This is a genomic window from Actinomadura harenae (genome assembly GCF_003696215.1).
GTDB classification, from domain to species: Bacteria; Actinomycetota; Actinomycetes; order Streptosporangiales; family Streptosporangiaceae; genus Spirillospora; species Spirillospora harenae.
Map to the genome: position 1 here is coordinate 54,346 of NZ_RFFG01000024.1, position 49,300 is coordinate 103,645.

General features: G+C 73.2%; 47 protein-coding genes (1 of these 47 cut by a window edge). 15 read left to right on the forward strand and 32 right to left on the reverse strand.

Annotated features, from left to right (window positions below; all coding sequences use genetic code 11):
* Together EBO15_RS15650 and EBO15_RS15655 are read right to left on the reverse strand one after the other, a co-directional pair.
* On the reverse strand, positions 1 to 123 hold the beginning of the coding sequence (locus EBO15_RS15650; RefSeq protein ID WP_122195126.1) for a hydrolase. 459 nt of this gene lie to the left of the window's left edge; the window shows 123 of its 582 coding nt (coding positions 1–123); the start codon lies at positions 121 to 123; the stop codon falls past the left edge of the window.
* A 44-nt stretch (positions 124 to 167) separates the two neighbouring features.
* Entirely contained in the window at positions 168 to 629 is a 462-nt protein-coding gene (locus EBO15_RS15655; protein WP_122195127.1) for a MarR family winged helix-turn-helix transcriptional regulator, read from the reverse strand.
* 189 nt (positions 630 to 818) lie between these two features.
* Between EBO15_RS15655 and EBO15_RS15660 the strand changes: the two genes are divergently transcribed.
* Both EBO15_RS15660 and EBO15_RS15665 read left to right on the forward strand, forming a co-directional pair.
* Positions 819 to 2,015: a bifunctional aspartate transaminase/aspartate 4-decarboxylase gene (locus tag EBO15_RS15660; protein ID WP_158628245.1), complete on the forward strand. Its 1,197-nt coding sequence runs from the start codon at positions 819 to 821 to the stop codon at positions 2,013 to 2,015.
* Positions 2,016 to 2,131: 116 nt separating this feature from the next.
* The gene (locus EBO15_RS15665) at positions 2,132 to 2,929 is read left to right on the forward strand and encodes a DUF72 domain-containing protein (RefSeq protein WP_233616215.1); all 798 of its coding nucleotides are present in this window, start codon (positions 2,132 to 2,134) and stop codon (positions 2,927 to 2,929) included.
* On the opposite strand, the gene EBO15_RS15670 is transcribed toward EBO15_RS15665, so the two are convergent.
* A complete protein-coding gene (locus EBO15_RS15670; RefSeq protein ID WP_122195130.1) occupies positions 2,926 to 5,814 on the reverse strand; it encodes an AfsR/SARP family transcriptional regulator in 2,889 nt (962 codons plus the stop codon). The genes EBO15_RS15665 and EBO15_RS15670 overlap by 4 nt on opposite strands.
* Positions 5,815 to 6,059: 245 nt before the next feature.
* On the opposite strand from EBO15_RS15670, the gene EBO15_RS15675 reads away from it, so the two are divergent.
* Positions 6,060 to 7,193, forward strand: coding sequence for a cytochrome P450 (locus EBO15_RS15675; RefSeq protein WP_122195131.1), 1,134 nt, complete (start codon positions 6,060 to 6,062; stop codon positions 7,191 to 7,193).
* The gene (locus EBO15_RS15680; RefSeq protein ID WP_122195132.1) at positions 7,190 to 7,966 is read left to right on the forward strand and encodes an SAM-dependent methyltransferase; all 777 of its coding nucleotides are present in this window, start codon (positions 7,190 to 7,192) and stop codon (positions 7,964 to 7,966) included. Before EBO15_RS15675 ends, EBO15_RS15680 begins: the two co-directional genes overlap by 4 nt.
* A 249-nt stretch (positions 7,967 to 8,215) precedes the next feature.
* Here EBO15_RS15680 and EBO15_RS15685 read toward each other — a convergent pair whose 3' ends face one another.
* From EBO15_RS15685 to EBO15_RS15700, 4 genes are all read right to left on the reverse strand, one after another.
* Positions 8,216 to 8,536 carry a histone-like nucleoid-structuring protein Lsr2 gene (locus EBO15_RS15685; protein ID WP_026413192.1) on the reverse strand — a complete coding sequence of 107 codons (321 nt, stop codon included), beginning with the start codon at positions 8,534 to 8,536 and terminating at the stop codon, positions 8,216 to 8,218.
* 13 nt (positions 8,537 to 8,549) lie between these two features.
* The gene (locus EBO15_RS15690) at positions 8,550 to 8,912 is read right to left on the reverse strand and encodes a histone-like nucleoid-structuring protein Lsr2 (RefSeq protein WP_122195133.1); all 363 of its coding nucleotides are present in this window, start codon (positions 8,910 to 8,912) and stop codon (positions 8,550 to 8,552) included.
* Between the two features lie 467 nt (positions 8,913 to 9,379).
* Complete coding sequence (locus EBO15_RS15695; protein WP_122195134.1) at positions 9,380 to 10,387, reverse strand: hypothetical protein; 1,008 nt, start codon at positions 10,385 to 10,387, stop codon at positions 9,380 to 9,382.
* 122 nt (positions 10,388 to 10,509) lie between these two features.
* Positions 10,510 to 11,484 (reverse strand): ArsR/SmtB family transcription factor, encoded by a 975-nt coding sequence (locus EBO15_RS15700; protein ID WP_122195135.1) that lies wholly within the window; start codon positions 11,482 to 11,484, stop codon positions 10,510 to 10,512.
* 56 nt (positions 11,485 to 11,540) lie between these two features.
* Here EBO15_RS15700 and EBO15_RS15705 point away from each other — a divergent pair, with 56 nt between their 5' ends.
* Positions 11,541 to 12,389 (forward strand): EamA family transporter, encoded by an 849-nt coding sequence (locus EBO15_RS15705; RefSeq protein WP_122195136.1) that lies wholly within the window; start codon positions 11,541 to 11,543, stop codon positions 12,387 to 12,389.
* Positions 12,390 to 12,402: 13 nt separating this feature from the next.
* On the opposite strand, the gene EBO15_RS15710 is transcribed toward EBO15_RS15705, so the two are convergent.
* Both EBO15_RS15710 and EBO15_RS15715 read right to left on the reverse strand, forming a co-directional pair.
* On the reverse strand, positions 12,403 to 14,073 hold the full coding sequence (locus EBO15_RS15710; RefSeq protein WP_122195137.1) for an FAD-dependent monooxygenase: 1,671 nt from the start codon (positions 14,071 to 14,073) through the stop codon (positions 12,403 to 12,405).
* Positions 14,074 to 14,077: 4 nt separating this feature from the next.
* Positions 14,078 to 15,037: an MBL fold metallo-hydrolase gene (locus EBO15_RS15715; protein WP_122195138.1), complete on the reverse strand. Its 960-nt coding sequence runs from the start codon at positions 15,035 to 15,037 to the stop codon at positions 14,078 to 14,080.
* A gap of 270 nt (positions 15,038 to 15,307) precedes the next feature.
* Between EBO15_RS15715 and EBO15_RS15720 the strand changes: the two genes are divergently transcribed.
* From EBO15_RS15720 to EBO15_RS15735, 4 genes are all read left to right on the forward strand, one after another.
* Positions 15,308 to 16,711 (forward strand): hemolysin family protein, encoded by a 1,404-nt coding sequence (locus EBO15_RS15720; RefSeq protein ID WP_122195139.1) that lies wholly within the window; start codon positions 15,308 to 15,310, stop codon positions 16,709 to 16,711.
* The gene (locus tag EBO15_RS15725; protein WP_122195140.1) at positions 16,708 to 17,742 is read left to right on the forward strand and encodes a hemolysin family protein; all 1,035 of its coding nucleotides are present in this window, start codon (positions 16,708 to 16,710) and stop codon (positions 17,740 to 17,742) included. The genes EBO15_RS15720 and EBO15_RS15725 overlap by 4 nt, the downstream gene beginning before the upstream one ends.
* 67 nt (positions 17,743 to 17,809) lie before the next feature.
* Entirely contained in the window at positions 17,810 to 18,043 is a 234-nt protein-coding gene (locus EBO15_RS15730; RefSeq protein ID WP_122195141.1) for an RNA polymerase subunit sigma-70, read from the forward strand.
* Between the two features lie 3 nt (positions 18,044 to 18,046).
* Positions 18,047 to 18,601, forward strand: a complete 555-nt coding sequence (locus EBO15_RS15735) for a Clp protease N-terminal domain-containing protein (protein WP_122195142.1) — start codon at positions 18,047 to 18,049, stop codon at positions 18,599 to 18,601.
* A 24-nt stretch (positions 18,602 to 18,625) separates the two neighbouring features.
* On the opposite strand, the gene EBO15_RS15740 is transcribed toward EBO15_RS15735, so the two are convergent.
* A complete protein-coding gene (locus EBO15_RS15740) occupies positions 18,626 to 19,537 on the reverse strand; it encodes a LysR family transcriptional regulator (RefSeq protein WP_122195143.1) in 912 nt (303 codons plus the stop codon).
* A 72-nt stretch (positions 19,538 to 19,609) separates the two neighbouring features.
* Here EBO15_RS15740 and EBO15_RS15745 point away from each other — a divergent pair, with 72 nt between their 5' ends.
* A complete protein-coding gene (locus EBO15_RS15745; protein ID WP_122195144.1) occupies positions 19,610 to 19,996 on the forward strand; it encodes a RidA family protein in 387 nt (128 codons plus the stop codon).
* On the opposite strand, the gene EBO15_RS15750 is transcribed toward EBO15_RS15745, so the two are convergent.
* Together EBO15_RS15750 and gndA are read right to left on the reverse strand one after the other, a co-directional pair.
* Entirely contained in the window at positions 19,997 to 22,504 is a 2,508-nt protein-coding gene (locus EBO15_RS15750; protein ID WP_122195145.1) for a DEAD/DEAH box helicase, read from the reverse strand.
* A gap of 220 nt (positions 22,505 to 22,724) precedes the next feature.
* Positions 22,725 to 24,164, reverse strand: coding sequence for an NADP-dependent phosphogluconate dehydrogenase (gene gndA / locus EBO15_RS15755; protein WP_267898406.1), 1,440 nt, complete (start codon positions 24,162 to 24,164; stop codon positions 22,725 to 22,727).
* A 145-nt stretch (positions 24,165 to 24,309) separates the two neighbouring features.
* Between gndA and EBO15_RS15760 the strand changes: the two genes are divergently transcribed.
* Both EBO15_RS15760 and EBO15_RS15765 read left to right on the forward strand, forming a co-directional pair.
* Entirely contained in the window at positions 24,310 to 25,062 is a 753-nt protein-coding gene (locus tag EBO15_RS15760) for a beta-phosphoglucomutase family hydrolase (RefSeq protein WP_122195147.1), read from the forward strand.
* Positions 25,059 to 27,479: a glycoside hydrolase family 65 protein gene (locus EBO15_RS15765; protein ID WP_122195148.1), complete on the forward strand. Its 2,421-nt coding sequence runs from the start codon at positions 25,059 to 25,061 to the stop codon at positions 27,477 to 27,479. Before EBO15_RS15760 ends, EBO15_RS15765 begins: the two co-directional genes overlap by 4 nt.
* A 78-nt stretch (positions 27,480 to 27,557) precedes the next feature.
* Here EBO15_RS15765 and soxR read toward each other — a convergent pair whose 3' ends face one another.
* The 7 genes from soxR to EBO15_RS15800 all read right to left on the reverse strand — a co-directional run bounded on the left by soxR (position 27,558) and on the right by EBO15_RS15800 (position 34,078).
* A complete protein-coding gene (soxR, locus tag EBO15_RS15770; protein ID WP_122195149.1) occupies positions 27,558 to 28,088 on the reverse strand; it encodes a redox-sensitive transcriptional activator SoxR in 531 nt (176 codons plus the stop codon).
* A 154-nt stretch (positions 28,089 to 28,242) separates the two neighbouring features.
* Positions 28,243 to 28,821 carry a DUF421 domain-containing protein gene (locus EBO15_RS15775; RefSeq protein WP_122195150.1) on the reverse strand — a complete coding sequence of 193 codons (579 nt, stop codon included), beginning with the start codon at positions 28,819 to 28,821 and terminating at the stop codon, positions 28,243 to 28,245.
* Positions 28,822 to 28,920: 99 nt separating this feature from the next.
* Positions 28,921 to 30,741 carry a phosphoenolpyruvate carboxykinase (GTP) gene (locus tag EBO15_RS15780; protein WP_233616216.1) on the reverse strand — a complete coding sequence of 607 codons (1,821 nt, stop codon included), beginning with the start codon at positions 30,739 to 30,741 and terminating at the stop codon, positions 28,921 to 28,923.
* Between the two features lie 176 nt (positions 30,742 to 30,917).
* The gene (locus EBO15_RS15785) at positions 30,918 to 32,027 is read right to left on the reverse strand and encodes an ABC transporter ATP-binding protein (RefSeq protein ID WP_122195151.1); all 1,110 of its coding nucleotides are present in this window, start codon (positions 32,025 to 32,027) and stop codon (positions 30,918 to 30,920) included.
* On the reverse strand, positions 32,024 to 32,779 hold the full coding sequence (locus EBO15_RS15790; RefSeq protein ID WP_199744564.1) for an ABC transporter permease: 756 nt from the start codon (positions 32,777 to 32,779) through the stop codon (positions 32,024 to 32,026). Before EBO15_RS15790 ends, EBO15_RS15785 begins: the two co-directional genes overlap by 4 nt.
* Positions 32,780 to 32,853: 74 nt before the next feature.
* Complete coding sequence (gene modA / locus EBO15_RS15795) at positions 32,854 to 33,636, reverse strand: molybdate ABC transporter substrate-binding protein (RefSeq protein WP_122195173.1); 783 nt, start codon at positions 33,634 to 33,636, stop codon at positions 32,854 to 32,856.
* 49 nt (positions 33,637 to 33,685) lie between these two features.
* A complete protein-coding gene (locus EBO15_RS15800; RefSeq protein WP_122195174.1) occupies positions 33,686 to 34,078 on the reverse strand; it encodes a helix-turn-helix domain-containing protein in 393 nt (130 codons plus the stop codon).
* A gap of 199 nt (positions 34,079 to 34,277) precedes the next feature.
* On the opposite strand from EBO15_RS15800, the gene EBO15_RS15805 reads away from it, so the two are divergent.
* The 3 genes from EBO15_RS15805 (at position 34,278) to EBO15_RS15815 (ending at position 36,402) form a co-directional block, all read left to right on the forward strand.
* The gene (locus EBO15_RS15805) at positions 34,278 to 35,243 is read left to right on the forward strand and encodes an alpha/beta hydrolase (RefSeq protein ID WP_122195153.1); all 966 of its coding nucleotides are present in this window, start codon (positions 34,278 to 34,280) and stop codon (positions 35,241 to 35,243) included.
* A gap of 34 nt (positions 35,244 to 35,277) precedes the next feature.
* Positions 35,278 to 35,709 (forward strand): PPOX class F420-dependent oxidoreductase, encoded by a 432-nt coding sequence (locus tag EBO15_RS15810; protein ID WP_122195154.1) that lies wholly within the window; start codon positions 35,278 to 35,280, stop codon positions 35,707 to 35,709.
* A 177-nt stretch (positions 35,710 to 35,886) separates the two neighbouring features.
* A complete protein-coding gene (locus tag EBO15_RS15815) occupies positions 35,887 to 36,402 on the forward strand; it encodes a hypothetical protein (protein WP_122195155.1) in 516 nt (171 codons plus the stop codon).
* 6 nt (positions 36,403 to 36,408) lie between these two features.
* Here the strand turns inward: EBO15_RS15815 and EBO15_RS15820 are convergent, their stop codons facing one another.
* From EBO15_RS15820 to EBO15_RS44195, 13 genes are all read right to left on the reverse strand, one after another.
* A complete protein-coding gene (locus tag EBO15_RS15820; RefSeq protein WP_122195156.1) occupies positions 36,409 to 36,612 on the reverse strand; it encodes a hypothetical protein in 204 nt (67 codons plus the stop codon).
* Positions 36,613 to 36,754: 142 nt separating this feature from the next.
* Positions 36,755 to 38,185 (reverse strand): ribosome biogenesis GTPase Der, encoded by a 1,431-nt coding sequence (gene der, locus EBO15_RS15825; protein WP_122195157.1) that lies wholly within the window; start codon positions 38,183 to 38,185, stop codon positions 36,755 to 36,757.
* Positions 38,186 to 38,256: 71 nt separating this feature from the next.
* Entirely contained in the window at positions 38,257 to 38,919 is a 663-nt protein-coding gene (gene cmk / locus EBO15_RS15830; protein ID WP_122195158.1) for a (d)CMP kinase, read from the reverse strand.
* Positions 38,920 to 39,024: 105 nt separating this feature from the next.
* A complete protein-coding gene (locus EBO15_RS15835; RefSeq protein ID WP_199744560.1) occupies positions 39,025 to 40,146 on the reverse strand; it encodes a prephenate dehydrogenase in 1,122 nt (373 codons plus the stop codon).
* Between the two features lie 182 nt (positions 40,147 to 40,328).
* Complete coding sequence (gene aroH, locus EBO15_RS15840; protein WP_122195159.1) at positions 40,329 to 40,691, reverse strand: chorismate mutase; 363 nt, start codon at positions 40,689 to 40,691, stop codon at positions 40,329 to 40,331.
* A 60-nt stretch (positions 40,692 to 40,751) separates the two neighbouring features.
* A complete protein-coding gene (locus EBO15_RS15845; protein WP_122195160.1) occupies positions 40,752 to 41,483 on the reverse strand; it encodes a pseudouridine synthase in 732 nt (243 codons plus the stop codon).
* Positions 41,480 to 42,172, reverse strand: a complete 693-nt coding sequence (gene scpB, locus EBO15_RS15850; RefSeq protein WP_122195161.1) for an SMC-Scp complex subunit ScpB — start codon at positions 42,170 to 42,172, stop codon at positions 41,480 to 41,482. Before scpB ends, EBO15_RS15845 begins: the two co-directional genes overlap by 4 nt.
* Positions 42,165 to 43,181 carry a segregation and condensation protein A gene (locus EBO15_RS15855; RefSeq protein WP_233616217.1) on the reverse strand — a complete coding sequence of 339 codons (1,017 nt, stop codon included), beginning with the start codon at positions 43,179 to 43,181 and terminating at the stop codon, positions 42,165 to 42,167. Before EBO15_RS15855 ends, scpB begins: the two co-directional genes overlap by 8 nt.
* Positions 43,182 to 43,212: 31 nt before the next feature.
* Positions 43,213 to 44,079: a ParA family protein gene (locus EBO15_RS15860; protein WP_233616222.1), complete on the reverse strand. Its 867-nt coding sequence runs from the start codon at positions 44,077 to 44,079 to the stop codon at positions 43,213 to 43,215.
* 147 nt (positions 44,080 to 44,226) lie between these two features.
* Entirely contained in the window at positions 44,227 to 45,162 is a 936-nt protein-coding gene (locus EBO15_RS15865) for a site-specific tyrosine recombinase XerD (protein WP_233616218.1), read from the reverse strand.
* Between the two features lie 331 nt (positions 45,163 to 45,493).
* A complete protein-coding gene (locus tag EBO15_RS15870; RefSeq protein WP_325051909.1) occupies positions 45,494 to 46,138 on the reverse strand; it encodes an NUDIX hydrolase in 645 nt (214 codons plus the stop codon).
* Complete coding sequence (locus tag EBO15_RS15875; protein ID WP_122195163.1) at positions 46,135 to 47,823, reverse strand: CTP synthase; 1,689 nt, start codon at positions 47,821 to 47,823, stop codon at positions 46,135 to 46,137. The genes EBO15_RS15870 and EBO15_RS15875 overlap by 4 nt, the downstream gene beginning before the upstream one ends.
* Before the next feature lie 368 nt (positions 47,824 to 48,191).
* The coding region (locus EBO15_RS44195; RefSeq protein ID WP_456047873.1) for a hypothetical protein at positions 48,192 to 49,300 on the reverse strand (1,109 nt) is incomplete at its 5' end.

Below are 49,300 nucleotides of genomic sequence, written 5' to 3' on the forward strand. Positions count from 1 at the left end.
GAGCTCGGCGGAGCGGGCGACGACGTCCGGACCGGGGTGGGGCTCGGTCGGGATGGCGGCGACGCCCCGCTGGAGGTCGATCAGCACCAGCGCGGTGCGCTCGTCGATCGTGGTGACGGCCATGGGTCCTGCTCCTCGGTGGTCGGGTCGCGGCTGCCGGTGGCCGGTCAGGACTGGGCGAGCCGGTCCAGCAGCGCGAGCGCTTCGATGAGGGTCCGCCGCTCGGCCTCGGTGAAGTCGTGCTGCAGCGTGCGCGCCATCCACTCCTCGCGGGCCTGCCTGCTGCCCGCGATGAAGTCGTGCCCGCCCTCGCTGAGCGAGACGAGCTGGCGGCGTCCGTCGTGCGGGTCGGCGTCGCGCCGGACCACGCCGAGCTCCTCCAGCGCGGCGACGGTCGCGGCCATCGACTGCGGCCGCACGCCCTCGGCGGCGGCGAGCTCGCTCGCGGTCATCACCTCGCCCTGGCCGAGCCTGCTCAGCACGGACGCCTGGGACGGCGTGAGCAGGCCGTTCCCGCCGATCTCGCGCAGCCTGCGGCGCAGGCGGCTGAACACCACCCGCACCTCGCGGGCCGCACGCACGGCCGTCTCGCCGACCTGGTCGGGGGCCTCCCCGGCGGACCTCTCCATGGCCCCAGCGTATATCAGCAGCCCAGACTGTCAAGGCGAGACTGAACAGCCTCGCCTGTCTATTTCCTCCGGCTTTCCCAGCTCATGGGCGCCCAAGGGGCTTCCTGCCCGGTTTTCGGGGAGAGGAGCGCCCTAGATCGTCGAACCGGGCGCGGCGGAGCCGAACCGGGCGCGGCAGAGGAGGGGACCATGTCCGAGGACGGGACGCCGGACGGGCTCGCGACCGAGCCGCGCGCCGCGTTCCTCCTGCTCGGACGGTTCGCCCTGGACGAGTCGCGGCACGCCTGGGGCGAACGCGACGGGCTCGGCGGACGCCCCCGCAAGGACGGCATCGCGGCCCGCCTCACCGGCTTCCTGGACGCGCGCCGCGCCGAGCCGGGCGCGAACCTGCTCAGCGGCTCCCTCGACCACGCGGCGTCCGAACTCGGCCTGGACGCCGACGGGTTCGTCCACGAGCTGGCGAACGCGGTCCTCGGCGAGGACCGCCCGGAGCCGCCGCGGATGCTCGTCCACGTGGAGGCGGTCGTCCGCGCCCACCTCGTCCGGACGATGTTCGGCGGGCGGCCGCCGGAACGGCCGTTCGACCTGTTCGCGACCGAGGGCGCCACGGCCGCCCTCTGCTACCTGTTCGACTCGCTCCAGGTCGCGGGCGTGCTGCGGCGGGGCGACAGGGTCGCGACCACGGTGCCGGTCTCCGCGCCCTACCTGGAGTTCCTGCGGCTCGACCGGTACGCGTTCGACGTCGTCGGGATCAGCGCCGTGCGCCGCGACGGCCTCCCCTCCCGGCGCCTCGACGAGGCCGGACTCGCCCGGCTGGACGACCCGGACGTCAAGGCCCTCCACCTGGCCGGCCCGGCGTCCGCGCCACCCGATCCCGAGACCCTCGACCGGATCGTCCGGACGGTCCGCGCCGCCAACCCCGGCCTGATCATCGTCTCCGACGACGCGTCCGGGACGGTCGCGGGCGGCCTCCCGTCGCTCATGTCCGCGCTGCCGCGCAACACCGTCGGCGTCCACTCGTTCTCGAAGCGGTTCGGCTGCTCCGGCTGGCGGCTCGGCGTCCTCTGCGTCAACCGGGACAACATCATCGACGAGAGGATCGCCGCGCTCCCGGACGGCCGGAGACGAGCCCTGGACCGCCGCTACGCCTCGATCTCGCCGGAGCCGGAGCGGCTGCGCTTCATCGACCGGCTCGTCGCCGACTCCCGGGACGTCGCGCTGGCCCGCGACGCCGGGCTGTCCACCCCGCAGCAGGCGCAGATGGCGCTGTTCGCCCTCCAGAGCCTGCTCGACACCGGAGCCATCAACAAACGCCAGTACAAGGACGTCCCCGAGAAGCCGCTGCACGCCGTCACCGACGAGGGCGACGAGGAGGCCAGCGCCTAGGAGGCGGGCAGAGCTCCAGGTCACGGCCGCAGCGCGCCGGTGATCGGGATACGGTCGTGGCCATGCGGCTTCACGTGGGATGTGCGATGTGGACTCTTGCGCCCTGGAGAGGACGATTGCTCCCACATCCGCTGCCGCCGAACGAGCGTCTGCGGGCCTACGCCTCCTGGTGCAACGCCGTGGAGGGGAACACGACCTTCTACGCGACGCCGTCCGTGGAGACCGTCGCGTCCTGGGCCGAGCAGACGTCCCCGGACTTCCGCCTCGTGGTGAAACTGCCGAAGACCGTCACCCATGAGCATCGCCTTGTCGGGGCCGACGAGGACATGCGGGCCTTCCTGACGGCGATGGAACCCCTCGGTCCTCGTGCGCACGCGTTGTGGGTGCAGTTGCCCGCCTCGTTCGGGCCCAGCGACCTGGGCACGCTCCACGCGTTCCTGCGCCGTTTCCCGCGCTCGGCCCGGCTGGCGGTCGAGGTCCGGCATCGGGCGTTCTTCGAGGACGAGCGGGCCGGGCGCATGCTCGAACGCGTCCTCGCCGGCGTGGACGCCGAATGGGTGCCGTTCGACACGGTCACGATGTTCGCCGACCCTCCGACCAGTGACGCCGAACGGGACGCCTGGACGAAGAAGCCGCGCCTCCCGCGCCGCTCGCGGGCGCTGACGGACCGTCCGATCGTCCGCTACCTGGGCCGGGACGACGTGGACCGCACCGTCGAGGGCTGGCGGCACTGGGTGGACGTCACGGCCGCGTGGCTGCGCGAGGGCCGTTCCCCGACCGTGTTCGTCCACACGCCCGACAACGCCGGGGCCCTCACGCTGGCCCGCCGCTTCCACGACGAGGTGCGGGCGCTCGTCCCGGACGTCGAGCCGCTGCCCGAGCCCGTCCCGGCGGAGCCCCCGACCCTCTTCTAGTTCTGGACGGCCTTCCGGTTCCTGACGGCCTTCAGCGCCCGCAGGGCGGCGCGGCTCTCGGCGAGGCGCTCGCGGCAGGCGGCCTCGGCGGCGGCCGCCTGCTGGGACGCGAACAGGTCGATGGCCACGCTCAGCCGCTCGACGGCCAGTTCGTGCCGGCCCAGGCCCTGGTGCGCGTACCCCCACTGCTCGTGGAAGTACGCCGTGCCCAGAACGTGGTCGATGCTCCGCGTGAGGACCAGGCCCTCCGCGCAGAGCTCCGGGATGCGGTCGTGGCGTCCGGCCTCGGCGTAGATGCGGACGAGGCTGAACAGCGCGATGCCCTGGTAGGCGGGTTCGCCCAGGTCACGGCCGATGGCGAGGGACCGTTCGGCCGCGGCGACGGCGCGCCGGTGCTCGCCGAGCCTGCTGAGCGCGAGGCCGAGCACGCGCAGGCAGCTCAGCTCCGCGTGCCGCTCGCCCGTCCGCTCCGCGAGCGCCAGGCCGCGCTCCGCGTCGAGAAGCGCCTCCTCGGCGCGGCCCAGAGCCAGGCGGCAGGAGCCGCGCAGGCCGAGCACGCGTGACAGGTCGCGGTGGTTCCCGACCCGTTCGAACACCTCGACCGCCTCGTCCACCATCGGGAGGGCGTCGCCGGGCCGGGACTGGTCGCCCGCCACGACGGCCGCGCCCCGGAACCTGGCGTACGCGGCCGTCTCCGGGTCACCGGCGTCGGTCGCGGCGCGCGCGACGAGCTTCCACAGGTACTCCACCTCGAAATGCTTGCGGTGCAGGTGGGAGTGCGCGGCGAGCCGCATGACGATGCCCGTCGCGAGCCGGTGCCGGTTCGCGGCGCAGGCGACCTCCACGATCGTCCGCAGGTTCGGCATCTCGCTCTCGATCCAGGCCGCCGGGTCGGGCGCGACGAGCCGCCCGACGAGGTCGGCGGCGACCACGGTGTGCCGGCGGAACCGCGCGGGCGCGGGGAAGTAGGGGTCGCGCGGGGCGCGGTCGTCGGCGGCGTCCACCAGCTCCAGCCACGCGACGACCAGCCGCTCCAGCGCCGGTTCGGTGTCCGCGTCGCCGTGCAGCAGCTCCGAGGCGTACTCGCGCAGCAGGTCGTGCATCCGGTAGCGGGGCTGGCCGAGCCGGTCCACGCCGCAGGCGGTGAGCAGGCAGCGGTCCACCAGCTCCGACAGCACCCCGCCCGCGTCGGCCGTGTCGAGCAGGACGCCCGCGACCCACGGCGCGAACGGATGCGGGCCCGCGAGCGCCAGCATCCGGAACGCCCGCCGCGTCGGCTCGTCCAGCCCGGCGTACGCGTGCTCGATGTGCGTGCGGACGGCGGTGTCGCCCGCCACCATCTGGTCCAGGCGCCCGGGACCGTCCAGCAGGCCCGCCAGGTGCGACAGCGGCCACGCCGGGCGCGCCGCCAGCCGCGCCCCCGCGATCCGCAGCGCGAGCGGGAACCCGTCGCAGGCCGCCGCGATCGCGTCCGCGGCGGGACGCTCGCGGGCGACCCGCTCCGGCCCGATGATCTCGGCGAGCAGGTCCACCGCCTCGGCGGGCCCCAGCGGACGGACGTCCACGACCCGCGCGCCGTCCAGCCCGAGGTGCCGGGACCGGCCGGTGACCAGCAGCGCGCTGCCCGGCTCGCCCGGCAGCAGCGGCCGGACCTGCGCCGCGTCCGCCGCGTCGTCGGCGAAGACCAGCACCCGCCGCCCGGCCAGCCGCGACCGGTACAGGGCGGCCCGCCCGTCCAGGGTGTCGGGGATGTCGCCGTTCTGGACGCCCAGCGCCCGCAGCACCTCCCCGAGCACCGCGACGACCTCGCGCGGCACCATCGACGCCCCCGCGAGCTGGACGTGGATCTGGCCGTCCGGGAACGCGTCCCCGACCCGGTGCGCCACGTGCAGCGCCAGCGCCGTCTTCCCGATCCCCGGCGGGCCCGTGACGTGCACGGTCGGCGGGACCGGCGCCGTCGCGCCCGCGCGGAGCAGCTCCTCGATGGCGTCCCGGTCGGCATCGTGCCCCGTGAAGTCGCGCAGGTCGGGCGGCAGCTGGCGCAGCGGCGGCAGCTCCCGGACCGACCACGCGCGCGTCCCGTCGCCCTCGTCCGCGTCGTCCTGGCGGACCCGCTCGGCCAGATCCCGCAGGACCCTGCCCGGCTCGCTCCCCGTCGCGGCCCTGATCGACGCGCGCGTCCGGTCGTAGCAGCGCAGCGCCTCCGCCTTCCGCCCGGACCGGTGCAGTGCCAGCAGCAGCGCCGCCGAGAACGACTCGTTCAGCGGATCGTCCTCCAGCCACGTCCGCAGGTCGGGGACCAGGTCCCGGTGGCGGCCGAGCGCCAGCAGCGTCTCCGCCGCCTCCTCCCGCACCCGCCGCCGCTCGCCCAGCAGCCCGGCCCGGACGCCCGCGAGCGACGGCGTCTCCGGCAGGTCCTCCAGCACCGGCTCACGCCACAGGGCCAGCGCCCGCCCGAACAGCTCCGCGGCGTCCTCCCGGCACCGCTCCCCCTCGGCGGCGCCCCCGGTCGCCCCGGCGCGGGCCAGGGCCTCACGGGCGCGCGCGGAGAGGTCCCGGAACACCGCCAGGTCGAAGGTGTCGCCGGGACGCGGGACGAGCCGGTACCCGCCGTGCCCGAGTGGCAGCCGGTCCCGGGTCAGCGCGCGGCGGACGCCGCTCAGGCACGTCTTCACCGCCCCCGCGCCGCGTCCGGGCGCGTCGTCGCCCCACAGCAGATCCCCCAGCGCCCGCGCCGACACCGGACGTCCCGCCCGCACCGCCAGCACGCAGAGCGCGGCCCGCTGGAGCGGCTGCGACGGCTCGACGCGCGCGCCGTCGTCCGCCGTCACCTCGAGCGGCCCGAGCATCCGGATCTCCACCGGCCCTCCCTCCGTTCCGATCATGGTGGCGCACGTCCGGCGAAGGGGTGAAACGGACCATGTCCGAATATGGCCACGGTCAGGAAGAGTCAGGATCCGAGTGCGGACCGGGACCGCTCCTGCCTGCGCCGTCACCGTCCGCGCCCGGATCGCCCGCCGCGATCGACACCGCGTGATCGGCCCCCGCGCTGACCTTCGGCTTACCTCCGGCCTCTACGCTCCTCCCCACGGACGACGATCCAGGCGGCGGGCCGGACGGAGGTGACCGGATGAACGAGTCCGACTCCCCGCCATGCCCTGCCCGCGTCGTCCGCGTCGAGTCGCCGGACGGCTGGATGGCGACGGGCTGGGACGAGGTCCGCCGCGTCCTGTCCGACCCCGTGTTCAGCCGCGCCCTCGCCGTCGGACGGACGCCGGGCGCGCACCGGCGCGAGACCTTCCTCATCGACATGGACCCGCCCGCCCACCAGCGGATCCGGCGGCTCGCCGTCCCCGCGTTCACGCACCGGCGCGCCCGGGCGCTCACGCCCCGGGTGGACGGCCTGGCCCGCGACCTCGTCGCCGCCATGGCCGCCGCCGGTCCTCCCGCCGACCTGGTCCGCGACCTGTCGCTGCCGCTCCCGATCACCGTCATCGGCGAGCTCCTCGGCGTCCCCCCGCAGGACCGCGACCGCTTCCAGGGCTGGTCCGACGCGTTCCTGTCGAGCACGGCGTTCACCCGCGAGGAGATCGAGACCGCGCACGCCCACCTCGACGGCTACCTCTCCGAGCTCATCGCCAGGCGCCGGGTCGAACCGTCCGACGACCTCCTGTCCGAACTCGTCCGCGCGCGCGACGAGAACGGCGGCCTCACCGAGCCCGAACTCCTGGACCTCGGCGTCGGCCTCCTCGTCGCCGGATACGAGACGACCGCGAACCAGCTCACCACCATCGTCCACACGCTCCTGACCCGACGCGACCTCTGGGACCGGCTCGTCGCCTCCCCCGCCCTGCTCCCCACCGCCGTGGACGAACTGATGCGCTGCGTCCCGCTGGGCTCGGACAGGGGAATGCCGCGCGTGGCCGTCCGGGACGTGGAACTCGGCGGTGTCCTCGTGCGCGCGGGGGAAACCGTCTACGCGTCCCGTCCCCTCGCCAACAAGGACGCGACGGTCTTCGACGACCCGGAGCGGATCGTCCTGGACCGTCCCGACAACCCGCATCTGGCGTTCGGGCACGGGATCCACCACTGCCTGGGGGCGCACCTCGCCCGCCTGGAACTCCGCGCGGCCCTCGGGGCGCTGACCGCGCGGCTGCCGGAGGCACGGATCGCCGTCCCCGAGACGGACCTGCAATGGAAGACGGGGCTGAGCGTGCGGGGACTACACGCGCTTCCCCTGACCTGGGAGGACGACACGCGATGAGCAACGGGGGCGGGCTCGGACTGGCCGGGCCCGCGCGGATCTACGACTGCCTGCTCGGCGGCAAGGACAACTACGCCGTGGACCGCGAACTGGTCGTGGAACTGCTGACCATCGAACCGGGCCTGGTGGACGCCGCCCGCGCCAACCGCGCCTTCGTCCGGCGCGCCGTCCGGGAACTGGCGGGCCTCGGCCTCCGCCAGTTCCTCGACATCGGCTGCGGCCTGCCGACCACCGACAACATCCACCAGATCGCGTCCCGGCACGCCCCGGGCGCCCGCGTCCTGTACGTCGACCAGGACCCCCTCGTCCTCGTCCACGCCCGCGCCCTGCTCGTCGACGACGGCGACGTCGCCGCCCTCCAGGCCGACCTCCGCAAGCCCGAGGACCTCGTCGCGCAGTCTCTCGACCACGGCCTCCTCGACCCGTCCGAGCCCGTCGCCGTCCTCCTCACGTCGGTCCTGCACCACCTCACCGACGCCGACGACCCCTGGCACGCCGTCCGGACCCTGACCGCCGCCCTCGCCCCTGGCAGCGCCCTGGTCATCTCCCACCTGACCGACGCGCCGTCCGCCTCCGCGGAAGTGGCGTCCCGCTACACCGAGGGCTGCTCCCTCCCGCTGATCCCGCGCACGCCCACCGCCATCGCGAGCCTCCTGGACGGCCTGCCGCTCCTCGCCCCCGGCCTGGTCCCCGTGGACACCTGGCGCCCGGAACTCCCCACCACCGCCCCGCAGACCCCCCATTACCTGGCCGCCGCCGCGCAACTCCCGTAACCACCACGGCACGGCCGCCGACCGGCACGACGGAGCATGGCGCGCGGGGCATGCGGGATGGGCGGCGAACGGAAGCGCGGCCCACGAACGCCAGAAACGCGGGGCGCGAGGGCGCGAGGCGCGGGCGCGCGGGGGTTCGGGGGGTTTTCGGGTGGTCGGGTGGTGGTGTCCCTGGTGGCTTCGCGCCGTACCGCCTAATTCGCGGGCGCAGGGACTGAATCGGACCGGAAGGGGGTCCGATGGGTGGTGCTAGTGGGTGGCGTTGTACTGTTCGATCACCTTGGCCGGAATGCGGCCGCGGTCGTTCACCGGGATGCCGTTCTGCTTGGCCCATTCCCGGATTTCTGCGCTCTGCTCACGGTTGCCCGCGCTGCGCGACGGCTTCGCCGGGCGGCGGGCCGCCTTACGGGCGTTCGCCACGAACGGCTCGAAGCGCTCGCGCAGTTTCGCGGCGTTCGCAGCGTTCAGGTCGATCTCGTATCCGACGCCGTCGAGCGCGAAGGACACGGTCTCCTCGGCGTCGCCGCCGTCGAGGTCGTCGGTCATGACGACGATGGTCTTCTGTGCCACGGGGACTCCCTGCTTACGCGTCTGGGCTGGCTTCGGGGTGCGCCTGGACGAACGCCTCGTAGACGGCGTCGGGCAGCGCACCCTGGTCCGGGACCTCGAGGTCCTCGTTCTTGGCCCACGTGCGGACGTCGGCGTTGGTGAAGCCCTTGAGCTTCACCGGGCTTTTCCGGGGCTTGCGCGAGCGCCCCGCCTGCTTCACCTCGCGCGACTTCTCGACATAGCGGGTCAGCGTGTCGAGGGTCTCACGCAGCCGCACGTCGTTCTCGTCGGACAGGTCAATGGTGAAAATCCGCCCCAGGATCTCGAAGTCGCGCTTGCGGACATCCTCGCCCTCGCCGCCATCGAGATCGTCTACCAAGATGACCTTCTCAGCCATGCGTTCCTTTCTGATTCAACGCCCTTTACGGTAGCGGACTTTCGCACCTCATCGCTCAACACACGAACGCGTCGAACAACCGTTTTCCCGATCGGGGGGCCGAAGCCCCTGCACGCGGCGCCGAAGCCCTCGGCGGGAGTCTTCGAGATGTCTCCCGAGACGTCCGTGAAAGCCGGGCGGCGGAGTGCCCGCATGCCTTCGGCGGACGGTCGCCGGAAGCGGGAACCCCCAAGCGTCAAGGCTTTTCAGGGCAAGGCGCGGACGGCCGGGGCCAAGAGACGCGCCCATCCGAGGAGGCGGCGGCTCCGGTGCCAGGGTCGCCGGGAGGTGAGGAGGCGGAGTGGCCGTGCAGCACGCCGGAGGCCGCTTCGGCGACCTCGAAACGGCTCGGATTCCTAACGCAGAGTGACAGTAATTCGGTCACCGAGGTCTTTGAGGTGTGACCATGAAGACAGAGGGTTCGCTGGTCAGGAGGGGTCGGGCGGGGGCAGTTCGAGGCCGGTGCCGATGGCGGAGGCGACCCGGTCGCGCAGGATGGCCTCGGCTCGCCGCGCGTCGGACTCGAGGCGGTCGATGACCTCGACGGCCAGGGTGTCGCGGACGGTCTCGGCGAGGAGGTCGCGGTAGCGGGCGTTCTGTTCGGGCAGGTCGCGCAGGACGCGCCATTCGTGGAACGCCTCGTCGGCCGCGTGGGCCGAGCCGGCGTAGGCCTCCAAGGCCTCGATCCGCCGGGTGATCGAACGGACGGAGAGGTTCAGGGCGCGCCGCTGGGGTTCCAGGAGGGCGCGGACCGGGGCGGAGAGGCGCTCGGGTTGCTGGGCCCGGCGTTCGCGGCGGAGCCGGGTGTGTTCGGCGAGGGCGGACGCGATGGCCCATTCCTGGCGCGGGAGCTCGGTCGCGTTGTCGATGGCGTCCAGGAGTCCGGCGGCCTGGGCCTGGGAGCCGAGGACGGCGTCGATCGCGCGCTGCGCCCGGACCAGGAGCCGGGCGGCGGGACGGTCGAAGTCGGCGGGGAGCAGGTACCGGCCGTGGTGGTCGCGGGCGGCCCGGGTGGTCTCGGGTTCGCGCAGGTGGCGCAGGGCGCCGACCGTCCAGCCGGCGAATCCGGCGGCGGCGAGCGCGGCGGCCGCCTCGGGCTGGCCGAGGAGCAGCAGCGTCACCTGGACGACCGGGAGGACGAGCATGGCGAGCACGGCGCCGCGTCCCCAGCGCAGGGCGCCGCTGAGCAGGTCGTCGTCGTCGAGGGACGCGAGGAAGAACAGCCGGATCCAGCCGCCCGGCAGGACGCCGTAGAAGAACGCGAAGACCGGGATCCAGATGAGGCGGGCGGCGATCGTGGCGGGGCTCGGCCGCTCCGGCGGCGGCGGGGCGGGCAGGCTCGCGGCCACGAGGCGTTCGGGGACGGCGGCGAGCAGCTCGCGTTCGGCCCCCGAGAGGGAGGGGTCGAAGACGGGCCGGGGGTGGTCGTCGGTCATGGCGGCTCCCACCGCGTCGGGGCGTGCGTCCGGTGGACCTTTCGTGACTATCACGGGTGCCGCGACCGCTTCCAGCGCCGGACGGGATCCCCGCAACACCCGCACATTTCGCCCCAGAAACCTCAGCAGGTTCGGAGAAGGCGATCGCCCAGGGGCGTGCGCGCGTACAGGACGGAACGTCCCGCGCGGGCGCGTGTCACCAGGCCGGCGTCCCGCAGGACGGCGAGGTGCTGGGAGACCGCGCCCGGGGTCACGCCGAGGCGGCGGGCGAGGTCGGTGGTGGTCGCGGGGCCGTCCAGGCAGGCCAGGAGGGTCGCCTTGGGACGCCCGACGAGGTCGGTCAGGACGCCGGGACGCGCCGGGGGCGCCGTCTCCCACACCGTCGCGACGCCCCGGGCCGGATACGACACCAGGGGAGGTTCGTCGGTGCTCAGGGGAAGGGACGGCGTCCGGACGAACACGGCGGGCATCAGGACCAGGCCGCGTCCCGTGACCGGGATCCGGACCTCGGGGTGCGGGTAGCTCAGGTCGAGGCTCAGCATCCCGGAGCGCCAGCGGATCGCGGGGTCCAGGTCGGCGAACAGCAGGCGGGCGCCGCCGCGCGCGAGGCGCTGCGCGCGGTAGAGCAGGTCCGCCTCGAGGACGCCGCGCATCCGCGGCCAGTGCGGGGCCAGCACGGCGTCCCAGTAGGCGGCGAGCAGGTCGGCGAGGTGGTCGCGGAGGCGGGCGGGACGTTCGAGTCCGGCGGCGAGGACGGCGGGCGCGGGCCGTCCCTGGAGCGCGGCCCGGATGTCGGCGGCGAGCTTGCCGGGCGGGACGCGCCGGACGCGGTCGAGCTCGGCGGCGAAGTCGGGCAGCGGGTCGTCCGGGCGGCCGGTGAGGAAGTCGGGGACGGCGCGGTGCGTGCCGACCAGCGCCAGGAGCAGGCCGATGTCCAGGTCGCCGAGCGCCGCGGTCGCCGACCGCAGCCACGGGAGCTGGAGCGCGTAATAGTGCGGAAGCAGCCAGATCCGGAGGCTCAGCGCCGCCTCGGCGAGCGGGGAGATGACGAGGCGGGTGTCGGCGAGGTCCTCGACGTCGAGACGCAGTTCGATCATTTAGGCCCAGTCTAAAAGCCTGCCCGGATCGGCCGTCCCGCGCTGGGGTGTGGGGCATGACCACAGCGCTGGCAGTGATTCTCGCCGGGGTGCTCCACGCGACATGGAACGCGATCGCCAAGGGCGCCTCGGACCGGTGGGCGTCGTTCGCCCTGATCGGGATCGGTCAGGCGGTCCTGGTCGTCCCGTTGCTGGGCCTCGTCCCCGTTCCGGCCGCCGCGGCCTGGCCCTGGCTGCTCGGGTCCGTGGCGCTGCACCTGATCTACATGGGGCTTCTGCTCATGTCGTACCAGCTGGGCGACTTCAGCCAGGTGTACCCGCTCGCCCGGGGCAGCGCCCCGCTGCTCGTCGCCCTGGTGGCCGCGACGGCCCTCGGCGAGGACCTCACCTGGGTCCAGCTCACCGGTGTCGCCGCGATCTGCGGCGGCCTCGCCGTCCTCGCGTTCACGGCGCCCGCGGCGGCCGACGGGCGCGCGCGGGACCCGCGTGCGGTGCTCGCGGCGCTGACGACCGGCGTGTCCATCGCCGCGTACACCGTGCTGGACGGGATCGGGGTCCGGGCGGCACACGGGGCGAGCGGGTACTCGGCGTGGCTGTTCGCCCTGGAGTCGCCGCTGACGATCGGGCTCGTCCTGGCGGTGCGCGGGCGGGGCACCCTGTCGGGGCTGCCCGTCCGGACATGGGCGACGGGCCTGGCGGGCGGCGTCCTGGCGATGGCCGGGTACGGGATCGTGCTGTGGGCGCAGACGCGCGGGGCCCTGGCGGCCGTGGCGGCGCTGCGCGAGACCGGCGTCATCGCGGGCGCCGTCATCGGGGCGGTGTTCTTCGCCGAACGCATGGGCGCTCGCCGCATCGCCGCCGCCTGCGTGGTCGCGGTCGGCGTCGTCCTGATCACCGGCACCTAGGACGACCCCACGGTCAGTCGTGCCCGAGCGCCTTCCGGACGGCGGCGGCGACGGCGTCGGGCGTGGGGTCCTGGAGGGTGGCGGCGATGTGCGCGTCCGGCCGGACGACCCACAGCTCGCCCGGACGCAGATCCGGCAGCGCCTCCTCGACGGAACTCGGCACCGGGCAGGTGACGGGCGCGGCGGTCGCCCTCTCGGCGGCCGCCAGAAGCTCCAGGTACGGCAGGGAGGCGTCGGCGAGAAGCGTGATCCCGCCGCGCAGAAGGTGCCGCAGCCGCGCGGGCCGTCCACCGGCGTCCCAGGAGTCGAGCGGGACGGCGGAGGGCGGAAGCGGGGCGTCCGGAACGATCGTCCCCGGGGCCACGGACGGCGGGGCCCCGCGCGCCGGACGGCCCGTACAGGGGCGGGACGCGTCCGGGACGGTCAGCGGCGAGCGGTCGTACCAGAAGGGCTCGGCGAACCGTCCGGAGTCGATCTCGCCCGCGCTCGCGGGGTCGGCGGACGCGCGGTCGAGCACGTCGGCGCGGTGCGCGCGCTCCGCGGCCGTGGACGGCGCGAGGAAGCGCATGGTCGTCGCGGTGACGTCCAGGTTCTCCAGGGCGGCGGCACGGCGCTCGATGTCGTAGGTGTCGAGGATCGAGGGCGGCGACCACCCGCGCACCGCGAACGCGATCTTCCAGGCGGCGTTCTCGGCGTCGGGGACGCCGGAGTTGAGGCCGCGCGCCCCGAACGGCGCGAAGAGGTGCGCGGCGTCCCCGGCCAGCAGGACGCGGCCCACCGCCATCCGGGACGCGACGCGCGAATGGAACCGGTATTCCGTCGCCCACAGCACCTCGTAGGGACGCTCTCCGACGACCTGCCGAATGCGGGCGTCGAGGCGTCCGTCGGCGCGTTCGGCGTCGAGGTCGAAATCGGGCGGCACCTGCCAGTCGATCCGGTACACCGAACCGGGACAGGGATGGATGAGCACCTGCCGTCCGGGGTTCCACGGCGGGTCGAAATGGAAGTGCCGCTCGGTCTCGCGGCCGGGCCAGTCGGTCCGCAGATCGACGATGAGGAAACGGTCACCGCCGCTCTCCCCGGGAAACGCGACGCCCAGCCCCTCGCGCAAGGCCCCGGAATGCGCGCCCGAACACACCACCGCATAAGACCCACGCACAGCGTCCCCCGGGACCACGGCAGGAGCGGAGGTGAATGCGCTGGGAACGCAATGTGCGGTGACTCCGGACGGATCCTGTTCCAGCGCGGTGACCTCGTGGTCCCAGCGGATGGTGACGCGGGGGTCGGCGTCGGCCAGGGCTTGCAGGATCTCCTCGGTACGACTCTGCGAGATGTTGACGAACGGCGGCAGGGCGCCGAGAGCGGCGGCGAACTTCCACGAGGTGACCTCCCGTCCGCGGTGGAAGACGCGGCCGGTCGTCCAGGTCAGGCCCTCGTCGGTGATCGCGCCGGCGCCGACGGACGACCAGATGTCCAGGACGTCCCGCTGCTGGCAGATCGACCGTGAGCCGACCGCCGTCCACCCGGGACGGCCTTCGAGGACGACCACGCGCAGGCCCCAGCGGGCGAGCAGGAGAGCGGCGGTCAGGCCGACCGGCCCGGCCCCCACGACCAGCACGGGCGCGACGGCCTCCACCCCTGCCGCCGCCCCGGTGCCTCCCGGCGCTGACGCGGTCCCGGACATCGGATCAGTCCTGGAGCTCGGCCCAGACCTGGCGGTCGCGTTCGGCGGTCCAGATGCGGGGGCGCTCGATGCCGTCGAGCTCGTCCCAGAGCCGGGAGACGTCGAAGGGCAGGCAGTGCTCGAAGATCGGCCAGCCGCCGTAGGACGGTTCGAGCTCGGCGTGGACGGCGGCGAACGCGTCGCGCAGCGTCCCCCCGCGTTTGCGCACGTCGCGCACCTCGCGGAGCATCGTCTCGAGGAAGTCGCGGGTCTGGCCGACCGCGGCGCGGACCGCCTCGCGCCCGTGCGCGACGGCGCCGCGTCCGCCGACCAGGGCGTCCGCGCCGAACGCGGCGACCCGGTCGAGGGTCGAGCCCGCCCAGTCGCGGTGGAAGGCGTCGCCGGTGTAGAGCGCGGCCTGCGTCTCGACCAGGTCGCCCGCGAACAGGACGCGGTGCCGGGGCAGCCAGGCGACGATGTCGCCCTCGGTGTGCCCGCGCCCGCAGTACCGCAGCTCCAGCGCGCCCCGGTCCCCGCCGAGGTCGATGGTCAGGCCGTCGGAGAAGGTGGTGGTCGGCCAGGTCAGGCCGGGGATGCTCGCGGGGTCCTTGAACAGGCGGGGCATCCGCCCGTACTCCGACTCCCAGTCCTGCTTGCCGCGCTCGGCGATCAGTTCCCGGGTCTTGTCGTGCGCGATGATCGACGGCGTCCCGAACGCGCTCGCGCCGAGCGTCCGGACGGCGTGGTAGTGCGAGAGGACGAGATGCCTGATCGGTTTGTCCGTGTGCGCCCGGAGCACCATCAGCCAGTCGCGGGCGGCCGTGGGGGTGGCGAGGGCCTCGAAGCAGACCACGAAGTCCTCGCCCTCGACCGCGCCCACGTTCGGGTCGCCCTCGGCGGTCAGCGCGTACACGCCGTCCGCGAGGATCTCCAGGGTCTGGGGCTTGGCGGACAGGTCGGCGGACGACGCGAACGGCTTGGGCATCGTTGCCCCTCGCTCTCTCATGGGCGCACGGCAGGGAGGACGCTCGGCAGGACGCGGCGGGGACCGTCGACGCCGAGGCGATGGTTTCATTCCACGACCCGACGACCGGTAACCACGTTCCCTCCCCGCGCGTCCCTCCCCCGGGCCCCGTGGGCGCGCCCCGGTGGACGTCCCGGCGGCGCGGATGCGAAAGGGTAGGGAAGATCGAGTTCTGGGAACGTACCGGGGATCTGTGCGCGCGGGCGGGTGGCGCGCGGAAGGAGGGCGGGGATGACCGCGGCGCTCGGACTGCTCGCGGTCCTGCTGCTGACGGCGGCGACCGGGTACTTCGTGGCGCAGGAGTTCGCGTTCGTGACGGCGGACCGGCCGGTGCTGGCGGAGCGCGCGGCGGCCGGTGACCGGGCGTCCGAGCGGGCGGTCCGGGTCATGGAGCGGTTGTCGTTCATGCTGTCCGGCGCGCAGCTCGGCATCACGGTGACCGCGCTGGTCGTCGGCTTCATCGCCAAGCCCGCGCTCGCCGACCTGCTCGCCCCCGCGCTGCGGGCGTCGGGCGTCCCGGAGGGCGCGGTCGGCGGGATCTCCGTGACCGCCGGGTTCGTCCTGGCCACGGTCATCCAGATGGTGCTCGGCGAGCTGTTCCCGAAGAATCTGGCGCTGGCCCGCGCCGAGGCGCTGGCCAGGGCGCTCGCCCCGTCGACGCTGGTGTACCTGGCCGTCGCGGGCCCGCTGGTCCGGCTGTTCGACGCGGCCGCGAACCGGCTCGTCCGGGCCGCCGGGATGGAGCCGGTCGAGGAGCTGCACCACGGCGCGACGCTGGAGGAGCTCGGGCACATCATCGGCGAGTCCGGCGAGCAGCTCGGCGACAGCCAGGCCGACCTGCTGGAACGCGCCCTGGAGTTCTCCGAGCGGGACGCCGAGGCGGTCATGGTCCCCCGCGTGGACGTCGTGACCATCCCCGCCGACACCCTCGCCGCCGACCTGACCGACGTCATCACCGCGCACGGCCACTCGCGCTACCCGGTGGTCGGCGGCAGCGTCGACGACGTCCTCGGCGTGATCGGGCTGGACGAGCTGATCCGGCTCAGCCCCGAGGAGGCCGAGACCACCCCCGTGCGCGACCTGGTGCGTCCGGCCGTCCTGCTGCCGTCGTCGCTGCCGCTGCCGCAGGTGGTCGCCGAGCTGCGCCGCCACGGCGATCCCCTGGCCTGCGTGGTGGACGAGTACGGCGGCTTCGCCGGGCTCCTGACCTGGGAGGACGTCGCGGAGGAACTCGTCGGGGAGATCGCCGACGAGATCGACGCCGACCCCGACCTCGCGATCCGCACCGGCGCCTGGTGGACCACCGACGCCGGACTCCGCGTGGACGAGGTCGAGCACGAGACCGGCATCGACCTGCCCGAGGGCGACTACGAGACGGTCGCGGGCCTGCTGCTCCAGCGCCTCGGCCGGGTCGCCGAGCCGGGCGACGTCGTCCGGATCCGGCTCCATCCGGAGCGGCTGAGCGAACCACCGCGCGAGGCCGTGGTCGAGGTGCTGACGATCCACCGCCACGTGCCGGAGCTCATCCGCATCTGCGTCGTCCCGCTCGGCGGCACCCCGCCGTCGACCACCCCGCCGTCGACCACCCCGCCGTCGACCACCCCTGGCGTCCCGAACGGGAAGGGCACACGATGAGTCTTCCGGTCGGGGTGCTCCTGACGCTGGCGCTGCTGGCGGGGAACGGGTTCTTCGTGGCGTCGGAGTTCGCGCTGGTCGCGGCGCGGCGGCCGCGCCTGGAGAAGGCGGCGGCCGAGGGGAGCCGCGCGGCCGCGACGGCGGTCGCGGGGATCCGTGAGCTGTCGCTGATGCTGGCGGGGGCGCAGCTCGGCATCACCATGTGCTCGCTGGGCCTCGGCGTGGTGTCCGAGCCGGTGTTCGCGGAGACGCTCGCGACGCTGTTCCGCCACATCGGGGTGCCGGAGGGCGCGGCGCATCCGGTGGCGTTCGTGCTGGCGCTGGCGTTCGTGACGTTCCTGCACATGGTCCTCGGCGAGATGGCGCCGAAGTCGTGGGCGATCATCGATCCGGAGCGGTCGGCGATGGTGCTCGCGCCGCCGTTCCGGGGGTTCGCCCGGTTCGTCCGGCCCGCGCTGGCGGCGCTGAACGGGGTGACGAACCTGCTGCTGCGGCTGGTCGGCGTCCGTCCGAAGGACGACGCGGAGCTGTCCCGGACGCCGGAGCAGCTGCGCAGCCTGGCCGTCGAGTCGCGGCGGCTCGGGCTCATCGCGGAGACCGACCTGAACCTGCTGACCGCCGCGCTGGACGCGCCGCGCGCGCCGCTCGCCGGCCTCGTGATCCCGACGGCGCGGATCGTGTCGGTGCCCGCCGGGGCGTCCCCGCAGGACGTCATCGACGCCGCCGTCCGCACCGGGCACACACGGCTGGTCGTCGCCGACCCGGCGATCACGGCGTCCGACGGCGGGGCGGCGCGGATGGTGCACGTCCGGGACGCCTATCTGGCGCGGGCGCGCGACCGGGAGACGCCCGCCGGGGGTCTGGCGCACCCGATGCCCCGGCTGTCCCTGGGGACCGCGGTGGCCGAGGCGGTCGCGATCCTGCGCGACCAGCACAGCCACCTCGGCCTGGTCCTGCGCGAGGACGGCCGCACCGTGGGCATGGTCAGCCTGGACGACCTGCTCACCACCCTCCTCGGCCCCGCGGACTGACGCCCTTCCCCTTCCGAAGTCGTCAACCTTCATTGACACGGCCGCCGCGTCAACCTACATTGACACTATGAGCGACGGAGTGAGGCTCGCCCAGGAGGCGGGCAGCAGGGACCCGGCCGTAGGGCTGCGGGCCGTCCGCGCGCTGCGCGACCTGGCCGAACGGCTGGAGGCGCTGCAGGTGGACAACGCCCGCGAGCAGGGCTGGTCCTGGCAGGAGATCGCGGTCTGCCTGGGCGTCAGCCGGCAGGCGGTGCACAAGAAGCACGGCGGAGGACGCCGCATCCTCAGGAAGGAGACCTAGACCATGTTCGAACGGTTCAGCACCGAGGCCCGCGAGGTCGTCAAGGCCGCGCAGGAGGAGGCCCGCAGCCGGGGCGACCGGGGCATCGGGACCGAGCACCTGCTGTTCGCCCTGACCCGCAACGAGGGCCCCGCCGGCGAGGCGCTCCGCGGCTGCGGCGTGTTCCGCGGCGCCGCCGGGGACGCCGTCGACGCGCTGCCCGACCGGGACGGCCTCGACGCCGAGGCCCTGCGCGTCCTCGGCATCGACATCGACGCCGTCCGGGACGCCGCCGAGGACGCCTTCGGCCCCGGCGCCCTGGACGCCCCGCGCGGACCCCGCCGGGACCGCGCCCCCAAGGGCCACATCCCGTTCAAGCCCGAGTCGAAGAAGGTGCTGGAACTCAGCCTCCGGCAGTCCCTGCGCCTGAAGCACAAGTACATCGGCTCCGGGCACATCCTGCTCGGCCTGCTCCAGGACCGCCGCGTCCCGGCGGCCCGCGCCCTCACGGGAGCGGGCGTGAACCTGGACGCCCTCTGCGACGACGTCACCCGCCGCATCCCACCCCAGGCCGCCTGACACGCCCACACCCGACGCGACTCCTCAGTCCTGACGCTTCTCCGGCGGATCCGGGCTGATGGTCGTCAGCAGGTGCGCGACCAGGGGGTTCGGGTCGTTCTCGCGCCAGGCGACGGCGACCCGGGTGCGGGCCGCACCCGGGTCGACCCTTCGGAAGGCGACGCCCTTGAGGCGGATGCGGCGGATGCTCGCGGGCGCCAGGGAGACGCCCAGGCCGGTCTCCACCAGCGCGCACACGGTCTGCCATTCCACCGCGCGCTGGGCGACGCGCGGCGTGAAGCCGGCCTCGGCGCACAGGGCGATGATCTGGTCGTGCAGGTGCGGGCCGACCGCGCGCGGCAGCAGCACGAAGGGCGAGTCCGCCATGTCCGCGAGCGGGACGGACCGCCGGGCGGCCAGCGGGTGGGCGGCCGGGAGCACGGCCACGAAGGGCTCGCGGAGAACCGTCCTGAAACGCAGCCCCGCCTCGGCGGCGGGCTCTCGCAGCAGGCCGATGTCGATGGCCTTCTCGCGCAGGGCGGTGATCTGCGGCGCGGTGGTCATCTCCTGGATGTCCAGGTGCACGCCGGGGAACCGCTCCCGGTGGGTGCGCAGCAGGTCCGGCAGGACGGTCAGGGCGAGGGAGGCGGAGAAGCCGATCCGCAGACGGCCGGCCCGGCCGTCGCCGACGGCCCGCGCGGCGGCGAGGCCGCCGGCGAGGTCGGCGAGGGCCCGCCGGGCGGCGGGCAGCAGTTCGCGTCCGGCCGGGGTGAGGGCGACGTGTCCCGGTCCCCGGCCGAACAGCGGGTGGCCGACCTTGTCCTCCAGGCGGCGGATCTGCTGGCTCAGCGGCGGCTGGGCGATGCCGAGGCGGGCGGCCGCGTGGCCGAAGTGGAGTTCCTCGGCGAGCACGACGAAGGCGTGCAGCTGCGGAAGGGGAAGTTCGGGACGCTCCATACGTCCAGAGATATCAGGTCATGCCCGTGGACGTATTAGACGTATCGTCGCTGGTCACCTAGCGTTCGGCGCATGACAGAGCGACGTGTGATCCTCAGCGGCTCGACCTTCGAGGAGCAGATCGGCTACGCCCGCGCCGTGGTGGACGGCGACCGGGTGCACGTGTCCGGGACGACCGGGTTCGACTACACCACCATGACGATCCCGGACGACGTCGTGGCGCAGGCCGAGCAGTGCCTGCGCAACATCGCGGCCGCGCTGGCCGAGGCCGGGTGCACGTTCGCGGACGTGGTGCGGGTGCGCTACCTGCTGCCCGACCGCGCGGACTTCGAGCCCTGCTGGCCGGCCCTGCGCCGGGCCTTCGGCGAGGCCCGGCCGGCCGCCACGATGATGGAGTGCGGTCTCTCCGACCCCCGGATGAAGATCGAGATCGAGGCCGACGCCCGCCGCGCGCCCTGACTAGAGGCGGTCGACGGCGGTGACCCGGATGACGGCCTCGCCCTCCTGGTCGGATCCGGCGAGGTCGACCTCGGCGCTGACGCCCCAGTCGTGGTTCCCCTCCGGGTCGTCGAAGACCTGGCGGACGCGCCACAGCGCGTCCTCCGGGACCTCCTCGATCTGGAGGAGCTTCGGGCCGCGCGCGTTCGGGCCGGTCAGGAGCTCCTCGTGCTCCTCGAAGTAGCCGTCCATGGCGTCCGCCCAGGCGTCCGCGCCGAAGTCGGGGTCGAGGGCGCCGAGCTCGGAGTAGCGCTCGAGCGCGGCCAGCTCCACGCGGCGGAACAGCGCGTTGCGGACGAGGACGCGGAACGCGCGCGTGTTGGCGGTCACGCGGGTGACGCGCTCCTCGAACGCCGCCGCGAGGTCGTCGTCGGACGGGTTGGCGAGCTGCTCCCACTCGTCCAGCAGGCTGGAGTCGACCTGGCGGACCAGCTCGCCCAGCCACTCGATCAGGTCGATCAGGTCGTCGTTCTTGATCGACTCGGGGACGGTCTGCTGGAGCGCCTTGTACCCGCCGGACAGGTACCGCAGCAGCAGCCCCTCCGTGCGCGCCAGGTCGTAGTGGCCGATGTACTCGGTGAAGGTCATCGCCCGCTCGTACATGTCCCGGACGATCGACTTCGGGCTGAGCGGGTGGTCGCCGACCCACGGGTGGCCCGCCCGGTACACCTCGTAGGCGGCCTCGAGCGGCTCCTCGAGGGGCTTGGGGTAGGTGACGTCCTGGAGCAGCTCCATCCGCTCCTCGTACTCGATGCCCTCGTTCTTCATCTCCTGGACGGCCTCGCCCCGCGCCTTGTTCTCCTGCGCGGCGAGCACCTGGCGCGGATCGTCCAGGGTGGCCTCGATCACCGACAGGACGTCCAGCGCGTACGTCGGGGACGCCGGGTCGAGGATCTCGAACGCGGCCAGCGCGAACGCCGACAGCGGCTGGTTGAGCGCGAAGTCCTCCTGGAGGTCGACGGCGATCCGCGCGTAGCGGCCCTGCTCGTCGGGCTCGTCCAGGGCCTCGACGACGCCCCCGGCCAGCAGCGACCGGTAGATCGCGATGGCGCGGGAGATGTGCCGCCGCTGGGACGCGCGGTCCTCGTGGTTGTCGGTGAGCAGGCTCTTCATCGCCTGGAACGCGTTGCCCGGACGGCCGATCACCGACAGCAGCATCGCGTGGCTGACCTGGAACCGGGACGTCAGCCGCTCGGGCTCGGCCTGCTGGAGCTTGGCGAAGGTCTCCTCGTCCCAGCCGACGAACCCCTCCGGGGGCTTCTTCCGCTGCACCTTGCGGCGCTTCTTCGGGTCGTCCCCGGCCTTGGCGAGGGCCTTCTCGTTCTCGACCACGTGCTCGGGGGCCTGCGCCACGACGTAGCCGATGGTGTCGAACCCGGCGCGTCCGGCGCGTCCGGCGATCTGGTGGAACTCGCGGGCGCGCAGGCGCCGCACCCGATGGCCGTCGTACTTGCTGAGCGCGGTGAACACGACCGTCCGGATCGGGACGTTCACCCCGACGCCGAGGGTGTCGGTGCCGCAGATGACCTTGAGGAGCCCGGCCTGCGCGAGCCGCTCGACCAGCCGCCGGTACTTCGGCAGCATCCCGGCGTGGTGCACGCCGATGCCGTGCCGGACGAACCGGGACAGGTTGCGCCCGAACCGGGTGGTGAAGCGGAAGTTGCCGATCAGCTCGGCGATCTTCGCCTTCTCCTCCTTGGTGCAGACGTTGATGCTCATCAGGGACTGCGCCCGCTCGATCGCCGCCGCCTGGGTGAAGTGGACCAGGTAGATCGGGGCCTTCTGCTCGCCGAGCAGCTCCTCGATCGTCTCGTGCAGCGGTGTGAGCCGGTAGTCGTACTTCAGGGGGACGGGACGGTCGGCCGAGGTGACCAGCGCCGTCGTCCGGCCCGTCCGGCGGGCGAGGTCCCTGCGGAGGAACTCGACGTCGCCGAGGGTCGCCGACATCAGCAGGAACTGCGCCTGGGGCAGTTCCAGGATCGGCACCTGCCAGGCCCAGCCGCGCTCGGGCTCGGCGTAGAAGTGGAACTCGTCCATGACGACCACGCCGATGTCGGCCTCCCGGCCGTCCCGGAGCGCCATGTTCGCGAGCACCTCGGCGGTGCAGCAGATGATCGGGGCGTCCGGGTTGACCGAGGCGTCCCCGGTCATCATCCCGACGTTCTCCCGGCCGAACATCTCCACCAGGTCGAAGAACTTCTCCGACACCAGGGCCTTGATCGGCGCGGTGTAGAACCCCACCTGGTCGCGTCCGAGGCCCGCGAACAGCGCCCCGGCCGCCACCAGCGACTTGCCCGACCCGGTCGGCGTCGCCAGGATCACGTTGTTCCCGGAGACGACCTCGATCAGCGCCTCCTCCTGCGCCGGGTACAGCGTGATCCCCCGCCCCGACACCCATCTCTCGAACGCCTCGAAGAGGCTGTCAGCGTCGGCGTCGTTTCCGGAAGGCAACTGGTCGAGAAGGTTCACGTAACCATCCTGCCCCTCCCCACGCACTGCCCACGCCAAATAACCCCCCGGATGCGCCCCTCCCCGGGGCCTGCGGGCCGCCGGACGCCCGCCGGGACACCGGCCGGACGGGTTTTCCGACTTTCCATGCCAAAGCGATCTTTTCTGCTCACATTCGGCTCAGAAAGAAGGAAACGGCCCCCGCCCGCGCGCCGGGCGGGAGCCGTCTCCGGCCGGTGGGTCAGGCGTCGATCTCCTTGCGGGGGTCGTCGGCCCAGAGGGTGTGGAAGGAGCCGTCCTTGTCGACGCGCCGGTAGGTGTGGGCGCCGAAGTAGTCGCGCTGGGACTGGATCAGGGCGGCCGGCAGGCGGTCGGCCCGGAGCGAGTCGTAGTAGGCCAGGGCCGCGGCGAAGCCCGGGGCCGGGATGCCCTCGCGGACGGCGACGGCGACGACCTCGCGCCAGGCGTCCTGCGCGTCGGCCAGCGCCTCCGCGAAGTCCGGCGTGGCGAGCAGGGTCGGGGTGGCCGGGTCGGCGGCGTAGGCGGCGCGGATCCGGTCGAGGAACGCGGCCCGGATGATGCAGCCGCCGCGCCAGATGGCGGCGGTCGCGCCGAGGTCGATGTCCCAGCCGTACTCGGCGCTCCCGGCCTGGATCTCGTTGAACCCCTGCGCGTAGGCGACGATCTTGGACGCGTAGAGCGCCTTCTCGACCTTCTCCGCGAAGGCGGCGCGGTCGGCGACCGGCTCACGGGACGGGCCGGGCAGCGCGCGGGCGGCGGCGCGCAGGTCGGCGTGCCCCGAGGTGGACCGGGCGAACACGGCCTCGGCGATGCCGTTGACCGGGGAGCCGAGGTCGAGGGCGGTCTGGACCGTCCAGCGGCCGGTGCCCTTCTGCTCGGCCTGGTCGAGGACGACGTCCACGAACGGGCGGCCGGTCTCGGGGTCGGTGTGCGCGAGGATGTCGGCGGTGATCTCGATCAGATAGGAGTCGAGACGGCCGGTGTTCCAGGCGCGGAAGATCTCGGCGAGCTCGGCGGGCTCGAAGCCGCCCGCGTGCCGGAGCAGGTCGTAGGCCTCGGCGATGAGCTGCATGTCCGCGTACTCGATGCCGTTGTGCACCATCTTGACGAAATGGCCCGCTCCGTCCGGGCCGATGTGGGTGGTGCAGGGCTCGCCGTCCACCTGCGCCGCGATCGACTCGAACAGCGGACGCAGCGCCTCCCACGACTCGGCGGAGCCGCCCGGCATGATGCTCGGGCCGTTCAGCGCGCCCTCCTCGCCGCCGGACACGCCCGTCCCGACGAAGTGCAGGCCGCGCTCGCGGAGCGCGGCCTCGCGGCGGCGGGTGTCCAGGAAGTGCGCGTTGCCGCCGTCCACGATGATGTCGCCCGGTTCGAGCAGCGCGGCGAACTCCTCGATCACCGCGTCGGTGGGCGCGCCCGCCTTCACCATGACGACCACGCGCCGGGGACGCTCGAGCGACGCGACGAACTCCTCCGCCGTCGCGGCCGGGAGGAACGTCCCCTCGTCGCCGAACTCCTGGACGAGCGCCTTCGTCCGCGCCTCCGTGCGGTTGTGCAGCGCGACGGTGTAACCGTGGCGCGCCAGATTCCGCGCCAGGTTGCGGCCCATCACTGCCAGGCCGGTCACACCGATGTTCGCCTGCTGGGTGCTGGTCACTAGGTCTTCCTCACTCGTCGTATGCATCGCTTGCCCGAGGTCCTACCCCTCTTGTTCCGCCAACAGGGCGGCGAACGTCCTTGTTCCGGGTATGTACTTGGCCACGGGGAAGCGTGATCGCGAAGCCTACGACTTAGGGGAAACATTGCTGGGACTGCCGGAGGGGGTCGAAGCGTGCCTGTTCGACCTCGACGGAGTGCTGACCGCGACGGCCGCCGTGCACGCGGCCGCGTGGAAGCAGATGTTCGACGAGTTCCTGAAGGACCGGGCGCTGCGGCATGGTGAGCCGTTCGTCCCGTTCGACGTGCGGAACGACTACGGGCCGTACGTGGACGGCAAGAAGCGCGAGGACGGCACCCGCTCGTTCCTGGAGTCGCGGGGCATCCACCTGCCCGAGGGCTCCCCGGACGACCCGCCGAGCGCGGAGACCGTGCGGGGGCTCGGCAACCGCAAGAACGAGCTGGTCCTCAAGCTCATCGACGAGGACGGCGTCCAGGTGTTCCAGGGGTCGGTGGACTTCGTCCGCGCGGCCCGTGCCGCCGGGCTGAAGACCGCCGTCGTGTCGTCCAGCGCGAACACCGTGCAGGTCCTGCGGGTCGCGGGCATCACCGGGCTGTTCGACGCGCGCGTGGACGGCGTCGTCGCCGCCGAACGCCAGCTGCCGGGCAAGCCCGCGCCGGACACCTTCCTCGCCGGCGCCGAGGCCGTCGGCGTCCCCGCCGCCCGCGCGGTCGTGTTCGAGGACGCGCTCGCCGGGGTCGAGGCCGGGCACCGCGGCGGCTTCGCCTACGTCGTCGGCGTCAACCGGCTGGACGCCGACCACGCCGCCGGCCTGCGCGAACACGGCGCGGACGTCGTCGTCGGCGACCTCTCCGAACTTCTCAAGGGGGACCAGTGACCGAGTCGGACCACCGCGCGTCGGACCACCGCGTTTCGAGCGCGCCGCAGCCGCAGTTCCTGGTCGAGCCCTGGTGCGTGCGCGAGCCCGAGCTGCGCCTGGACCGGCTGGCCCAGAGCGAGTCGGTGTTCGCGCTGTCCAACGGCCATCTCGGCCTGCGCGGCAACCTCGACGAGGGCGAGCCGCACGGCCTGCCGGGCACCTACCTGAACTCGTTCTACGAGCGGCGTCCGCTGCCGCAGGCCGAGGTCGCCTACGGCGTCCCCGAGACCGGGCAGACCGTCATCAACGTGACGAACGGAAAGGTCATCCGCCTGCTGGTGGACGACGAGCCGCTCGACGTCCGCTACGGACGGGTCCACTTCCACGAACGACTCCTCGACATGCGCGCCGGAACCCTCTCGCGGGACGTCGAGTGGACGTCCCCGGCGGGCCGCCGTGTCAAGGTGACCTCGACCCGGATGGTGTCGCTGTCACAGCGCGCCGTCGCCGCGATCTGCTACGAGGTCGAGGCGGTGGACGACCCGGTGCGGATCGTCCTGCAGAGCGAGCTCGTCGCGAACGAGGCGCTGCCCGACCTCGGCAAGGACCCCCGGGCCAGCGCGATGCTCGAGCAGCCGCTGATCTCGGAGGAGCACATGTCGAACGGGCACCGGGTCGTCCTGGTGCACCGCACCCGGGAGAGCGGCCTGCGGATGGCGGCGGGCATGTCGCACGAGGTCACCTGCCCGGACGCCGCCGACCACGCGCTGGAGAGCCTGCCCGACATCGGCCGGCTCACCGTCGCGACCCGCCTCAAGCCGGGCGAGCGGCTGCGGATCATCAAGTACATGGCCTACGGGTGGTCCAGCCAGCGGTCCCGGTCGGCGCTGAACGACCAGGTCGTCGGCGCGCTCGCGGCGGCCCGGCAGACCGGCTGGGAGGGGCTGCTGAAGGAGCAGCGCGAGTTCCTCGACGAGTTCTGGGAGGGCGCGGACGTCGAGGTCGACGGTGACGCGGAGGTCCAGCAGGCCGTCCGGTTCGCGCTGTTCCACATCCTCCAGTCGGGCGCCCGCGCCGAGCGCCGGATGATCCCCGCGAAGGGCCTCACCGGACCCGGCTACGACGGCCACTCGTTCTGGGACACCGAGACGTTCGTCATGCCGGTGCTCACCTACACCTATCCGCACGCGGTCGCCGACGCGCTCAGCTGGCGGCACATGACGCTGCCGCTCGCCCGGGAGCGCGCGGGCCAGCTCGGCCTGTCCGGCGTCGCGTTCCCCTGGCGGACGATCCGGGGCCAGGAGTGTTCCGGCTACTGGCCCGCCGGAACCGCCGCGTTCCACATCAACGCCGACATCGCCGACGCCGTCGTCCGCTACCTGGACGCCACGCAGGACGAACGGTTCGAACGCGAGGTCGGGCTGGAGATCCTGGTGGAGACCGCGCGGCTGTGGCGCGGCCTCGGCCACCACGACGTCGAGGGCGTGTTCCGCATCGACGGCGTCACCGGCCCGGACGAGTACACGGCCATCGTGGACAACAACGTCTACACCAACCTCATGGCCCGCCGGAACCTGTGCGAGGCCGCCGACACCGCCATGCGCCACCCGGACGTCGCCGACCGGCTGGGCGTCACCACCGAGGAGGCGGCGTCCTGGCGGGACGCGGCCGACCGCATGCGCATCCCCTACGACGAGCGGCTCGGCGTCCACCCGCAGTGCGACGGGTTCACCGACCACGCCCGCTGGGACTTCGCCGCGACCAAGCCCGACCAGTACCCGCTGCTGCTGAACGTCCCGTACTTCGACCTGTACCGCAAGCAGGTCGTCAAGCAGGCCGACCTCGTGCTCGCCCTGCACCTGTGCGGGGAGAACTTCACGCCCGAGCAGAAGGCGCGCGACTTCGCCTACTACGAGGCGCTGACCGTCCGGGACTCGTCGCTGTCGGCGCAGACGCAGGCCGTCGTCGCCGCCGAGTGCGGGCACCTGGAGCTCGCGCACGACTACCTCGGCGAGACCGCGCTGATGGACCTGCACGACCTGAACCGCAACACCCGCGACGGCCTGCACATCGCGTCCCTCGCGGGCGCGTGGACGGCGCTGGTCGCGGGCTTCGGCGGCATGCGGGCCACCCGCGGCGACCTGCGCTTCGCGCCGCGCCTGCCCGGCGGCATCAGCCGCCTGGCGTTCCGCATGCGCTACCGCGGCAACCTGATCAAGGTCACCGTGACCGGCGAGACCGCGACCTACGAGCTCCTGGACGGCCCGGGCCTCGTCCTCGCCCACCACGGCACCGAGTTCCACCTCGAGAAGGACCCGGTGGAACGCGACATCGCCCAGGAGCCCGCGCCCGCCCCGCCGTGCCAGCCCACGGGCCGCGAGCCGATCCCCCGCCGCATGGACCCGCACGACCGCAGCCGCCGCCGCGTCCGCTGACCCGCACCGCACCGCACCGCAAGGCACCGCACCGCAAGGCACCGAGCCCGGCACCGCTCCCCCAGAACGGTGCCGGGCTCAGCAGGCGTCGGCGCAGGGGGCGGTCGCGGCGGTGGTGGCGGACTTGCCGCCCGGGGCGGGACGGCCGCGGTGGCGTTCGACGAGGAGGCGGCGCGGGCCGGGGCCCTCGTCGCCGAGCCGGTCGTAGGGGTTGGCGAGCGCGCAGGTGCTGATCGACAGGCAGCCGCAGCCGATGCAGTCGGTGAGCTCGTCGCGGAGCTTCTCCAGCTGCGCGATGCGGTCGTCCAGCTCGGTGCGCCAGGTCTCGGAGAGACGGGCCCAGTCCTCGGCGGTGGGGGTGCGCTCCTCGGGGAGGGTCGCGAGGGCGTCGCGGATCCGGTTCAGGGGGATGCCGACGCGCTGGGCGACCTTGACGAACGCGACGCGGCGCAGCGTGTCGCGGGTGAAGCGGCGCTGGTTGCCCGCCGTCCGGCGGCTGCTGATCAGCCCCTTGGACTCATAGAAGTGCAGGGCCGAGACCGCCACCCCGCTGCGCTCGGCGAGCTGCCCGACGGTCAGCTCGTGGACCCTGAACTCCAACCTCGACATACCTGCGAGGTTACTGGGCGTCCGGCGGCTCCGGAGTGCCCCGATCCGTCCGGTGCGCGTCCGGACGGGGTCAGCGCGTGTCCGGACGGGGTCAGCGCGTGTCCGGACGGGGTCAGCGGGTGTCCGGACGGGGTCAGCGGGTGTCCGGACGGGGTCAGCGGGTGTCGGGGCGGGCGGCCAAGGCGGCCAGGTGGGCCTCGATCCGGTCCAGCCGGGCCCGAAGATCGGCCATGTCGGTCTTGTCGGAGTTCTGCTCGCTCTCCCGCAGCCGGACGATCAGCGACCCCTTCGGCTCCAGCGTGACCAGGCGGGTGTCGTGCAGGCCGTCGCCGCCCTGCTCCATGATCCCCTGGATGACGTCCGGCTTGCCGAGGCCGAGCCGGAACAGGGTGCGCTCGCGCCACCGCCCGTTCCACACCAGGATGCTCGGACTCCCGTGGACGAGCCGCCGCAGCCACGGCACCACCAGGACGATCCGGACGAACACCGCGTTCGCGCCGACCAGCAGGATCGCGCCGAGCGCGCCGCCCCACAGCGAGTTGTCCGGGCCGATGATGGCGTTCTGGACGACGTTCGACAGCAGCAGCATCACCACGAAGTCGAAACCGTTCAGCTGGGCGAGCTCGCGCTTCCCGGCCAGGCGCAGCAGCGCCACGATGAGCAGGTAGACCGCGAAGGTGCGGATGGCCTTGTCGGCCACCGGGATCTGGATGTGCATCAGGTCATGCCACATGCGCCCGACCCTAATCACGCGAAGGGGCCGCGTCCGGCAGGACGCGGCCCCGATCGTCACGAGATCACCCGAGCCTCGGATCCGAGGCGCCGGGCGGGGTCACTCGCCGAGGCGGTTCACCAGGGCCTCGTACTCGGCCCACAGCTCCTTGGGCAGGTGGTCGCCGAAGGTCTCGAAGTGGGCCGGGACCAGGGCGGCCTCCTGCTTCCAGACCGCGGTGTCCACGGTGAGCAGGGTGGTGAGGTCCTCGTCGGACAGGTCCAGTCCGGTGAGGTCGAGGGCTTCGCGGGTCGGCAGCTGGCCGATGGCGGACTTGGCTGCGTCGGCCTTGCCGTTGAGCCGGTCCACGATCCACTTCAGGACGCGGCTGTTCTCGCCGAAGCCCGGCCAGATGAACCTGCCGTCGGCGTTCTTGCGGAACCAGTTGACGTAGTAGATGCGGGGGAGCTTCTCCACGTCGGTGGAACGGCCCATCTTCAGCCAGTGGCCGAAGTAGTCGCCCATGTTGTACCCGCAGAACGGCAGCATCGCGAACGGGTCGCGGCGCAGCTCGCCGACGGTGCCCTCGGCGGCGGCGGTCTTCTCGGACGCGATGTTCGCGCCGAGGAAGACGCCCTGCTGCCAGTCGAAGGACTCGGTCACCAGCGGGACGGCGGTGGCGCGGCGGCCGCCGAACAGGATCGCCGAGATCGGCACGCCCTTCGGGTCCTCCCACTCCGGCGCGATGATCGGGCACTGCCCGGCCGGGGTGGTGAAGCGGGCGTTCGGGTGCGCGGCGGGGACGCCGGACTCGGGGGTCCAGTCGTTGCCCTTCCAGTCGGTGAGGTGCGCGGGGGGCTCGTCGGTGAGGCCCTCCCACCACACGTCGCCGTCGTCGGTCAGCGCCACGTTGGTGAAGATGGAGTTGCCGTAGAAGGTCTTCACCGCGTTGGCGTTGGTGGCCTCGCCCGTCCCCGGCGCGACGCCGAAGAACCCGGCCTCGGGGTTGATCGCGTAGAGCCGGCCGTCCTCGCCGAACCGCATCCAGGCGATGTCGTCGCCGATGGTCTCGACCTTCCAGCCCGGGATGGTCGGCTCGAGCATGGCGAGGTTGGTCTTGCCGCACGCGGACGGGAACGCGGCCGCGACGTAGCGGGTCTCGCCCTCCGGCGGGGTGAGCTTGAGGATGAGCATGTGCTCGGCGAGCCAGCCCTCGTCACGGGCCATCGTCGAGGCGATGCGCAGCGCGTAGCACTTCTTGCCGAGCAGGGCGTTGCCGCCGTAGCCCGAGCCGTAGGACCAGATCTCGCGGGTCTCGGGGAAGTGCGAGATGTACTTGGTGGTGCTGCACGGCCACGGGACGTCGGCCTGGCCCGGCTCCAGCGGCGCGCCCACGGAGTGGACGGCCTTGACGAACGAGCCGCGCTCCTCGATCAGCCGCAGGGCGCCCTCGCCCATCCGCGTCATGATCCTCATGGAGACCGCGACGTACGGCGAGTCGGTGATCTCGACGCCGAGCTGGGAGATGTTGCCGCCCAGCGGGCCCATGCAGAACGGCACCACGTACATGGTGCGGCCCTTCATCGACCCCTGGAAGAGGTCGGCGAAGGTCGCCCGCATCTCCGCCGGGGCGATCCAGTTGTTCGTCGGGCCGGCGTCCTCCTCCTTTTCGGAGCAGATGTAGGTGCGGTCCTCGACGCGGGCCACGTCCGACGGGTCGGACGCCGCGTAGAAGCTGTTCGGCCGCTTGTCCGGGTCGAGCCGCCTGAAGGTGCCCTGCTCGACGAGCAGCGAGGTCAGGCGCTCCCATTCCGCATCCGAACCATCGCACCATTCGACTCGCTCGGGCTGGGTCAGCTCGGCGATCCCACGCACCCAGTCGACGAGCTCACGGTGACTGGTCGGGGCCTGGTCGAGGCCGGGGATCTCCTGGTTGGACACGGGCAACTCCTTCAGCTGTTCGCAGGATGTTTGCATCATGAGCAAATCCCGCGGCTTTTTCCATTTGGTCTGGACCAATCCAGAGGAGTTTTGGGGCAGGCTGAGCCCATTTGTGATTGATGTCACCGGGAATCGGCTCTGCCCCGAGAGCCCGCTCGACCGCTGACGCACCCCGCTCAGGCGGGATATACCCGCACCTCCGTGGCCTTAACGGAGGCCCAGACCGGGCTGCCCTCCGCGAGGCCCAGTTCGGCCACGGCCGCCGCCGTCACGTCCGCCGAGACCTGCGGACCGTCCCCTCCGGACGCGTCCGGGCCGTCCCCTCCGGAGGCGTCCGGACCGGCCCCGTCGAGCCGGATCCGGAAGCGGTCGCCGCGGCTCTCCACCGCCGCCACGCGGGCCTTCCAGAGGTTCCGGGGGCTGCCGTCCGGGCGGGACCGGTACAGCGCGACGGCGGACGGCTCGAAAGCGAGAAAAACATCACCCTCGGGTGAGGCCACGGCGTCGATCTTCAGGCGCCCGTCCGCGATGACGACGGATCCTCCGTCCGCGCGGCCCCGGAACAGGTTCAGCCCGACGAGCCGCGCCACGTACGGGGTGCGGGGGTGCCGGGCGACGTCGGCGGGGGCGCCCTCCTGGACGAGCCGTCCGCCCTCGACGACGACGAGGCGGTCGGCGAGGGTCAGCGCGTCCAGCGGATCATGGGTGACCAGGACGGCCGCGCCCGCGAACCCGGCGAGATGGCGGCGCAGCGCCGCGCGCACCTCCAGGCGGGTGTGGGCGTCGAGGGCGGAGAGCGGCTCGTCCAGCAGCAGGAGCCCCGGCCGGACGGCCAGGGCCCGCGCCAGCGCGACCCGCTGCGCCTGCCCTCCCGACAGCGCGCGCGGACGGGCCGACGCCTGCTCCGCGAGCCCGACGTGCTCCAGCCACTCGGCGGCCCGGCGGCGCGCCTCGCGCCTGCCCGTCCCCTGGGCGCGCGGCCCGAACGCCACGTTCTCCAGGGCGGACATGTGCGGGAAGAGCAGGTACTCCTGGAAGACCATGCCGACGCGGCGTTCGTCGGGCGGCAGGCGGGTGAGGTCCCGTCCGTCCACGCGGACGTGGCCGCCGGCGAGCGGGGTGAGCCCGGCCAGGGCCCGCAGGGCGGTGCTCTTGCCCGCGCCGTTCGGGCCGAGCAGCGCCACGACCTCGCCCGGCGCGGCCGTCAGGACGAGATCGAGATCGAACCGGGGACGCCGCACGACGATCCGGGCGTCCAGGCCTCCGGCCTGTTCGGCGGCCGTCACGCGGCACCGGTCCAGCGGTCGCGGAGGGCCACCAGCACGGCCACCGACACCGCCAGCAGCACGAGGCTGAGGACGATCGCGGCCTGCGGGTCGGTCTCCAGGGCGAGGTAGACGGCGAGCGGCATGGTCTGGGTGCGTCCGGGGAAGTTGCCCGCGAACGTGATCGTCGCGCCGAACTCGCCGAGCGCGCGCGACCAGCACAGCACCGCGCCCGCCAGGACGCCGGGCGCGGCCATCGGCAGCGTGACGCGGCGGAACACCGTCCACCGCCCGGCGCCGAGCGTGGCGGCGGCCTCCTCGAACCGGGTGTCGGCGGCGCGCAGCGCGCCCTCCACGCTGATCACCAGGAACGGCATCGCCACGAACGTCTCGGCGAGCACCACCCCGGACGTCGTGAACGGCAGCGTGATCCCGAACGCGCGGTCGAGCCACTCCCCCACCAGGCCGCGCCGTCCGAGGACGAGCAGCAGCGCGACGCCGCCGACCACGGGCGGCAGCACCAGCGGGACGGTCACCAGCGCCCGCACCAGCCGGACGCCGGGGAACGGCACCCGCGCCAGCAGCCAGGCCAGCGGCACCCCGAACAGCAGGCACAGCCCGGTCGCGATCGTGGCGCTGACCAGCGACAACCGCAGCGCCTCCAGCACCTGCGGCTGGCCGAGCCGGGTCCCGACCGTCCCCCAGGGCGCCCGGACGAGCAGCCCTGCGAGCGGCAGGACCAGGAACACCAGGCCGACCAGCGCGGGCAGCATCAGCACGAGCGGCGGACGCCCCCGGACCCGGTCCGCCGCCTCCCCTCGCCGTGCCCGCCGCCCGCGCAGGACGGTCACGGGGACTCGAACCCGGCCTCGCTCAGCGCCGCCTTCCCCGGCTGCGACAGGACGTACTGGACGAACTCCTTGGCCAGCGCGGACTGCGGGGCCTTGGCGAGCGACGCGATCGGGTAGGAGTTGATCGCCTTGGCCGACTCGGGGAACTCGATCCCCTCGACCTGCCCGGTCGCCGCCTTGGCGTCCGTGCGGTAGACGAGCCCGGCGTCCGCCTCACCGAGCCGGACCTTGGTCAGCACGGCCTTGACGTCCTGCTCCTGGGACACCGGCTTGACCGTGAGGCGCGCGGCGGCGAGCGCCTGCTTCGCGGCGGCCCCGCACGGCACCTGCTCCGCGCACAGCACGACCTTCAGCTTGGCCCCGGCCAGGTCGGCGAGCGCGTGCACCTTGCCAGGGTCGCCCTTCGGGACGGCGATGACCAGCCGGTTCTTGGCGAACACGGTCGGCTGCCCGGACACGTCGCCCGCGTCGGCCACGGTCTTCATGGTCGTGCCGCTGGCGGCGGCGAACACGTCCGCGGGCGCGCCCTGCGTGATCTGCTGCGCGAGCGCCGAGCTGCCGCCGAAGTTGAACCGGACCTTCAGCCCGGGGTGCGTCCCCTCGAAGTCCTTGCCGAGCCGGGTGAACGTCTCGGTCAGCGAGGCGGCGGCGAACACGGTCAGCGTCTTGTCTCCGGATCCACCGGACTTACCGGACTTGTCGTCCTTGGTGTCGCCGCAGCCCGCGGCGAGGGCCGCCAGGGACAGGGCCGCCACCGCGGCCACGGATGCACGTCTCAGCACAACGACTCCTCGGGGGTTCTCAAACGGGGGGGAAGGGGGTGCGGGCTCAGCCCGCGTCGGGACGCTCGACGACGACGGTGGTGGACTTCACGACCGCCTCGGCGACCACGCCCACCTCCAGGCTCAGCTCCTCGGCGGCCTCGCGGCTCATCAGCGACACGATCCGGAACGGCCCGGCCTGGATCTCGACCTTGGCCATGACCGTGTCGAGCACCACGTCGGTGACGATGCCCCGCATCCGGTTCCGCGCGGAGGAGAAGCTCTCCCCCGGTTCGCGGGCCTGGGCGCGGACGAAGGCGGCCAGGTCGGCCCCCGGCACGATCCGGTGGCCGTGCTCGTCCCGGACGGCGGGCAGCCGTCCGCCGTCCACCCACCGGCGGACGGTGTCCGCGCTGACCCCGAGCAGGGCCGCGGCCTCACTGATCCGGAAGTTCGTCACGCGGATCACCCTAGACCCCTCGCATCTGCAAGCCACATCCGGAGTATCGACCAGAAGCTGCAAGGCGAACAGTGGCCAACCCCTTGCTTCTGCGGTCCCCTTGCTTCTGCAGCACCGGAACGAATGCTTGTTCACCGGCACCCCGCGATGGGACGATCAGAATCGCGTTCGGAAACGGCGGCGGAACGAGGGAGCGGACGTGACCCCTGCGGAGCCCACCACGCTGGTCATCGACAGGCAGGGCACGGCGAGCCTGCGCTCGCGGGCCGTCGCCGCCGGCGTGCGCGGCCTGGTCCGGCCCGGACTGGCGAAGGCGGCCGAGCGTCCCCTCACCGAGAAGGCCCTGCGCCGCGCCGCGGTGCTCGACAGGCTGGCCGGACGGGCCCGCCCGCCGCGCGACGCCCACTTCGCGCCGGTCGCCTTCGACGGCTTCCGCGCCGAGTGGACGCACGGACCGGGCGTCGGCCCCGATCGCGCCAAGGCGATCCTCTACCTGCACGGCGGCGGCTGGGTCTCGTGCGGCCTGAACACGCACCGCCGGATGGTCTCCCGGTTCAGCGCCGCCGCCGGGGTCCCCGCGCTGTCGGTCGACTACCGGATGATCCCGGACGTCCCGTTCGAGGACGAGGTCGAGGACTGCCTGACCGCCTACCGGAGCCTGCTGGAGGACCGCGACGCGTCCGACATCGTGATCATGGGCGACTCGGCGGGCGGCCACCTGACGTTCGCGACGGCCCTGCGCGCCCGCGACGAGGGACTGCCGCTCCCCGCCGCACTGGTCGCCCTGTCCCCGATGCTCGACATGCACCTCGGCACCAAGCTCGCCCACCCGAACACGCGGCTCGACCCGTCCGGGCCCGGCCCGCTGCTGGAGCGCCTGGTGGAGGACCTCCTCCCCCACCTCGACCTCACCGACCCGGCGATCTCGCCGATCCGCGCCGACCTCACCGGGCTCCCGCCCGTCCTGCTGACCGCCGGTTCGACCGAGCTCCTGTACACCGACGCGGAGACCATGGCGAGACGGCTCGTCCGCGCGGGCGTCCCGACGACCCTCCAGGTCTGGCACCGCCAGATCCACGTCTTCCAGATGTTCGGCCCCCTCCTCCCGGAGTCCCGCGCGGCGATCGCCGACATGGGCGCGTTCGTCCGCGGCGCGCTCGGTTGACCTCAAGTCAGGTCGAGGTCTTACCGTCGGAAGCATGACGACACCGGATCCCTTCACCGCCGCCGAACGCGCCTACCTGACGACGCAGAACCTCGGCCGCCTCGCGACCGTCGCCCCCGACGGGACGCCGAACTCGCGTCCCGTCGGATTCCGCCTGAACGACGACGGCACCATCGACATCGGCGGCCCGGACAACGCCGCCAGCCGCAAGTACCGCAACGCGCAGTCCAACCCGGCCGTCTCGTTCCTCGTCGACGACCTGACCTCCCCCGACGACCCCGACGCCGTCCGCCCCGGCTGGGGCCGCGGCGTCGAGATCCGCGGCCGCGCCGAAATGGTCAAGGGCGAGATGCACATCGGCAAGGGCTTCTTCAGCGACGACCTGATCCGCATCCACCCCACCCGCATCATCAACTGGCACCTCGACCCGTCCACCCCCGAAGGCACCGCCCGCACCATCGCCTGACCCGGCCCGGCGGACCTCACGCATGAAGGGTGGGGTGGGGGGTAAAGGCGGGTTGAAACTTGAATAGGGCTACCTGGTCGGGAGGCGGCCGTTATGGGTGGGAACATGTGGGTGCCCCGGAGTCGCGGGGCGTTCAGTGGGGTTCTGCTCGTGCTACTCGGGGGCTGGGGTGCGCTGTTGCCCTTTGCCGGGCCGTACGCGCACTTCGGCTTCCACCCCGACGAGACGTGGATCTACGGCACCGACCGGCTGGAGCTGTGCGTCGCGCCCGGGGCGGCGACCGCGCTGGGCGGGCTCGTCGTGGCGGCCGGTTCGAACCGGGTGGTCGCCTCGCTCGGCGGGTGGCTCGCGGCGCTCGGCGGGGCCTGGTTCGCCGTCGGGACGCAGACCGCCGTCCTGTGGGACGTGAACGGCATCGGCGACCCGCTCGGCGCGACCAAGGGCCGGCACCTGGCCGAGCAGCTCGGCGGGTTCACCGGGCTCGGCGTGGTGATCGTGTTCTTCGCGGCGGTGGCGCTCGGCCGGTTCGCGGTGGTCGGCGTCCGCGACGTGGCCGCCGAGCCGTCCGAGGCGTCCGGCTTCAGGGACGAGACGGCGGTCACGCAGCCGCTCAGGCCGTCCTACGGCCGCTACGCGCGCCAACCGGACGACGGCTCCGACCAGCGCGTGGCTCCCGACGAGCACGGATTCTGAGGGACGTCAGCGGTCGCGGGAGCGCATGTTGCGGACCGACTTGGTCGTCTCGAAGCTGCCCTTCTCGTCGTCGTTCGCGACGTCGTCGCGGTCGGTGAACATGCCCGCGAACAGGACGAGCAGGCCGACCGCGCCGATCCAGGGCTGCCGCCAGTAGAAGCCGGCGGCCAGGAACCCGGCGGCCACGAGCACCAGCAGCAGAAGCCTCACGTCACACTCCTCGCCCGGTCGCGTCACGCCCCACCGGACCACCGGTCCGCGAGTAATGGAAAACTTACTCAGGGCGTCACAGGCATCCTGACATGCCGAAGCCCGCCCGGGGAAGCCCCGGACGGGCCACGGCGCGCTCCCGCTACTTGCGCTTGCCCCGCTTCTCGCGGATCTTCATCGTCACCGCGATCGGGGTGCCCTCGAAGCCGAACTCCTCGCGCAGCCGCCGCTCGATGTACCGGCGGTAGCCCTCCTCGAGGAACCCGGACGTGAACAGCACGAACCGCGGCTGCCGGACGCCGGCCTGCGTCGCGAACAGCACGCGCGGCTGCTTGCCGCCCCGGATCGGGTGCGGGTGCGACGACACCAGGTCGGCGAAGAACTGGTTCAGCTTGGCCGTCGGGACGCGCGAGTCCCAGCCCGCGAGGGCCGTCTCGATCGCCGGGACGAGCTTCTCCATGTGCCGTCCCGTGCGGGCCGACACGTTCACGCGCGGCGCCCAGCGGGCGTTGTGCAGCTGCCGGTCGATCTCGCGGTCCAGGTAGTGGCGGCGCTCCTCGTCGAGCAGGTCCCACTTGTTGTAGGCGATGACCAGCGCCCGGCCGGACTCGATCACCATGGAGATGATCCGCAGGTCCTGCTCGGCGAGCGGCTCGTTCGCGTCGATCATCACGACCGCGACCTCGGCGCGCTCCAGCGCCGACTGCGTGCGCAGCGTGGCGTAGAAGTCGGCGCCCTGGTTCTCCCGGTGGCGGCGGCGGATCCCGGCGGTGTCGATGAACCGCCAGGTCTTCCCGCCGAGGTCGATCTCCTCGTCGATCGGGTCGCGGGTGGTGCCCGCGACCGAGTCGACGACGACCCGCTTCTCTCCCGCCAGCTGGTTCAGCAGGCTGGACTTGCCGACGTTCGGACGGCCCAGCAGCGCCACCCGGCGCGGCCCGCCCGCCTCGATGCCGAACCGCTCCTTCGGGGCCTGCTCGGGCAGCGCCTCCAGCACGGCGTCCAGCAGGTCGCCCGAACCGCGCCCGTGGACGGCGCTGACCGGGTGCGGCTCGCCGATGCCGAGGCTCCACAGCAGCGCCGCGTCCGACTCGGTGCCGATGTTGTCGACCTTGTTGGCGACCAGCACCACCGGCTTGCCGGACCGGCGCAGGATCTCCACCACGGCCTCGTCCACGTCGGTCGCGCCGACGGTGGCGTCCACGACGAACATCACCACGTCGGCGAGGTCCACCGCCATCCGGGCCTGCTCGGCGATCGCCGCGGCCAGGCCCGCCGCGTCCGGCAGCCAGCCGCCGGTGTCCACCACGGTGAACCGGCGTCCGGACCAGGTCGCGTCGTAGGCGACCCGGTCCCGGGTCACGCCCGGCACGTCCTCCACGACCGCCTCACGGCGGCCGATGATCCGGTTGACCAGGGTGGACTTGCCGACGTTCGGACGGCCCACCACGGCCACCACGGGCGCGGGCCCCTCGCCCTCCTCGGAGAAGCCCCCTTCCAGGGCCTCCGCCTCAAGGTCGGCGACATCAAAGTCGGCGGCGTCGAAGTCGTATTCGCTCTCAGTCACGTTCATGTCCCCGCTCGCCGGACGGGTACGCCTCCCGGCGTCCCCCGGCTCGCTCGTGCGCTCGTTGCCGAGCCCGCTCAGTACTGCTCTTTGGCGAGGCGGACGACCGCCTCGATGACCTCGTCGAGGCTCAGCTCGGTCGAGTCGATCTCATGCGCGTCCGCCGCCTTCGCCAGCGGGGACGCCTTCCGGGTGGAGTCCAGCTCGTCGCGTCGTGCCTGCTCGGCCTGGGTGACCTCCACCGACGCGCCCGGGTCGGCCGCCAGGTCCTTGGCCCGCCGCGCGGCCCGCGCCGCCTCGCTGGCGGTCAGGTAGACCTTGACCGGCGCGTCCGGCGCGACGACCGTGCCGATGTCACGGCCCTCCACCACGATGCCCCCGGCACCGATGATCTCACGCTGAAGCGCGACCATCCGCTCCCGCACCGCCGGAACCCGGCTGACCGCGCTCACCGCGTTGGTGACCTCACGGGTGCGGATCGGCCCGGACACGTCCGTGCCGTCCGCCTCGATCGTCGGACGGTTCGGGTCGGTGCCGGACACCAGCGCCGCCTCGCCCGCGCGGGCCGCGACCGCCTCGCCGTCCTCGACGTCCACGCCGTGCTCCAGCATCCACCAGGTCATGGCGCGGTACATCGCGCCGGTGTCGAGGTAGCGCAGGCCGAGGGCGCGCGCCACGCCCTTGGAGGCGCTGGACTTGCCGGACCCGGACGGGCCGTCCATGGCGATGACGAGCGACACGATCGCTCCCTTTCGATGTCTGGTGCGGTGCTGGGGCGCCGAAATGGCGGCGCCGGGGGACGCCGGGGGCGGGTGCCCGCGACGGCCAGCGTTCCAGGGTACTTGCTAGCCGGGCACCGACCAGCCGCGCGCGCGCAGCTCGTCGGCCAGCTTCGCCGCCTCCTCCGGCTGGACCGACAGCTCCAGCACACCGAGCGGGCGGCCCGGGGAGTGCTCGATCGCGATGTCCTCGACGTTGACCCCGGCGATCGTCGCCGCCTGGAAGATCATCGCCAGTTCGCCCGGACGGTCCGGGATGACGACGGTGACGGTGGCGTAGCTGCGCTGGTCGCCGCCGTGCTTGCCCGGGATCCGGGCCCGCCCGGCGTTGCCGCGCAGCAGCAGGTCGGCGACGTGCGTCGCGGCGCCCTCGCTGCCGTCGCGCAGCAGCGAGGCGGCCACCGCCAGGTCGGTCGCGACCGCCTCCAGGACGTCGGCGACCGGCTCGGCGTTGGCGGCCAGGATGCCGATCCACAGCCTCGGGTCGGACGCGGCGATCCGGGTGACGTCCCGGACGCCCTGCCCGGCCAGGCCGAGCGCGGTGTCGTCCGCGCTGGTCAGCCGGGCCGCGACCGCCGCCGACACCACGTGCGGGGCGTGCGACACCAGCGCGACCGAACGGTCGTGGTGCTCGGCGTCCACGGTGACCGGCATGGCCCCGCAGAGCCGCGCGAGGCCCTCGACCGCCGCGACGGCGTCCGGCGCGGTGCGGCCGCCGGGGCACAGGGCCCACGGACGGCCGAGGAACAGATCGTCGCGGGCCGCGGACGGCCCGGAGCGCTCCCGTCCGGCCAGCGGATGCCCCGGCACGTAGGACGCCAGGTCGCAGCCCAGGTCGGCGGCCTGCGCCAGCGGCAGCGCCTTCACGCTCGCGACGTCGGTGTAGACCTCCGCCAGCCTGCGCTTCTGCGCGTCCAGCAGGGTCACGGCGACGGCGGCGGGCGGGACGGCGATCACGGCCAGGTCGGCGGGACCGCCGAGGCCGCCCACCGGAAGCGCCTCGCCCGCGCCGATCTGCACGGCCACGTCGAGCGCGGCGGCGTCCCGGTCGGACAGATAGACCTCCGAGCCCCGTGCCCGCAGGGCCAGCGCGATCGACGTGCCGATCAGGCCGGTGCCGATGACGACCACGCGGCCGGGGCCGGGCTCGCCGGGTTCGGAACGCTCGGGGACTGGGGTCTCTGCCACCGATCCAGCCTACTGGGCCCAGGCGGCCGGATCGTCCCACTCCGCAGGGCCCGAAGACCCGATCCGGCGAAGGGCCCGGGAGGCGGCCCGGACCCGCCTACCGGGCGATGCCGGTCACCGAGGGGCGTCGGCTACTCAGCGACGTCGGTCACTGGGCGGTGTCGGCTACTGAGCGGTGTCGGCTACTGGGCGATGTCGATGCGCAGGGCCGCCGCCCCGCGCAGGTACACGTGCTGCACCTGCGCGCGGGGACGGTCCGTCTCGACGTGCGCCATCAGCCGGATCACGCGGGGCAGCCCGTGCGGGACGGCGATCTCGCTCGCGCACATCAGCGGCACCTCCTGGAACCCCAGGTTGCGCGCCGCGAGCGCCGGGAACTCGGCGGTCAGGTCGGGAGTCGCGGTGAACAGCACGCTGATCACGTCGTCGGTACCGAGCGCGTTGCGCTCCATCACCGCCGTGACCAGCTCGGTGGTCGCGGCCAGGATCTCGTCCCGGTCGTCCGCCTCCACCTGGGTCGCGCCGCGGACCGCCCTCACCGCCACCGGTACCTCCCCGTCCTCGCCGATCATGTCCGCCCGTGCCCCCGGCCCGGAGGCCCGTGCCTACAGGTCGACGGCCTTGTACAGCTCGCCGACCTCGCGGACGCTCAGCGCCCGCATGTGGCCGGGCTTGAGCTGGCCGAGCTTGAGCGGTCCGAACTCTACGCGAGCGAGCTGCTGCACGGGGAAGCCGACCTCCTTCAGCAGCCGCCGGACGATGTGCTTGCGGCCCTCGTGCAGGGTGATCTCCACCAGGATCCGCCTGCCGACCTGGTCGAAGATCCGGAACTCGTCGGCCTTGGCGAAGCCGTCCTCCAGCTCCACGCCCTTGCGCAGCCGCCGGCCCAGGTCCCGCGGGATCGGGCCGTGGATCTCGGCCAGGTACATCTTGCTCACACCGAAGCTCGGGTGGGTCAGCCGGTGCGCCAGCTCCCCGTCGTTGGTGAGCAGGATCAGGCCCTCGGTGTCGGTGTCGAGCCGTCCGACGTGGAACAGCCGCTCGGGCACCTCCACGTAGGACGCCAGGGACTTGCGGCCCCGCTCGTCCTTCATCGTCGACACCACGCCGCGCGGCTTGTTGATCATGTAGTAGCGCATCTCCGACCGGGTCTCCACCCGGCGGCCGTCCACCTTGATCACGTCGCTCTCGGGGTCGACCCGCTCACCGAACCGGAACACCCGCTGGCCGTTGACCTCGACCCGGCCTTCGCCGATCAGTTCCTCGCAGTGGCGGCGGCTGCCGATCCCGGCCTCGGCCAGGACCTTCTGCAGGCGCACGCCCTCGTTGTCGCTCACGCTTCCTCGACTATCTCTTCTGGCAGGTCATCGGGCAGGTAGGGGGCAAGTTCGGGCAGCTCTTCCAGGCCGCGCAGCCCCAGTCTCTCCAGGAAGTACCCGGTGGTGCGGAACAGGACGGCCTGGGACTCGGGGTCCTGCCCGGCCTCCTCGATCAGGCCGCGCAGCGCCAGCGTCCGCATCACCCCGTCGCTGTTGACGCCGCGCACCGCCGAGACCCGGGCGCGGCTGACCGGCTGCCGGTAGGCGACCACCGCCAGGGTCTCCAGCGCCGCCTGGGTCAGGCGGGCCTGCTGCCCGTCGGTGACGAACCTCTCCACCACCGGCGCGCAGATGTCACGAGTGTAGAAGCGCCAGCCGCCCGCCACGTCCCGTAGATCGAACCCTCGACCCTGGTCGGTGTATTCCGCGGCCAGCTCACGCAGCGTAGCGGAGATCTGGGGGACGGGCCGCTCCAGGAGCTGCGCGAGGGTGATCTCGGCCACGGGCTCGTCCACGACCAGCAGGATCGCCTCGACCTGCGCCCGCAGCGACGGCCCGTCCTCCCCGGCGCCGGGCGCCTCCCCGGCGTCCCCGGCCTCAGGCGCCTCAGGGGCCGGCGGCGCCTCGGGGACCCCGGCCGTCTCGGGCGTCTCGGGAGGCCCGGACGTCTCCGGAGGCTCGGGAGCGTCCTCGGGGTGGTCAGTCATCGGTGTCTTCCTCGGTCTCGTCGGACGGCTTGCCGGCGGGGTCGCGGGAGCCCTCGTAGTCGTCGCCGACCGAGATCTCCCCGTCGTCGGTGCCGATCCAGGTGACGTGCAGGGTGCCGAGCGGCTCGTCCTGCTCGAAGGTCACGGCGCGCTCGCGGTACAGCTCCAGCAGGGCCAGGAACCGCGCGACGACCTGGAAGGTGCCCTCGGCGTCGTCGGTGAGCTGGTCGAACGTGGCCTGCCCCAGAGCGCGCAGCTTCGCGATGACCACCTCGGCCTGCTCGCGGACGCTCGCCTTCGGCTGGTACATGTGCTCGACGTTCACGCCGGGCGGGGCCTTCGGGGTGAACACCTTGGCGGCGAGCCGGGCGAACTGGTCGGGGCCGAGCCCGATCAGCACCTCCGGCAGCAGGTTCGCGAACCGCGGCTCCATCGGGACGATCCGGGGGAACCGGCGGGCCGCGTCGGCCATCCGCTCCGTGAGGTACTTGCCGACCTCCTTGTACGCCCGGTACTGGAGCAGGCGGGCGAACAGCAGGTCGCGGGCCTCCAGGAGCGCCAGGTCCTCCTCGTCGTCCACCTCGCCGGACGGCAGCAGGCGGGCGGCCTTGAGGTCGAGCAGGGTCGCGGCGACGAGCAGGAAGTGGCTGGCCTGGTCGAGGTCCCAGTCCTTGCCGTGGGCTCGGATGTGCGCGATGAAGTCGTCGGTGACCTTGTGCAGCGACACCTCGGTGATGTCGAGCTTGTGCTTGGAGATCAGCCCCAGCAGCAGGTCGAACGGGCCCTGGAAGTTCTCCAGCTCGACCCGGAACCCCTTGCCGTCCCCCTCCCCGGCGGCCCCTCCGGCTTCACCGGTCCGGGCGTCCTCAGCGGGACCGGAACCGGAGCCGGGGGCCTCACCGGACGCCTCGTCCGCGAGATCGCCGGGAAGGGCGTCGTCGTCGGGAGCGTCGGCCATCGGGTCGGCCTTCTCGTCGGCCTGGGTCGGCGGCGGGGCGGGCGGGTGCACAGGGAGAACGGTAACGGACGGCGGAGCCCGCTCAGACCCCCGTCTTCCAGCGTTCCAGCACCTCACGGGCCAGGCTGCGGTAGGCGTTGGCGCCCATCGAGGACGGGTCGAAGTAGGTGATCGGCTCGCCCGCGACCGTGGCGTCCGGGAACCGGACGGTGCGGTTGATCACGGTGTGGAAGACCTTGTCGCCGAACGCCTCGACGATGCGGCCGAGCACCTCGCGGGTGTGCAGGGTGCGCGAGTCGTACATCGTGCCGAGGACGCCGTCGATCTCCAGCGACGGGTTGATGCGCTGCTGGACCTTGTCGATGGTCTCCATGAGCAGCGCGACGCCGCGCATGGCGAAGTACTCGCACTCCAGCGGGATCAGCACGCCCTCACTGGCGGCCAGCGCGTTCACCGTCAGCAGGCCGAGGGACGGCTGGCAGTCGATGAGGATGTAGTCGTAGTCCGGGATGGCGGACTTCAGCGCCCCCGCGAGGATGTACTCGCGGCCGACCTCGTGGACCAGCTGCACTTCGGCGCCGGACAGGTCGATGTTGGACGGCAGCAGGTCCATCCCGTCGACGCCGGTCTCGATGACCACGTCCTCCCACTCGGTGTCACGCTCGAGCAGCAGGTTGTGGATGGTCACCTCGAGCTGGCGCGGGTCGCCCTTGCCGAGGCCGACCGACAGCGCCCCCTGGGGGTCGAAGTCGACCAGCAGCACGCGGCGGCCGTACTCGGCGAGCGCCGCGCCCAGGTTGATGGTGGTCGTCGTCTTGCCGACGCCGCCCTTCTGGTTGCAGATCGACACGATCCGCGCGGGCCCGTGCTCCGGGAGGGGCTCGGGCTCAGGGAAGATCGGGACCGGACGTTGGGTCGGCCCCAGGGCACGACTCGGATCGGTCTCGATGGTGGCGGACGACAACAGGCCGTCCGCAGCCTCAGTGCGTGTCACCAGATCCCTCCCCGGCGGCTTGAAGATGCCTACCAGTCCGGGGACTCTAGGGCCCCGTCGCCGCTGTCTCAACTCGACTCGCGGTCGATGCGTCGCGTTTTGTCAGCCGCGTGCCCGCGGATGTGACGTGGCGTAGACCTCGCGCAATAGTTGAACCGTTACCAGAGTGTAGACCTGCGTGGTCGTCACCGAGGCATGTCCGAGCAATTCCTGGACGACCCTCACGTCCGCGCCGCCGTCGAGGAGGTGGGTCGCGAACGAGTGACGCAGTGTGTGCGGGGACACATCGGTCAGCCGCGCCCGGTCGGCGGCGGCGCGCAGCACCATCCACGCGCCCTGGCGGGACAGCCGTCCGCCGCGCGCGTTGAGGAACAGGGCGGGGCCGCCGCGTCCGGTGCGGGCCAGCTCCGGGCGCGCGCGCACGAGGTACGCCTCGACGGCGCGGCGCGCGTACTCGCCGATCGGCACGATGCGGGTCTTGCCGCCCTTGCCCGCGACACGCGCGTAGCCCTCACCGAGGTCGACGTCGTCGACGTCCAGGCCGACGGCCTCGGAGATGCGGGCGCCCGAGCCGTACAGCAGCTCCAGCAGGGCGCGGTCGCGGAGCGCGCGGGCGGCGGCCGTGGCGTCCCCTACGGTGCCCCGGTCGCCTCTGTCCGGCCCGGACGCGGCGTTGAGCAGGCGTTCGACCTCGGCCAGGGAGATCGCCTTGGGGAGCCGCCGGGGCGGGGTCGGCGGCCGGACCTCGCGCGCCGGGTCGTCGGCGGCGAGACCCTCGCGCAGCGCGAACCGGTGCAGGCCCCGGACGGCGACGACCGCGCGGGCCGCCGACCCGGCCGCGAGCGGCGGGTGGTCGGCGTCGCCCTCGCGCAGGCCGACGAGGAACGCCCGGACGTCGTCCTCGGTGACCCGGTCGATCGCGTCCCGGCCGCGCGAGGTCAGGACCTCGACGTAGCGGCGCAGGTCGCGGCGGTAGGAGCTGAGGGTGTTGGCGGCCAGGCCCCGTTCCACGGCGAGGTGCCCGAGGTAGGTGCGCACGGTCGACTCCAGCGCCGTCCCCGGGCCGGCCCCCGAGGCCGCACCCCCGGGGCCGGCCCCCGAGGCGGTGTTCCCAGGGGGCGCTGCGCTGCGGCCGGTCGTGCTCGGAGTCAGTGCGGACCTCGTTCTGGACGGGCGTTCGGGGGCTCGGGGGCGGGCGGGTGCCGGTGACGCGCGGACGCCGTCCCCCGCGCCCCATCATGCCCCCTCCGGGCCCGGGGGGTTACGTCAACGCCCCGCGCGTCCGGTGGACGGCGGGGCGTGACGGTAACGATTCGGCTCACCCGGCGGTGGAGGTCCGCGGGTCGGTCAGCGCGGTCGGTCAGCGCGGTCAGTCCTCGGGGGCCTCCACGGGGCGCAGGCCGGCGAACCCGTCCACGGCGGCGGCGTGCGCGGCGAGGACCCCGGTCACGGCGATCATGTTGTGCAGGTCGCCGTTCAGGGCCTTGCGGACGGCCTCGTCCAGCGGCACCCAGACCACCGGCATGTCGGCCTCCTCGTGCACCCGCTCGAAGTCGATCTCCTCGGCGGGGACCTCGGCGAGGTCGCGAGCCAGGAAGATCCGGGTCCGCTCGTCCGACATCCCGGACGAGGGGAACAGGTCCACCAGGACGTCCCAGCGGCCGGCCTCGTACCCGGCCTCCTCCAGCAGCTCGCGGGCGGCGAGCACGTGCAGCGGCTCGCCGTCCACGTCGCGGAGCCCCGCCGGGGCCTCCCAAAGGAAGCGCCCGACCGGGTGCCGGTACTGGCGCAGCAGCAGGACGCGGCCCCGGTCGTCCAGGGCGATCACGCCGACCGAGCCGGGATGCTCGATGACGTCCCGGCCGACGAGCTCGGTGCCCGCGCCGTTCGGCATGCGGACCCGGTCGCGCCGGACACGGAAGATGTGCCCGGCGAAGACCTCGTCGGAGCCCTCGGTGTGCCAGCGCTCCGGGACGTCGCGAACGTCCTCGGGGCCGAACCCCGCCCCCGTCACCGGGCGGTCGGCGCGGACGCGCCCGCCCCGCGGGCGTCGGCGTACTCGATCGCCGCGCCGACCAGGCCCGTGAACAGCGGGTGCGGACGGGTCGGACGGGACCGGAACTCCGGGTGCGCCTGGGTGCCGACGAAGAACGGGTGCGCCTCGCGCGGCAGCTCGACGTACTCGACCAGGCGGCCGTCCGGGGACAGGCCGGAGAACCGGAGCCCGGTCTCCTCGATCCGGTCGCGGTAGGCGTTGTTGACCTCGTAGCGGTGGCGGTGCCGCTCGGACGCCTTGGCCTCCCCGTACAGCTCGCGGACGATCGAGCCCTCGGCGAGGTCGGCCGGGTACAGGCCGAGCCGCATCGTGCCGCCCATGTCGCGCTCGCCGGACACGACGTCCAGCTGGTCGGCCATGGTCGCGATGACCGGGTGCGCGGTGGCCGGGTCGAACTCGGCGCTGCCGGCGTCCGGCAGGTCGCCCAGGTGCCGGGCGGCCTCGATGACCATGCACTGGAGGCCGAGGCAGATGCCGAGCAGCGGGATCCGGTTCTCGCGGGCGTGCCGGATCGCGCCCAGCTTGCCCTCGATGCCGCGGACGCCGAACCCGCCGGGGATCAGGACGCCGTCGACGCCGTCCAGCTCGCGCTTGGCGCCCTCGGGGGTCTCGCAGTCGTCGGACTTGACCCAGCGGATCTTCACCCGGGCGTCGTTGCCGAACCCGCCGTGGCGCAGGGCCTCGGTGACCGACAGGTACGCGTCGGGCAGGTCGATGTACTTGCCGACCATCGCGATCGTGACCTCGCGGGACGGCTGGTGGACGTGCTGGAGCAGCTCGTCCCAGGAGCCCCAGTCGACGTCCCGGAACGGCAGCCCGAGCCGCTGGACGACGTAGGCGTCCAGGCCCTCGGCGTGCAGGACCTTCGGGATGTCGTAGATGCTGGCGGCGTCCACGGCGGACACGACGGCCTCGCGGTCGACGTCGCACATCAGGCTGATCTTCTGCTTGAGCCCGTCGGTGATCGGCCGGTCGGACCGGCAGACGATCGCGTCCGGCTGGATGCCGATGGAGCGCAGCGCCGCGACCGAGTGCTGGGTCGGCTTGGTCTTGAGCTCGCCGGACGGGCCGATGTAGGGCAGCAGCGAGACGTGCAGGAAGAAGCAGTTGTCGCGGCCGATCTCGTGCCGGATCTGCCGGACGGCCTCGAGGAACGGCAGCGACTCGATGTCGCCGACGGTGCCGCCGACCTCGGTGATGACGAGATCGACCTCCTGGCCGTCGGCCATGCCGCGGATGCGGTCCTTGATCTCGTTGGTGATGTGCGGGATGACCTGCACGGTGTCGCCGAGGTACTCCCCGCGCCGCTCCTTGGCGATCACGTTGGAGTAGACCTGGCCGGTGGTGACGTTGGCCGACCCGTGCAGCTCGGTGTCGAGGAAGCGCTCGTAGTGGCCGACGTCGAGGTCGGTCTCCGCGCCGTCGTCGGTGACGAACACCTCACCGTGCTGGAAGGGGTTCATCGTGCCGGGGTCGACGTTGAGGTAGGGGTCGAGCTTCTGCATGGTGACCCGAAGGCCGCGAAGCGTGAGAAGACGTCCCAGGCTGGAGGCCGTCAGTCCCTTGCCGAGGCTGGAGGCGACACCGCCGGTGACGAACAGATGCTTGGTAGGACGTGAGCTACCAGTGGTGGCCGAAGGCAAGAAGACTCTCCCGTGGTCGATACGAGGCGGATGGACCGGAAATCGGTACCGCACTGTCCACGGGCCACCAGAATATCACTCGTCGGCAGCGGCACATCCGGGACGGCCCCGGACAGGCGTGTCCCTCCCCACATCGGGGCGTTCCGGGCGGTCCCCGGCCCCGTCTCGCTCCCGTCTCCGGGGCCGACACGAGCGATCCGTCATCGGACGGTGGCGTTCCGGAGCCGCCACGGCCCCCGCGGGCGCCCCGTCCGGAGTCCGGAGGGCGCCCACGGGGGCCGTGGGGCGGATCCGCGGGTCCGAGGCCGCCGGGCCCTGAGAGCAGGGCCTGGGGCGGCGTAGGGACGTGCGGGGACGTGCGGGGACGGTCAGCGCGGCGGCGCCCCGGTGGGCATGATCGTCCGAAGCTGGCGGGTGAGCTCGTCGATGAGCCCGCGGGCCTGCTCGGACGCCTGCTTGGCGGCGTCCCGCTCCTGGGTGAGCTCGGCGATCTGCGCGCGCTGCTCGGTGACGGCCTGGGCGAGCTGGTCGACCCACTGGTCGCGTTCGGCGAGCTTCTCGGCGATCGCGTCCCGCTCGGTGGCGATCTGCCGCATCGCCGAGGACGCCTGGTCGCGCTCGCGGACGGCGGTGTCCGCGCGGCCCCGGGCGATGGTCAGCTCGGAGTCGGAGCGGGCCTGCGCCTGGACGGCGCCCTCCCGCTGCCGCTCGGCGGCCTCCAGCGCGGCGTTCGCGCCGTCCCGCTCCCGCTCGGCCTTCTTGGCCGCCTCCAGGGTCTGCGCGGCCGTGTCGAGGGCCTGCTTGCGCTCGGCCTCGGCGACGTCCACGCGGCGCTCGGCGTCCACGGCGCGCCGGTCGCCGTCGGCGAGCCGCCGCTCGGCCTCGGCGGCGCGCGACTCGGCGGCCTTCATCCGGCTCTCGGCGGCCTGCACGCGGCGGTCGGACTCCCCGGCCCGCTGCCCGGCCTCCTGGGTGCGGCGCTCGCTCTCGGCGGCGCGGCTCTCGGCGGCCTTCGCGCGGACCTCGAACTCCTGGGTGCGGCGCTCGGCCTCGTTCGCGCGGGCCTCGGCGGCGCGCATCCGGGTCTCGGCGGCCTGCGCGACGTTGCGGGCCTCCTCGGACTCCTTGGCGGCCGCGGCGACGGCGTGCTGCAGGTTCTGCGCCTGCATCTCGGCGTCGGCGAGCTTGGCGCGGACCTGCGCGGTCTCGCCGCGGGCCTGGCCGGTCTCGCCGCGGGCCTGGGTGAGCTCGCCGCGGGCGCCCTCCAGCGCCCGGGACAGCTCGCCGGCCTGCTCGGTCATCCGGTCGCGCTCGGACTCGACGGCGCGGCGGGCGGCGACGGCGTCCTCGACGGCGCGCAGGGCGTCGTCGCGGGCCTCGCTCATCTGGTCCCGCTGCGTCATCGCCTGCCGGACGGTCGCCTCGGCCTCGGCGGAGCGGCGCTCGGCGGCGACGGCGCCCCAGGCCGCGGCCGGCC

Bases quoted from the DNA above. Each gene is read 5' to 3' on its own strand.
- EBO15_RS15655 (WP_122195127.1), bottom strand. From the start codon at position 629: ATGGAGAGGTCCGCCGGGGAGGCCCCCGACCAGGTCGGCGAGACGGCC.
- EBO15_RS15660 (WP_158628245.1), top strand. From the start codon at position 819: ATGTCCGAGGACGGGACGCCGGACGGGCTCGCGACCGAGCCGCGCGCC.
- EBO15_RS15670 (WP_122195130.1), bottom strand. From the start codon at position 5,814: ATGATCGGAACGGAGGGAGGGCCGGTGGAGATCCGGATGCTCGGGCCG.
- EBO15_RS15675 (WP_122195131.1), top strand. From the start codon at position 6,060: ATGAACGAGTCCGACTCCCCGCCATGCCCTGCCCGCGTCGTCCGCGTC.
- EBO15_RS15680 (WP_122195132.1), top strand. From the start codon at position 7,190: ATGAGCAACGGGGGCGGGCTCGGACTGGCCGGGCCCGCGCGGATCTAC.
- EBO15_RS15690 (WP_122195133.1), bottom strand. From the start codon at position 8,912: ATGGCTGAGAAGGTCATCTTGGTAGACGATCTCGATGGCGGCGAGGGC.
- EBO15_RS15695 (WP_122195134.1), bottom strand. From the start codon at position 10,387: ATGACCGACGACCACCCCCGGCCCGTCTTCGACCCCTCCCTCTCGGGG.
- EBO15_RS15700 (WP_122195135.1), bottom strand. From the start codon at position 11,484: ATGATCGAACTGCGTCTCGACGTCGAGGACCTCGCCGACACCCGCCTC.
- EBO15_RS15705 (WP_122195136.1), top strand. From the start codon at position 11,541: ATGACCACAGCGCTGGCAGTGATTCTCGCCGGGGTGCTCCACGCGACA.
- EBO15_RS15710 (WP_122195137.1), bottom strand. From the start codon at position 14,073: ATGTCCGGGACCGCGTCAGCGCCGGGAGGCACCGGGGCGGCGGCAGGG.
- EBO15_RS15715 (WP_122195138.1), bottom strand. From the start codon at position 15,037: ATGCCCAAGCCGTTCGCGTCGTCCGCCGACCTGTCCGCCAAGCCCCAG.
- EBO15_RS15720 (WP_122195139.1), top strand. From the start codon at position 15,308: ATGACCGCGGCGCTCGGACTGCTCGCGGTCCTGCTGCTGACGGCGGCG.
- EBO15_RS15725 (WP_122195140.1), top strand. From the start codon at position 16,708: ATGAGTCTTCCGGTCGGGGTGCTCCTGACGCTGGCGCTGCTGGCGGGG.
- EBO15_RS15730 (WP_122195141.1), top strand. From the start codon at position 17,810: ATGAGCGACGGAGTGAGGCTCGCCCAGGAGGCGGGCAGCAGGGACCCG.
- EBO15_RS15735 (WP_122195142.1), top strand. From the start codon at position 18,047: ATGTTCGAACGGTTCAGCACCGAGGCCCGCGAGGTCGTCAAGGCCGCG.
- EBO15_RS15740 (WP_122195143.1), bottom strand. From the start codon at position 19,537: ATGGAGCGTCCCGAACTTCCCCTTCCGCAGCTGCACGCCTTCGTCGTG.
- EBO15_RS15745 (WP_122195144.1), top strand. From the start codon at position 19,610: ATGACAGAGCGACGTGTGATCCTCAGCGGCTCGACCTTCGAGGAGCAG.
- soxR (WP_122195149.1), bottom strand. From the start codon at position 28,088: ATGTCGAGGTTGGAGTTCAGGGTCCACGAGCTGACCGTCGGGCAGCTC.
- EBO15_RS15775 (WP_122195150.1), bottom strand. From the start codon at position 28,821: ATGTGGCATGACCTGATGCACATCCAGATCCCGGTGGCCGACAAGGCC.
- EBO15_RS15790 (WP_199744564.1), bottom strand. From the start codon at position 32,779: ATGCTGCCCGCGCTGGTCGGCCTGGTGTTCCTGGTCCTGCCGCTCGCA.
- EBO15_RS15810 (WP_122195154.1), top strand. From the start codon at position 35,278: ATGACGACACCGGATCCCTTCACCGCCGCCGAACGCGCCTACCTGACG.
- der (WP_122195157.1), bottom strand. From the start codon at position 38,185: ATGAACGTGACTGAGAGCGAATACGACTTCGACGCCGCCGACTTTGAT.
- scpB (WP_122195161.1), bottom strand. From the start codon at position 42,172: ATGACTGACCACCCCGAGGACGCTCCCGAGCCTCCGGAGACGTCCGGG.